The following is a 57671-nucleotide window of genomic DNA, read 5'->3' as shown; positions in this document are numbered from 1 at the left end:
TCCAGAAACTCAAACTTGATCACCATACCTTCCATACATGTTGTCCCCGGTCCCACATCTTGTTGATTTCCAGCAGATTTTTATACGTATCGATCGCCGTCCAGAAACCGTAATGCCGGTATACCGCCAATTCGCCGTCCTTTGCCAGCTCCTTCAGCGGTTCTTCTTCAAACATGACGTCCCTGTCTTTCGGCAGATAATCAAATACCTTCGGGCTGAGCACGAAAAATCCGCCGTTGATGATGCCGTCACTTGAGGTTTTTTCAGAAAAGCTTTTCGCCATACCGTCTTCAACCGTCAGCGTTCCGAATTGCGAGGTCTTTTCTATACCGGTGACGGTTGCCGCAGCCCCTTTTGATTGATGATAGCTGATCAGATGAAACAGGTTGATGTTCGCCAGTCCGTCCCCGTACGTCATAAGAAAGGTTTCATCACCGATGATGTCCTTCGCCTGTAAAAGCCGCCCCGCTGTCTGCGTGTGTTCCCCCGTGTCTAAAAAAGTGATTTTCCACGGCTCGGATGTTCCCAATATCCGCACTTCTCCGGTAGAGCTGTCCAGCGTCATGCTGTGATTCTTCCAGTCATAATCTAAGAAATATTCCTTAATCATCTCTCCTTTGAAACCAAGAAGCAGGATAAATTCGTTCACGCCATAGTATTGATAGAGTTTCATAATATGCCATAGAATCGGTTTGCCGCCTATCATGGCGAGCGGTTTGGGACGTTCATTGGTGATTTCGCTCATTCTCGTTCCTTTTCCGCCGCAGAGAATGACTGCTTTCATCTCTACCCCTCTTCTCTGTGAATATTGGATTCGAAACCGCCCGTATAAGAGAAACCAACCCGATAATTTGTCCGATTCTCTACCACCGGTTTCAAAATCTACTGTAAGATATGAGAGATTGGCGCCCTTTGTGACCAAAAGCTCTCTCTTTTTTCAGATTGGTGAAGATACACAAAAAAAGAGCCTCACGGAAATTCCGTAAGGCTCTTTCTATTATTTATTATCCTGATTCAGCTTTTCTTTGCCGTAATGATATTTAGACGGATCAACCGGCGTAAAGTCGCTCAATTTGTGGAATCTGAGCAAGTCTTTGTACATCACGCTGTCAGACAGCTTCAGCTGCTCTGTGACTCTGGCTTTCAGATTTTTCGTTTCCTGATTGCCTTTCAGTTCTTTCCCTGTCTTCGTATCGTATACGACATTGGAGATGGAAGTATATTTCGGCGTGACGTAATCTCCGTTGCGGAACGTCACCGTATCATCATGGTCTTTCGAGAAGAGATCGGTGCCGAAATTAATATATTTCTTAGAATCGATGCCTTCCAAGTGAAGGATCGTCGGCACAACGTCCATTTCACCGCCGTACGTATGGTTCACCCCGCCTTTTTTGCCGGGGATGCGAAGCATAAGCGGCACACGCTGATTCTGCGCGTTTTGATAAGGCGTAATTTCTTTGCCGAGAATTTCTTTCATCGCGCGGTTATGGTTTTCAGAGATTCCGTAATGGTCTCCGTAAAGCATAATCACCGAGTTGTCATATAAACCGGATGACTTCAGATCTTTAAAGAACTGTTCAAGCGCTTCGTCAAGATAACGCGCCGTCTGGAAATAGTCATCCACAGTCGCGTCGCCCGTTTTCGCTTTTTCGATCGTTGCGTCTTTTTCATCAAGCGTAAACGGATAATGGTTCGTCAGCGTGAGCAAATGCGCGTAGAACGGCTGTTTCAGCGACTGAAGCTTCGGTATAGATTCTTTGAAGAACGGTTTATCCTTCAGTCCCATATTGACAAGGTTGTCATCAGACATATCGTATGTGCTGGCGTCAAAGAATTTATCGTAGCCGATATGTTTGTAAATCTGGTCACGGTTCCAGAATGATTTGTAGTCACCGTGTAAAACGGCGCTTGTATAGCCCTCACTTTGGTCAAGGATGGCAGGAAGCGATTGATACGTGTTTTCCCCTTTTGTCACGAAGGCTGATCCTTCAGGCAGTCCGAACAGACTGTTATCCATCATCAGCTCGGCGTCAGATGTTTTACCTTGGCCCGTTTGGTGGAAAAAGTTATCAAAGTACGTCATGTCCTCTCCGCCGCGGGCGAGTTTATTCAGGAACGGCGTGACTTCTTTTCCGTCAAGTTTGTAATTGATCAAAAATGATTGGAAGCTCTCCAGGTGAATCTTAATGATGTTCTTGCCTTTGGCCTTGCCGAAATACTCGGCGTTCGGCTTCGCATAATGCGACGATGTGTAGTTTTCAACGCTCGTCAGGTCATCACTGCTGGCATATGCACGCTGTGATTCCGTCTGCGCCGTCTGTACGCCGTCATAAATCGTGTAATTATAAAGGCCTAAGTATTTTACAATGTAATTGCGGTCAAACGTTCTTGTCAGCAGCTCCGGGCGGTCCTCTTCGGCAATCGCCAGGTTCACGAAGAACAACACAATACCCGTCACGATAATTAATGACGTATACCGTTTTTTCAGCTTGAATTCCTTCAGCTCACGTCTCCACACCAGAAGCGCGATTAAAATAATAATATCAACAAAGTATAAAATATCATGGCCGGACATAATGCTGAAGATGCCGTCTCCCATATTTCCGACATTACCGGATTGCTTTAAGTTCGGGAATGTCAAGAAATCATCGAAGAATCGATAGAATAGGATATTGGCATACAAAATAAACGTCATGATGAAATCAATAATCACCATGATAATCGCTGATTTGCGGCCTTTCGCAAACAATGCCAGTCCTAAAAAGAAAATGGCGCTTGAGAACGGATTGATCACAAGCAGAAACTGCTGCGTCGGACCCTTCACCCCAAGGTTGAATTCAGCATGATAGGCTAAATACGTTTTGGCCCAAAACAAAATAATAGCCAGTACAAAAAAACTAAGTCTGTAAGAAAATAATTTCTTCATGGCAACCTCTACTTTCCTAAACACTTTAAATCTGTATTCTTACTTTTTGCTTCAATTCCTGCTTTCCGAGCAAAACGAAAGCATCACACAGCCCCATAAACACACCATTTTAAAAAACGATATATTTATCATTCGTGTCATGCCTATTGAACATCTTATCCCGCCAGCCATTAGACGCAGGATATCCGTTCTTCGTTTCACATTTTTTTCTGGCATTAAAAGGTACCTTATCAGACCCGGTCTGAAAATAGGAGATACCAAATATAAGAATAACACAAACTTCTAAAAACGAAAAATGAATATCAAAGACAGCCGCCCAACAGGCGGGCTGAAGTTATTGTATGCAAAGGGACTGAAAAACTTGAAGGTTTTTTTTTGGGTGATGTAAAAAAAGGACCGGAGTCATCCAGTCCTTTTCATCACATCGCTCAAATCCCCGCCCAAACATCTTTTGCGTAAATGCCTTTTGTCTGGAGGTCCAAAAGCCATTCTTGCGCTTGCCGTTCGTCTGTTTCGCGGACCGACTGATACGCTTTTTGCAGCGTTGCCTCTACATCGGGCGCCATTTTGCTGCCGTCGCCGCATACGTAGAGGTGCCCTCCCCGGCCGAGGATGGAAATTAAAGCGCCGGCGTCTTTCGCCATTAAGTGCTGCACATACGTTTTCGGTACGCCTTCTTTGCGGGAGAAAGCCGTATGAAGCGTCACGATTCCGTCTTTTTCATAAGCTTCAAGCTCGTCACGGTAAATAAAATCATGATCGTTTCTGCATCCGAAATACAGATGAGCCTCCCCCAGCTCTTTTCCTTCTTTTTTTAACGCTGCCCGAGCCTGCAGAAATCCGCGGAACGGGGCGACTCCTGTGCCGGGACCGACCATAATAATCGGTTTTTCCGGATCTTCCGGCAGCCGGAATCGTGTTTCCGGAGTGCGGACAAACATCACGATACCATCCTCAGGGCGGCGGTCCGCTAAATAATTCGAAGCGACACCGCGATACTCACCCAAACCGCTCCGGGCGGGGCCGCGAACGACGCCGACGGTAATTGAGGCCTGCCCGGGATGTTTCCGAGGCGAACTTGAAATCGAATAATACCGCGGCTTCAGCGGGCGCAAAAGCTCCAGAAATCGCTCAAACGGAAGTTCACACGCTTCATATTTTTCAAGGAGATCGAGCATTGAGACGCGCGATGTTAAGATTTGCTCCTGATAGACGCCCTCCTCAAGAAAATCTTCCAATTCCCGTTTGTGCGGCGGACAGACCGTATAAGCGGCCATTTCCCGGATTTGAGCCCTTGATGCCGCTTCCTGCAATTCGACACAGCTGCTCAGAAGATCATGCAGCCTGACGGGCCGATCGAGCGGGAGATGAGCCGCGCTCTGTCCGCTGGCCGTCAGCAGCACTTGATCATTCCCGTTCAGATTGAACCGGCGGAGAACACGGCTGACCTGCTCTTTGCTGTTTACCGGCAGCACGCCGAGATGATCCCCTTCATGATAGGCAGCCTCTTTCGGCAGAGTGATTTCGATATGCCTTGTGCTCCGGCCGCTTTCCGGCGCCTGAAGTTCCCTGTTTTCCGCAACGGATGCGTAAACCGCCTCATACGTCTTTGCCAACGGAGACCCGCCAAGCCCGCTGACAAATTGAAGGCCCAGCGCACTTCGCTCTTTTTCGGCATTTTCATTCAGCTTGAGACCGAATGCCTTCATGGCGTCCGTCCACATGCTTTTTTTCCATTCATCAAGCTTTCCTTCAAAATCCCCGCTGACGTCCCCTTCGCCTCGGGCAGAAAAGCGTTCCGCCCCTTTTTCGGCAAGCTTCTCATCAATCAGTCTCGGCACAGCCTGATATGTCGCCGCCCAGTTATGATCACCGCAGCCGAAGACGGCATATCGGACACCTTCCAGCTCCCCGCGTTTGACTTCTTCAATCCATTGAACGAATTGTCCCGCGTTGCTCGGAGGCTTTCCGTTATAAGAGGACGTAATGATCAAGAGAGCTCCTTCTTTCGGCAGTTTTCCGATCCGGTCATTTAAAGGCGCCGTTTCAGTCCGGACGCCGTGCATCCCGGCAGTATCGGCAAGTTCCCGCGCCACGCCTTCTGCGGTTCCCGTATCTGAGCCGTACAAAATCAGAAGCGGTCGGTTATCAAGCCCGATAATGGATGCGCCTTTTGTTTCCCGTTTTTCTTTTTCGACGTCTTCCGCCGCTTTTTCAGCCGCCGGGAGAGCTGCCGCAACGGCTCCTTTGTTTCTCGGCCGCACCCGGATATGAAAGTCGCCGGGCTTAATCGTCAGTGTCTGTTTAATATCGAGCTCATAATCGGTGTGATCGATAAAGGTAAAATGCTGCAGAATCATCCCCAGAACAAGAGTTGCTTCATGCAGGGCGAACTGCATACCGATACACGCCCTCTGACCGTTTCCGAACGGCTTGTACGCATGGTGAGGCACTTGATCAGGATGTTCAAACCGCTCCGGATAAAATTCCTCCGCATTGTCTCCCCACGCGTCTTTATCACGGTGAAGCTGGGGAATTAAGACGGAAATTCTGTCTTTCGGCGTGATCGGATATTTCCCGCCGATCACCGTATCCTCTTTCGCATAAAGGCTGAACGCAGGCGCGGTCGGCCATAAGCGCAATGACTCCTGCAAAATCATTCGGATATAACTAAGCTCCAGTACTTGTTTATAAGAAGGAACGGGATCGGTCAAAACCCGATCGGCTTCTTCATAGGCTTTTTCCAAAACACGGGGATGTTTCAGCAGAAAGTAGATGGCAAAGGAAAGCAGGCCGCTGGTCGTTTCGTGGCCGGCAATTAAAAACGTGATGATTTGAAACCGGATATTTTCATCATCAAGTTTTTCGCCCGTTTCCGGGTCTTCCACATTCAGCATTCTGGCCAGCAGATCCTTTTCATCCCGTCCGCCTGACCGGCGCTCTGCGATAATACTGTCTACTAACGAAAACATCGCCTGAATGTCATGATGAAATTGGCGCTTCGTCCTGATCATGAGCTTATCCTGAACATCGAGACGCTGCATTTGGTGCATCGCTTCATCAAGGGCGCGCACCATGCTGTTGATAAACGGATGAGGCGTTTCCCTGTAATAGCTGTTAAACCGATAGTTAAAGCCGCAAAGCCCGATCGTATCGAGCGTCAGGCGGGTCATATCGGCAGGCACATCAACGGCCTCATCCGGGTTCAGCCTAGCCCATTTTTGAATCAGCTGCACCGCGATATCAGTCATCATCGAATGATAATCTTTCATCGCGCGCTGGCTGAAGGTCGGCATCAGAATATTATGCGCCTTTCGCCAGTTAGGCTCATGCGTCCAGCTTGTAAACAGCCCGTCACCGGAAAACGCCCGGACTTTCTCCAAAGCACCTTCAATGCTTTTATCGAACCGCTCTTCATCACATACCTCTTTCACCAGTTCATGTCCGGACACGACGATAATGGCGCCCGCCGGGGTATGCAGCTGAAAAATAGGCCCCTGCTCGTTTGCCAGTTTGATCAGCGACATTGTAGGCTTGTCTTTATCAAGCAAAGGAAGATTGCCGAGAGGACCGAATGTCTTCGGCTGCGGAATCGGACCTGTTTCCTTCATGAATAACACCCTTTCTTACACATTGATGCGTTCCTTCCAACTACAGTGCCCTTTTCACCGGCCAATTATCCGCCGTTACGGATCAATCCCCGGATTGACGATTGATAACGGTTTTTTCTATACTGGAGAGGCTTGTTAAATACAGAAATAAGGTGAGTTCACATATGGATTTTGAAATCAAGTTTTTATCGTTTTATGTCATTCAAGTGGAAGGAAAAGACGAACAGGCAAACAAACAGTTCAAACATTTCCAGACCCTTGACACAGACGAATTTGAAGAAAGCGAGCTGAAGGATTTTCTTGACGGGGAATTGAAGAAAATCGTCAAACGGAAAGCTGAACGGCATCCGCAATCCGAGCAGGTCCCCACAAAAATCGGCCATTTTATCACGGAGCCGGGCCATGAGCTTGATTCAAATCCGAATTACAACCTTTTCAACCGCGCCAGACTTGCGGATACGAAGGAAGCATTTATCGAGGCAAGCGAACAGTTCGTCCGTACTTATCTTGACACGAGCGCCGTGCGCGGCGGTGTTTTTATCGTGGCTTCGGCCGTTCCGCGCAAATATTTTGAGGACAAATTCGTCTTTATGATGAAATGCGATTTCGAGCCGAAGGTCGCCCGCATCTCAGACGCCTCGTCTCTCATTAAAAAGGTCGAAATGGCCATCACGACAAAAAACATGAAAAGCATTCAATATCCGTATATGCCGGAAGAAGGCATGACGGAAGAGCATGAGCTGAAAATCCACCAGGCCTCGCACGCCCGTTATTTCGAAGATTTTCTCAAATTTGTCGAATATGGCGAATCGATGCCGGAAATCATGAAAAACCAAGTCATGAACATGGTGCAGGAGCACGTGTATGAAACTTTTGAAGAAAACAGCGAAGAGCTTCAGCAGTTTGAGCACGACATTGAAATTTGGGAAGCGAGTGAAAAGCGGGAAATTCAGGAGCGCCTCGACACCCATCAAGTCATCGAGGCATCCGCGCAGATCATTGAACACACGCCGGAAGCCGAGCTGAAAATGAAAGTCGGAGAAACAGAGATTAAAGGATTACTGGCTGATTTCGGCGAATCCATCCATCTCGCAAAAGTGAACGGGCGCTATGTCGCGCTCATTGAGGCGGAGACGATCTCGTTTGAAAAAGGCAGTTCGCCGGTGGAGTTTCACAAGCCTGAGGGGCTGCATGAGGTGATTGAGCGGATACGGAATAAATCTGAACAAGACTGACAAAAGTCCAGACGCCATGTTCTGGACTTTCTGTATTTAATAAGGCTCTTTGAGCAATCGATAGCATTCACCGATGATGTCTTGGACGCCGGGCGTTCCCTTTATCTCGCGGCGGACGATTTCAGATGAGAGATTCTGCACCTGTAATGCCCGCTCCGCCCGTCTTTCGAAGTATGCTTGACATGCAGTTTCATGGTTTTCGTGTTTTTGCAGTTCTTCACTAAGCACAATCGCGTCTTCAATCGCCATCGCCGCTCCCTGCGCCAATGTCGGCGCTCCTGCATGGACGGCATCCCCGCCCAGAACGACGCGGCCTCTGTGCCACGGTTCTTTGACCGCCATCTGCTCAATCTTATGAAACAAAACGGGATATTCCTTTGACATATTCTCTGTCACAAACTTCACTCCCGGAATTCCGCGCAGCAAGTCTCTCACCCGTTCAAAACGTGTGTCCTCGTCATCCCTGAAGTCAGCGTCATACGGCCGGATGATAAATACGTATCCTGTTTTTTCAGAGAGCGGCACGACCCCGACCTGCGTCTGCCCCTTTTTATACATCAGTGCCGAATCATGAAAAACCGGCTCGGGAAAAGAAATGTAAAATCTGTGCGCTCCCATGCCGAGATACTCTGTTTTCACTTCCCTTTGCAGCATGTGATCGCGGACAGCGGAGCGGATGCCGTCAAAGCCGGCGAGGATGTCAGCCGTCGTCGCGGTTCCGTCTGCACAATGCACCGTTATTTCATCTGCCGTTTCTTCGTAAGACACGACTTTTTTACCGGGCAGAATCGTGACCCCCGCCGCCTCAGCATGCTTCCTGAGGATATTGTTTAACGTTTGACGCAATATATTATTCCGCCCCGGCAATGAATCATCTAAAAACGCCTCACTCACTTTAAACTGCAGCGTTCCGTTTTCATCATGCTGCTTCAGCCATTCCGTTTGAAAGCCGTGTTGACAGCATTCATCATACACACCGATTTCCCGAAGCACCCGAAGCGCATTTTGAGGCTGAAGAATGCCCGCTCCGCTTTTTCGCATGCCGGACGCCGCCTCGCAAAGGGTCACTTCAAAACCCGCTCTGCCGAGAGAAATCGCTGCGGACAGGCCGCCGATCCCTCCGCCCGCTATGATGATCTTTTTCACTTCATGGTTCATCACGATACCGCCTTCTCAATTTATTTATCATTTGTTAACTATTAGCCACCTTACTATATTGGCTGAAAAACTGTCAATCTTTATAGGTTGCCTTTTGAATCCGGCAAGCTTATACTTTGAATCACTAAAATGGTACGGAGGCTTACAAAATGGAATTGAGACATTTGCCGGATTACTCGCAGATTGCCGGACGCGCTGAGATTTACGCCGATATGGATGCTGAATCATTGAAAACATTTTTGACGTTATTTGATATGTCTAAAAAAATGAATCAGGTCATGGAGCATTATTTCTCAAGTCACGGATTGTCCGAAGGGAAATTCAAAATTTTAATGTTTCTGTTTGACGAACCCGGCCACAGCCTGAGTCCGACGGAGCTGGCGAAAAAATCCAATGTCACCAAAGCGACCATCACCGGATTGATCGACGGACTCGCACGGGACGGCTTTGTAAACCGCAGCCGGCATACCGGTGACAGACGAAAAATCAGCATCGAACTTACAAGGGAAGGAAAAGAAAAGCTGATGCTGTTTCTTCCCGGCCACTTCTCCAACATTTCAGGAGTCATGGAAAGCTTCACCGCTGGAGAAAAAGCGGAATTGACAAAAATGCTTGAAGTTTTATTTGATAAGCTTCTGCTGTTTTCCGGAGACAGAACATAAAAAGGCGCCCCTCTTAGCAGGGCGCCTTTTTCGCGCGATTAATCATCACTGTTTAAAATCCCGAAAAACCGAAGCAGGTTGATAAACAAGTTGATAAAGTCGATATAAAGCGTCAATGCCATCAAAGGAATCAGGTCAGCCGTGATGTCCCGGTGCTTGATCTGGTTCAGATCGTATAAGATGTACATTGAAAACACAATTGTTCCGATGACGGAATACGCCATCATGGCGGCGGAATTCAGCGGGCTGAAAATATTAAAGATCCCCACTGCGAGAAGCGCGATAACAGCGACAAGCAAGAAGGACCATAAAAACGACAAGTCCTTTTTCGTTTTAGCGCCGATCGTACCGAGCACCGCAAAAATGACAAACGAAGAACCGAATGCCTCCAATACGACATAGGCTCCGGCTGCGGACGCATAATGGCTGATGATCGGAAACAGCGTCATTCCGGAAATAAAAGCGAATGAAAAGACAAACACATATCCGACGGCTTTTTTTCGGCGCAGCCAAAATGCGGCAATGATCATGACGACCTCCAAGACCGACAGCGGCAGCATCAATGCCGGCGGAATGAACTGGCCCGTATACAGGCCGATTGTCGCAACTAACAGTGTAAACACAAATACCGTGATAATGCGCTGCATAATAGATTGTTTGCTCTCATAAGCAGCAGTTTGCATGTCAAAAGTCCTCCCAAAAAATGATCGTGATAGGTCTATTATAAATAAAATGGGAGAAATTTGCATGATTTTAAGAAGATTTTAAGGATGTCAGGCCTGACGTTTTGCTGCGCACTCCTGCATATCCATGAAATCATGCAGTTTTTTCGTCAATCCGCCGTGCCCGAATCGGATATTCCCCTTCTGCCCCGGCGTTTTCACGAAATCAAGGAATGCCAGCACATAAAGACGCCTGACGGGAATCGGAATGACGCCCGCATCATAAAACCAGCCGTCAATTGTATTGAGCACGCCTTTATTTATGCCGTATTGCTTCGTGCACCAATGCAGAAAGCGCACTTCGGGCAGGTGCAGATACCGGCTCTCCCGGAAAGGAACAGTTGAATGCTTCATATGTACCGCCTCCTGTCATTGGCTGTTTTTTAAGATTGTTTTACTTCTTTGCTCTTCAGGGAAAATCGATATTTCTCCACCTTATCAATTTGTGTCACTTGGGAATTATGAACCGTAATCTGAACAGTCCCGAAATCGAGCGTTTCCAGCGCACTGATAATCTTTTCGATCACATGCGGATCTACGTTTCCTTTGGACGTCATCATGCTCCCCCTTTATGTCTGGCCGTTCTTCTTTTGACAATGAGTGTTTTAATTCATACTATTCTGATAAGAAATATATAATTATACTATTATGTTTTCATTCAGAAATCAACAGCATTTACACAATTTTCGGATATGTTTTTGCGAAAACTTTCACTTCCTTCGCTTTGACATAAACCGTGTCGCCGACGCCCGCCCCCAAGGCGTCATATTGCTGTTTTTAAGAACGCAATTTTCACGTTCCGACATGTTTAAATTGTTTTCCGCTGACAAAAAAAGCGCCCCGCCTCTGGACGGAGCACCTTTTTTCTATGCTTTTGCTTCCTCGATAACACATGTGACACCCATGCTGGCGAGCGCCTGCTCCAGAGAGCCGTAAGTTTGATACTCTGAAAAATCAAGTCCCAATTGGATAGAAGTCTGTGCCACATCAGGCCGAATGCCGGAAAACACGGTTCTGATGCCGAGGAGAAATAACGTTTTCGACAGCATATATAATTGCTGCGCCACCATCGTATCGACAATGGGCACACCGGACAGATCAATTACAAGGTTTGTGATCCGTTTGGCGACACAGTTTTCCGGCACCGACTCCAAAATCACACGCGCCCGTCTCGTATCAATCGCGCCGATGAGCGGCAGAGTGCCTATCGTATCCGCGATCAAAATAACCGGACAGCTCAATTCGGAAATAAGCTCCTGCTGAGATGACAGCCTCGCGATCATTAATTTCTGAAACTGTTCAGTAAAATCCGTCATCAGCTGATCAAACGAGCCGTTGACAAGGTAATTCCAGCGGCGGGCATCCTCATTTGTTACAATGTCCTGATGCTCATCCATAAAACGGGTGACCGCCTCCCAAAAGACGGTTCTTGAATTGCCGATCGCCTCAACGACCTCATGAACCTCCGCGTCTTGCTCCACTCTGCTTTTCGCTACCTGAGCGGCCCATTTTTCTTTGTTATGCTGAAAAACGGCCGGATCTTCCAAAAAAGCGCTTGCGATGACCGTGTTTGTAAAGGTATGCTGCTCGATCAGCAGCCGTTTCATTTCCTCACTTAATTGATCCGCAGAATAAAAACGCCCTCTCAGCTTCCGTCTCAGCTTGAGCCATTTTTCCGTCAGCTCTGCCGAATGTGTAATAATATAATCATGAAGTAATTGGTCTTTGTTCACTGCCGTCTCCTCTTTCAAGAATATGTACTTTTGTCTAAATTATAAATCGGAATCGCCGATCGCACTAGAGAAATTAAAAAAACCTGCACATTAAAGCTTTTGATTGCTTTTTTCGGCAGGAGGATACACTATAAAAGAAATGAAACAGGAGGTCAGTATGATGATCAAAAAAATCGCGACAGTCGCCGTATACACTGATGATCAGCAAAAAGCGAAAACATTCTGGACGGAAAAAGCGGGGTTTGAAACCGTCGCCGAGCATCCGATGGGACCGGGCGCCTTCTGGCTTGAGGTAGCGCCCAAAGGGGCCGCCACTCATTTGGTTATTTATCCGAAATCGATGATGAAAGGCGCCGAGCATATGAAGGCTTCTATCGTATTTGAGTGTGAAGATGTCTTTGCCGCATATGAACAGATGAAAAGGAACGGCATCACCTTTTTAGATGAACCGAAACAAATGGAATGGGGCAGCTTCGTGCAATTTAAAGATGAGGATGGTCATGTCTTTCTCCTGAAATCGTAATCCGTCAGGCATCTTAATTGACTTTGAGAATCATTTTCATTTAAAATGTTGGATAAAGCGTAAAAAGGATTGGAGAGCTGCCAGATGTTTGTGCAAATCAGAAAAATGACCGTAAAAGAAGGACATGCCGACAAAGTAATCGAACGCTTCAGTTCAGAAGGCGTGATTGAAAAGCAGGAAGGTTTGATAGACGTAACGATCCTGGAAAAAAAAGTCCGCCGCGGTGATGAAGAAGTCGTCGTGTTAATCCGCTGGGAGTCAGAAGACCATTGGAAACAATGGGAAAAAAGCGAAGACCACATCGCGGCCCACAAAGCAAACCAAGGCAAGCCGAAACCTGATTATATGCTTGGGACGGATGTCGGTATGTATCATGTCAGAGCCGTTAAAACAGGCGTACACGAAAAATAATAAAGAGCATTTGCCCCAGGGCAATGCTCTTTTTATTTTTTCTCCTCAAACGGCAGGACAAACAGCGGTTTATCGGGCTTCCATTCCGCATACAGCACGTCCTCCGTTTTTTTGATGTTCAGCTTTTTCAGCTCCTGATTCAGCTGCTTTTCTTCCAGCCCGGCTTCTTTCAGATTTTCATACAGCACTTCGCCGTCAATAATCAGCGTGACCGGCAAAGAGACCTGCTTCGGCTTTATTTGCATGTCGCCGTTCTTCGTCGTGTCATATTGAAATTTCGGCAGGACGCTGACCATCCCGTTTGTTTCTAAAATTGCGTACTCCGCTTCCTGTATAGAAAAGCAATTCGCCTGTCTGAGAAGGCTTTGCAATTGATTAATGTCCAGCTTATTCTTTTTCAGCACATCATATTTCAGTTTTCCTTTATGTATGATAATACTCGGCTCGCCTTCCAACAGCTTTCTGGAGCTTTTTACTTTCTGCGTAATCAGTTCGATGAGATAAATTAAAACCCCCCATAACAGAGAAGCAAAAATGATTTCAATAATCCTGACGCCTTTATCATACACCGCATTTCCGACCAGTTCGCCGAGGATGAGCGCGGAAATAAAATCAAACGGCGTAATTTGCGAGAATTGAGTTTTTCCAAGCAATTTTAAAATCACAAATAAAATACCCAAGCCGCATACTAACTCCCAAGCCACTGTAAGTAAATGTCCCATATTTGCACCTTCTTCTTAAAAGTCATTACCATTATGGACATTCGCCTGTTTTCTATACAGCGGCCGGCAATACACAAAAAAACGCAGCCGAGGCTGCGTTTTTTTCACTTCTGCTTACTGTTTTTGATTCGATCTGACGACCCGTAAGCATACCTCAGCGGCATAACCGGCGGCCGCTCCGGAACCCGCAAACATCGCGGCAAGCCCCAAGCCCATGCCTTCCCAGCCGCCGACACCGAAAATGCTGTAAACAACCGTACCGAAAGCAGTCAGGCCCAGCACCGCCAAAAGCCACTCAGGCCACATCTTTTTCGGCCATTTCTTACGGAGCACAGCCGATACGGCAAAGTTAAGACAAAATGCGGCCAGACAGATCAGATAAAAAAACCCCATGTCTTTTGCACCTCCGTCATGAGGAGCTTTTTATTTGCTCACCTTTTTTTCAAACAAATGATAACCCGGCGCGAGTCCTTTTGATTCGTACCCCATTCTGCTGTAAAACGACTGAAGCGCCTTGTTTCCGAACACGCAGTCGAGCCGGATTTTCGTTTTTCCCGGACAAGACACACCCGTCTCCGCCCAAGTCATGATTGTCCGGCCGAGCCCCGCCCCTGCAAACCGCCTGTTAATCGCCAGCCGGTGGAGATATACGGACTCCTCATGTCCTTCATCGCCCCATAGACGTCTGTCCCACCCGCTTGCTTCGGGAAGCAGCATGACGACGCCGGCCAGCTCTTCATTCTGCCTGAATAAAAAAACATACCCTTTGGCGATCGCCTCCCGCATATTGTGGGTATCTTCCCCTTGCAGAAGGCCGCTCCACTGGTTCGACCCTTTATCGCGAAGCCATTCTGCCGCCTGCACGAGCAGATCCATGACCTCTTCTTCATCATCCTTCCGGGCGGAGGTGACCCGGAATGCCCCCGCCTTCTCCTCCGTAATCGTAAATGGTGTCATAAAATCCTCCTGTAATCAGAATATTCGACACCTTTATTATAGACCAAACGCAGAAAGGAAAAAAACAGCCGTCATGTTTGAGGGCCGTTTAAAAAATTTTCTTCTTATCACGTTCTTCTTTTAAAATCTCAACCGCTTCCCTGAAACGCATAGAGTGAACGATTTCACGCTCACGCAGAAAACGGAGTGAATCATTCAGGTCAGGATCATCGGAAATATCAATAATCCATTGATACGTCGCTCTCGCCTTTTCTTCAGCCGCAATATCCTCATATAAATCAGCAATCGGATCTCCCTTTGCCTGTATGTAAGACGCTGTGAACGGAACTCCGGCCGCATTGTGATAAAACAGCGCGCTGTCATGGTTGACGTAATGATCACTGAGCCCTGCATCACGCAGCTGCTCCGGTGTCGCATCTTTTGTCAGCTTATAAATCATCGTCGCAATCATTTCTAAATGCGCAAACTCCTCCGTGCCGATATCCGTCAGCAGGCCGATCACCTTGTCAGGAATCGTGTAGCGCTGGTTTAAGTACCGGAGCGCTGCGGCCAATTCGCCGTCCGCCCCGCCGTATTGTTCAATGAGAAATTTAGCCAGCATCGGGTTGCACGTACTCACTTTAACCGGATACTGCAGCTTTTTTTCATATACCCACATTTACAGATCCCTCCTTATACTTGCCATGGCCAAGGACCGCGGCCCCAGTCCCATTGAGCGCCGGCCTGACTCACGCCGAATTGCAGAAGCGGTCCGTACTCAGGCTCAAACCGCTTTCTCAGCTGTCTTGAGTACCGGGAATATTCATGAAACTGCTGAAGCGCGAGACGGTCATGGGGATGCGTATCCAGATAAAGCGTCAGCTCCACCAAGACAAAGTCCGCCGCCTGAATTTGCTCCAGCAGCCGATAGTATTCATCATCAATCTTTTTCGCCATATTCGCTTCCCCCCCGATAAGGATTATCATAGAAATCGTAAAGATCCTTCCAAAGGGTCCCTTTTCTTAATGCCTCCATCGGAGAAAACTGCTCCAAGTGATAAGGCTGAAACCGCATATAAAGATGCGGCGGCGTTCTGTAGTATTTTCTCCCGATCGGCGGGCAGGGATCAAACCGGCTGTGGAAGGGTTTATAGGATTTGACCGGTGTAAACGGCTGATTTTCTTTCATTACGATCCTCCTTTCCTAAACACATGACCTTAATAGGTATGAATCCGTATCGGCATTTATGCCCTGTAAGAAAATAAAAAAGCCCGTTAAAAACGGACTCCATGCAGCTCATCTGGAATTTGAAGTGAAAAAATCATAATGAAAAATCTGATTGAAAGCACTGATAATGTTTCAATGTATATTCCGTAATTTGCTGATCATATTCAGGATATTCGTATCTCAATAAAACAGCCACTGACTTTGAATATGCTCTGAAGAGACCTTGGCAGTCAAACAATGCCTTCCACACGCTTTCATAAGTATTGCCGACATAAGTATTCAGCAGAATTTCCCAATCCTTCGCATTCATGTAATGTTGAATATACTTATAATTCTTCCCTACACTTAATGAAAACTGATGCTCTATCCCGATATTCCACGCAATCATACGCAAAACATTAGGCCTTAAAATGTCATTCATATGATCCAGCGCAAACAGTATTTCTTTACGCATTAATCCTTTAATCACATAGGTCGAAACCATCCAAAATTCATTGCAGCAATCATCAAACTCTCCGGGGGTCGGTTTCTTTATATGATATTGTTCATCACTCGCAATCATCTTACTGTTGATTCGGTCATCCTTGTCTAATAATATTTCCGCCAAACCATCACTCTGTGTAAAATAATCCTCTGTTTGACTCAGAGGGATCAAAGTTAAGTCGATTTTATGATGATCTTTAAAAAGCATGAGATAGGAGAACCAGTCTCCGAGTTCCGGAGGGAAAAGTTCCATATCTTCAGGTTTTTGCATCATCATTCTTTCGCCAAACTGATCCAGCCAGCTTTCATCAGATATAAAAGAGTCCATATCGGTCACAAAATAAGAAATATCATAGTCTTGAAATTTGTCTCGCGGTACATTTTTATTGGTTCTTGATCCCTCTAAAGTGACAAGACGGATTCTCTCGTCCTTCATCGCAATATCAAGAATCAATTTCATCATTTCGTCTTCACTTCTCACATGTAAAACCTCCCGATAAAGAGATTTTTACAGATCATGCTTTTCAGTTTATAAACAACTTGCTCATGATTTACAGAAATGTCATATGTACTTGATGATTTTGCTCCAATCGTACCACAGCTGCAAGAACATGAGAAGAGCACTCTTGCTGTTCCAAGAGTGCTTTTCCCGAATGGTCAGATATATTGGCTGTCCCGATGATGATGGTGATGGAACGGGTAGCCGCCGTAGCCTCCGCCATAGCCGCCAAAACCGTACCCCGGATATCCTCCGAAGCCGCCGTAGCCGCCAAAACCGCCGTAACCGCCGTAACCGCCAAAACCGTACCCCGGGTAGCCGTAGCCTCCGCCGAAACCGTATCCCGGATATCCTCCGAAGCCGCCGTAGCCACCGTAGCCGCCGTAGCCGCCGTAGCCGCCAAAACCGTACCCCGGGTAGCCTCCGTAGCCGCCATAGCCTCCGCCGTAAATCGGTCTTCTTTCATTCATGATTTATCGCTCCTTCACATAGGTTACAGTCCAGTTTATGACATGCGGAAGGAAACGTATGGGCATCCGCCCAGTTTTGGCGAAATAATCAATAATTGCTTACGGAGAAATACGATACAGGCCGGCCGCATAAGCAAAATAAAAAGGCCGGAACTTATGCCGCCCCGGCCTTTTTGTCTTTATTCGCCTAAATCTACATTGTGATAAACCTGCTGTACGTCTTCGAGGTCTTCCAGCACATCGATCAGCTTTTCGAATTGAGCTTTCGCATCTTCCGGAAGCTCGACTTCATTTTGCGCAAGCATCGTCAGCTCCGCAACCGTGAACTCTTCAACGCCGGCATTTTTGAATGCCTCCTGCACGGCATGGAATTGATCAGGCTCAGCATACACGATAACACTGTCATCCTCTTCTAAAATATCGCGCACGTCCACATCAGCTTCCATCAGCAATTCCAGCGCTTCATCCGCCGTCTTGCCTTCAACGCCGATAACGGCGGTCGCATCAAACATGTAAGCGACAGACCCGCTCACACCCATATTTCCGCCGTTTTTCCCGAATGCGGCGCGCACTTCAGGCGCCGTGCGGTTTACATTATTCGTTAACGCATCAACGATGATCATTGAACCGTTCGGCCCGAAACCTTCGTAACGCAGCTCGTCAAAGTTCTCCTCCGCGCCGCCTTTCGCCTTTTCAATCGCACGCTCAATAATATTTTTCGGCACACTGTACGTCTTCGCGCGCTCAAGCACCACTTTTAACGCCTGGTTCGATTCCGGATCTGGCTCGCCTTGTTTTGCCGCCACATAAATCTCACGGCCGAACTTCGCGTAAATCCGGCTCGTATTTGCGTCCTTTGATGCTTTCTTTTCTTTAATATTGTTCCACTTACGGCCCATTTTGTTCCACTCTCTTTCACGAATTGAATCTGTATGATAAATACTCTGCTTCTATTATACCTCAGCGGTTGGGTTGTTTCGAGTGTAAGACATTAGAAAAAACAGGCACGCTTAAAATCACCGGAGCGCAGTAAGCCGAATTTGAGGATTATTGTACAAAACATAAAAAGCCTCCCTTCATACAGGAAGGAAGTCGCAAGCCAAAAGATTCATTTTATTCTTATTACCTATTTCCTACACTGTATATCCTGACTCCCGTGGTAAAATTTTGATATCGAACAAAAGAAAGGATATGATCATGAAAGTTTTTGAAGCAAACAGCCTACCCAAGAGGTGAGAACAATGATCGAAACAAATATTTCTGAACCTGTATTTCAATTTTTAGGAGGGACTTTCCATCAAGATATAGACACTCCTGAGTCAGCTCTTGAAGAATACTTAGCAGAGATACCTAAAAAAGAACAAGAAAACGATGTAGTAGCACTCAAAACGTTTATAAATAGCGATTACCCAGATGAAGAAAAAAATAATTTTATAGATGAGTCTGCAGATGGTGTAGATATCAATAGTTACGGAATATCCCCAATACTATGGCTCGGACAAGTCATTCAAAAAATCGAAAAGAATATTGAGGCTTTATAGATTCAGAGAAACCCTATTCCTATGTTTGCACAGTCTCTGATAAGTTTCTTAATCTTTCCCTCTATAAACCCTCGAATGAAAGGATATGGTCATGAAAGTTTTCGAAGCAACCACCCTCCTGGCCGCCGCCAAACAGCGCGCGGGTGAATACAAAAAACTGCGCGGCCAGATGGTCAATCTGAAAAAAGCGTTTCAAGGTATGGCTGATCTTGGTGACAATGATTTCTCAGGCCGGGGCGCTGACAACATCAAAGCCTTTTTCAAAGACCACGCCGGCGTCACAGACAGCTGGCTTGATCTGATCGACATGAAAATCGCATTTCTCACAAGCCTTCCCGGTAAGGTCGAAGATGCCGGACTTTCCAATTCGCATGTGGAGGAATCATTTCTGGAGCATGAGCTCACCCACGCCCTCAGTAAATCAAAGGCGATTATGGAAGAGCAGAAAAAGGACATGCGCTCCATCCTCGGAGAGATCGAAGACATCATCTCGCTTGATCTGTTTTCAACCGAAAACACGGATCAGAAGCTGTCTTCAGCTGACAAAAAAAGAAGCGAAACGATACATAAGCTCGGCAAGCTTGATCACGATCTAACGAAAGAATACACAGAAACCGAAGCAAACGAACAGTTCATCCAAGCCGACTTTCAGCAGCTCCAAAACGCCACGGGCAAAGGAAAAAGCGCCACGCCGCTTCACTATAACGCCAAGGCATACCGAGAAAGCGACATCCATAAGAAGAAAGGCGAGATTGCAAGACATTCGGACGCTTATTTGAAGATGAAGAAAGAGGAAGCGAAGGAACGAGAGATTGAAAAACTGAAAGAAAGACTGAAAAACTACGATTATGCGAATGCTGATGAATTCTACTCAATGGCCAAAACGATCGGCTATAAAAACCTGACAAAAGAACAGCAGCGCTACTTCACTCAAATTGAAAACACGCGTGAACTTACAGACGGTTTCAAAGGCGTTGCCGTCGGCCTTTATGATTCCGGAAAAGACGCGGTCACAGGCCTATGGGATATGGTCACAGATCCGGGCGGAACGGTTGAAGCCATTACAGGAGCGGTGGCTCACCCGATCAAGACGTACGAAGCCATTTCAGCGGCAATCGAAGAATCGTACCAAAAAGACATGGTGAATGGCGACACCTACTCCAGAGCAAGATGGGTGTCATATGCAGTGGGCACCGTTGTGACATCAGTTGTCGGCACAAAAGGCGTCGGCGCCGTCTCAAAAACAGGAACAGCCGCCAAAGTGACAACCAAAGTCAAAACAGCAGCAAGCAAATCCGCCACAGCACAAAAAGCGATAACGGTCTCAAAACAAACCGTTGATCACATCAAACAAAAAGTAAACACAGGCATAGAAGTATCAAAAAAACGTGTCAAAACCAAGTTAAATCAAATCGGAGATCTCACCCTGGCTGATATTCTCCCGTATCATCCGCGTCACGACTTAGTGCTGGCAGGCGTTCCTTACAACGCAGTCAACGGGGTCACACTTAAAGAAGGACTTCAGAAATTCGCCAAGGCCATCCTGCCGAAACCGTACGGAACCTCCGCAAGCGGCAGACGGACACCGGCACCGCATGTACCGCCGGTAACGGTCAAATACGGCGAGCATTTTGCGAAATGGACCAGAAAGAAAGTATTAAAGCCGAATGTCATCTATAAAACAAAAGAAGGCTACACGTACACTACTGACAACTATGGTAGAATTACAAGTGTCAAAGCAGACTTGCAGCTGGGAGAAGCAAAACGCAACCAATATGCACAGTCAAAAGCAGGTAAACCAGACCGTCTGACAGATGACGACGGAGGTCACCTAATCGCCACCCAATTCAAAGGCTCAGGCCAATTCGACAACATCGTGCCGATGAATTCTCAGATTAATAGGAGCGGCGGCCGGTGGTATGAAATGGAGCAAGAATGGGCAAAGGCTCTTAAAGAAGAACCTCCTAAAAGAGTTAATGTTAACATAGAATCTCTATATAAAGGCGACTCTTTAAGACCCACAAAATTCATAATCGAATATACGATTGGCAATAAAACAAAATTCGTGACAATAAAAAACCAAGCTGGAGGTTAAACCTATGGAAACTGAGAAAATGGGACAGTTATATCAACAAATAGCAGAACAGCTTAATGAAATGATTCCATCTGAATGGACAAAAATCATTCTTTATGCGGAAATATTAGATGATTCATCAGAAGTTTACTTTTTCTTCAATACACCACAAGGTGAAGAGAATATCTATTCTCATGATATACCGAAACAATTCGATGTTAGTAAAAAAATATACGTGAGTTTATTAATTGAACTTCAAGAGTTATTCGAGGAGTTAAGGGAAGAATTTAAAGCAAACAACCAAGATATTTGGACCAATTTAACGCTTAAACTAGAGAACACTGGCAAATTCTTAATAGACTACGATTACACCGATGTCATCGCCTCAGACTTAAACGGAACACAACGACAAGTGATATGGGAATATCAAAATTTAGGGATATTGCCTGAAGATGAGAGCGATAAAGAATTTGTAATAAACTACTTCGGTCTATAAATCAAAAATGCTCAGCACTTCCCTGCTGGGCTATTTTTTATAACTAGGATTTCTCGACGATTGAAGGTGAAAGGTTGGAAAATAAGAAAATGCAAGATCTGTACCAGATTATTGGTGATAAATTAAATGACATCATACCTTGTGAATGGACAAAAATATATCTTTATGCAGAAGTATTAGATGACTCTACCATGGTTCTCTTTCACTTCAAGACACCAGAAAAACGTCAACTGATTTATTCGCAAGATATACCTGTCCGATACAGTGTAAGTAAAGATATCTTCAAAACTTTATTAAGAGAAATCCGTGAACTTTTTGAGGAATTACGAGCTGAGCACAAAAATAATAATGATCAGGTTTGGACGAACCTTACATTGACATTGGAGAGCAACGGTCAATTCCAACTTGATTATAATGATGATGATATTTTGGCATCTGAGCTTGATGGGTATCAAAGAATTGCATTATGGGAGTACAAAACTCTTGGAATTTTGCCTGAAGACGAGGAAGATCAAGAATTTTTAATTAGCTACCTAAATCTATAAATTTTGAACTGGAGGTTAGCATGGAAACAGAAAAAATGGGTGAATTATATCAACAGATAGCAGAAGGCATTAACGAAATCATTCCTTCTGAATGGGAAAAGGTCATTCTTTATGCAGAAATACTCGACGATTCTTCTGAAGTTTTCTTTTATTTCAATCCTCCTCAAAGTGAGGATTATATCTATTCTCATAATATTCCTGAACATTTTCATGTTAGTGAGGACATTTATGACGAATTATTATTACAATTACATGACTCATTTGAGGAATTACGAGATGAGTTCAAAGAAAATAACCAGGATATCTGGACGAACTTGACACTTCAGCTAGAGATAAACGGAAAATTATCAATAGAATACGATTACGAGGATGTTTTACAGTCTCAATACACAATCTCTCAACGGAAAGCAATTTGGGTTTATGAACACTTAGGGACATATCCTAAGAGAGAGTCGGTAAGAACTTTTCTAGAACAGTACATACAGTCTAAAAGCGAATATTAGGAAGATAAACCATGTTACATCCAATGTTAAAATACAATCCAAACCCATAGCATTTAACCAATCAGTAAAAAAATACAGTCTGTCATGTATGTGAGCAAGAATGTGAATACGTATATGAAGGTCATTTCTATTCTGGGCAGAAAGGTGATTCTGTTATCTGTTTCAAAAAATAGTTCGCTCGCAAACAAATTCAGAGAGAGGATTGTTTGTATGTTTAAACTGACTTTGTGCGCTGTAATTGCTTTGATCGGTGTAAGCTATATCAGTTCTTTCTTAGGAAATGAAGTATATGTGGTGCCCAGAAACATGACAAGCAAAGTTGCAAACGATTCAACGAAATGCCCGGTTAAGAACAAGACGCAGTTTAGGCTGCGTCTTGTTTTCTAAACTATTAGATAATTCACTTTTTGTTATTTTATACTATTATTTACAACTAACTTATAATTACTTTAGCTTACTTTCAATAAATGATATCATCTTTAAAGCTTCTTTATATAGAAAATATATTTCCTCACTAGTCTGTTCAATATAAATAGTAGCCATATTTTGGTGAACAAGTTGATTTCTTAGGTTCCCCAAAGTTAAAAATGCTTTAACTGATTGATCTAACTCTTGTTCTTTTATATCTTTAGCAGCCTGTTTTTTGAATTCTTCCCCAAAAAGACCGAGAAACTTGTTGATATTACTTTTTTCCCAGTCAAAGTAGCTATGGTACTGTCTACTAATAGCCTTGTTTTTTAGAAATGCAACAATTTCTGGGTTGTTTCCTGCCTTTATATTAAAAAACTTCACCAATAATTCTGTAATACTTGTCTCAAAAAAACTTGCTGCGGATACAAGTAAAACTTTCTTTAACTTATTGTCCATATCTTGCTGAAAAGAAACTTCTTTTTGCATCTCTAGATACTTTAATAAATTATAATTTTGTTTATAAACTGCATCGACTATAGTTTCTTTCATCAGTCCTCACCCTTAAGATTCACCATTTAGAATGTTATCTGCAATTGACAACCTCTTCTGAACTATATCTCTTCTGGCAGTGCTATGATGAGTTGCATTTATGAAGTCACTATTACTTTTTAATCTTTTAACAGAATCAGGGTTAATAGTACGACTTACCAACTCTTGATCTTCGACATAAGGTGCACAAGTTGCTTTAAAAATTGCTTCAAAAATTGATATATTGAATTTTCCAGTTTTTGTATTGAAGCAATCTGTATCTAATTCACAAGTAGCTTCCAAAAACGATACAAATAACTTTTCCAAATAATCGACTTTAGCATTATCAAAATTTTTAGCTTCACGTGCAAAACTGTTCAAAAACTTAACCATAGATGGTCTATAATTATCACCATTTAATAAAATACCAAATCCTCTTAATAATATTTCAATATCACGCATTCTTAAATCTGGGTTCTCTTTTCCTAATAATTGTCTCCATCGAGGGATTTGATTAAGATTCCTTAACATAATATCAAAATCAGAATAATACAGACTAGAACGAATCTCTTGTGTATTGAGGTTTTGTCCCCCTGAGTTTAAACGATTGAATATTTCAAAGATTGAAGAGTCATTATCGTGTTGATTCTGTTTAATAATAATATTTCTAATAGTACGTAGATCAAATGTAGGTTTATATTCACCAAGAGTAGAGTATGTCAACTTATTCAAAGGATGCTCGACACCTTCTCTAACTTCAGGTAACTTTAATTTAAACGGTACAAAGTAATCATTGTTAGATAAAATATCATCTGGAATTTTCCCAGTCTGCTCGAATATTTCTCTTAATCCACTTCTTACATCTTTTTTAGGGAATCTGCCTTTTATAAAATAGTATATTGACATTAAACGCTGTTGACCATCTATAACTAAAAACTTATTTCTCAACCGCTCATATAGAAATATTTGCGGTATAGGTAAACCTATTATTATTGATTCAATTAATTTAGATGCTCGATTTTGATCCCATACATAATTTCTCTGAAAACCTGGAATCTTTACTACTCCTGATTCTATAAAATCAAATAACGTCTTGATATTAAAATCATTTGGAGAAGCTGTTATATCAAATTCTTCAAACGATTCTCCCGATTCACTTTGTTCATCCAATTCTTCTGGCTCGATCCAATCTTCATTTTGATCTCGTAACATAAGAAAACCTCCTCTATAAATAATTATAGTTATCCTATTAAACCAAAAGTTGGTTCCATGAAACTATCTAAGAATTTCTCGGTTATTCCTTGAATCTTTCTACGCTGACATAGCGAATATAACTCTTCTACTGCAGAATACGGGAAGTACCTTACATCCAAAGAATGGAATTGAGAACGATTTGCCTCTTTGAAAACCTTGTTCCTGTCTTCATCAGGTGCTACAATTACATACCTAGTAAGAAAAGATGGGATTGCATTTTGCAAATCTTTCATTCTAGTAAGACCGCTTCTGACTCCAGTACTGTGTTCCACCTCCATTACTGCTGGCATTAAATTCCCATTTTTAAACCATATACAATCTATAAACTTAGCTGCGTTATAAGCTTCTTCAAATGCTGAGATTAACTGCTCATCACGTAACGATCTTATTACGCTGTCCATTTCTCCAACTGGTTTATTATTATATATTACTCCTTTATCATTCTGAGCAATCCAAGTCCGAAATCCCAATTGCTGACCTATTTTAATTAAAGCTACTTGAATTTGTGAATGTCTTCTTTGTAAATTTATATCCAGCTCTGTATCTATAACTTCTTCCGGTAAAAATACCCTATCATAGAAAACGTCTACATTTGGAACTTCCGAAACTACAATATCTGTTTCTGTTTTATACATTTGACCTGATACATGAGGATTTTCAGGACACCACATAAGGTGTTTATGTCCTTTTTTGATGATAGATTTACTTCTAATACTTTCTATTCTTCCTGGATAACAGTAATAAAATTGAGGAGTATGTGCAATTAGCGTTTCTAAAACTGATCGTGTATTATAACTTCCACCTAATATGCGGTCAATGTTAATAGGCTGGTTTGGAAAAAATGAGTTAGCGACTCTCCAGACCATTTCAGAAGAAATAGACTCTTCTTTTGCCATAAAAAGTGTTTCGCCTTTATTAGGGTTGTATCTCTTAAAAAGGATAGGACCTTCTGGTTTTCTAACTTCAACAATTTTAATTATGCCTTTAGTTTTTGGATTAATGTACGTGTACGTTCTATTTTTAGGTAATTGATCTATATAAGCTACAATATCGGATGCAGTTAATTTCATCACTTTACTCCTTCCTTAAAAAATCACGTATAGATTCTGCAATTCCCAAAGAAGCTAAATAGGGTACTCCATTCCCAACTGTTTTAAAAGCATCTGTTAATGAAATGTCTTGTGGTATTTCAAAGTTATGTGGTAATGATTGAATTGCTAATGCCTCCGCTACTGAAATTCTTCGCGCTTTGTAAGGATGTAAATGGACTTCATTATTCCCGTATGCAGCTGTAGGAGAATATCTCCATCGATGGAGTCTTTTATAGGATTTCTTCGAATCATCTCCCTCTTCGATAACCAAAAATTTTGCTAAGCCAGCTCTTGGAGTAAAATACTGTTTGGAATTAGGATGATTTTCCACTTTGTTTTTATTGAACCAATATTCAACAGTTAAATCTTCTTTAACACCAAGCGGTTTTCTTCTAACAGAGTCTTCTTCAAAAACATCCGTAGTTGGCCACGGGCTACAATTTATATAGTCCATGGTATATTTGGTATATTTCCCCCACGGAAAAATTCCTTCCGGGAGATTTATAATATTCTTATTGTTAAGATATCCAATTTGGCTAACTAATTCCTTTCGGAAACCCAAAAGTATAATTCTTTCTCTATGCTGGGGCGCACCGTACTCCAACGAATTAACTAACCTTTCTGTTGTTATATAACCATTTTCATGTAACCTCTTCTTCATTTCTTCAAAAAATTCTCGGTGCCTTTTTGTTCTCCAAAGACCTTTCACATTTTCAAATAAGAAAAAAGATGGCTTGTGTAAGCATATCAAATCTATATAGGTACCTGATAACCTTCCATTTTCCCCTTCCCTTCCTTTATTCTTTCCTCCAACGGAAAAATCTGGACAAGGAGGTCCTCCAATGAAACCGAATATATCATTATCAATTTTTAATTCTTGTATATAGTCTCTTAATTGTTCTTGTTCTAATAAGTCTGTAATATCTCCTTGATGATAACCAAAACGAGGTGCTTCTTTTTTCAGCATTTTCCTTGAATGCTTGTAAGACTTTAAAAAAGGCTCATGAATCTCGTTTACATAAACTACATCAAAGTCACTATTTTCAAATCCTAAATCAAGAAAGCCAGAACCCGAAAAAAAAGAAAAAATAGGGTATTTCATATATTTTAACAACCTTTCAATACAAAAAAAGTAAGCCAGTAAGGGCATATAGAATTATATCATATTAAATTTATATAATCCTCATTCTAAAACACAAACAATCCTAAAAAGCTTCCATTCTAATTCAGAGAATAATATTAACGAAGCGAACTATCAACAAAAGAATTATGCTTAAATTTTTTTACAACAAACAGTTAGTCATGTTGATATTCCAAAATACAAATGCCCGTTATAAGTATTTGTGAAATTTGATTCTTAATTCCCAAGCTAGATTGTTAAATAGCTATATGAATAATAAAAAGGCAACAAACCATTAGGTTAGTTGCCTTCCCTAAGTTCCAGCACAGCCACACACTCCACATGATTCGTATGCGGGAACATATCCACAGGCTGCACTTCAAGCGTCTGATACCCGCCATCCTCAAGCACCCGCAGGTCTCTTGCAAGCGTTCCTGGATTGCAGGACACGTACACCACCCGCTTCGGTTTCATGTCGATGATCGTCCGCAGGAGGGCTTCGTCGCAGCCTTTTCTTGGCGGGTCGACGACTAGCGTATCTGCCGTGATGCCTTCTTCATACCATTTCGGAATGACGGTTTCCGCTTCTCCGACTGCGAATTCCGCGTTTGTGATGCCATTCAGCTCAGCGTTGCGTTTCGCATCCTCGATGGCTTCCGGCACGATTTCGACGCCGTACACTTTTTTCGCCTGCTTCGCTAAGAAGAGAGAAATGGTTCCGATGCCGCAATAGGCGTCGATGACGGTTTCTTCTCCTTGCAGCTCCGCGTACTCAAGCGCTTTGTCGTAGAGCACTTTTGTCTGTTCCGGGTTGACCTGATAGAACGATCTGGCGGAGATGGCGAATTTGACGTCTCCGATGAGGTCGTAGATGTATTCTTCGCCCCAGATGACGTTTGTTTCGTCCCCAAAAATGACGTTTGTTTTATTTGGGTTGATGTTCTGCACGATGGATTTGACGTGCGGGAATTGCGCTGTGATGTCTTCGATGATCTTCGCTTTGTGCGGAAAATCGCCTGTTCTTGTGATGAAGACGATCATCATTTCGCCCGTGACGACGCCGTATCTGACCATGATGTGGCGGAGCCAGCCTTTGTGGCGTTCTTCGTTGTAAGCTTTGACACCGTATGCTGCACAGATGTCTTTGACGGCTTGGACGGCTTCGTCGTTTTTGGATTGCTGAATCAGGCAGGCGCTCATGTCGATGATGTCATGGCTTCTTTGCTGATAGAATCCGGCGACGAGTCCGCCTTCTCTTTCTCCTACCGGCACCTGCGCTTTGTTTCTGTAGTTCCACGGGTCTTCCATGCCGAGCGTCGGGTGCACGGTAACTTTTGAGAGGTCCAGCTTGCCGATCCGTTCTAAGACGTCTTTAACTTGTTTCTGTTTAAACAAGAGCTGGCCTTCATAGGTCATGTGCTGAAGCTGGCAGCCGCCGCATTGTTTGTAGATCGGACACGGGGCATCCGTTCTGTGCGGGCTTTCTTCCTTCAGCTCGATCAAACGGCCGAAAGCGAAGCCTTTTTTGACGCGTGTCACTTTGATTTGCGCTTTTTCCTCAGGCAGGGCGTTCGGCACGAAGATCGGGAAGCCCTGAACCTTTGCGACGCCCGCTCCTTCATGCGTCAAATCCTCAAAAGTCACGTCATAGTATTCATTTTTTTCTATCGGGGGTTTCATTTTCATCTATAATCACCTCTCGTTTTACCAAAAGCCTTGTTTCAGCGTGCTGGCAAACCTTCAAATTCAATGTCAGCCTTCAAAGGTTTCCGATCACGCTGAAAAGATGACAAAATCCTAAAACGAATACTGTTTTAGGATTTTGTCCGCGTATTAGTCATCCAGCTGTTCCGCTTTCTCCTTCGGCATGATGACGTGAATATGCCGGTACAGATTCACGAATTCGCCGGGCAGCATGCCGCCGTATTCGCCGTCCAGGTTCAGCTGCATCTTTTCTGATACATTGACTTTCACACGGTTCGCTTTTGTGTAAATAATGTGCTGATCGTTAATATGATCGCCTCTGAGCGCCATGCTCGCGACTCTGATAAATTCCGCGAGATTGGCTTTTTTCAAAATAATTAAATCAAACATGCCGTCATTCAGGCTGGAATCAGGGGCCAGCTTCTCGAATCCGCCGACCGAGTTGGTCAGCGTCACTAAAAACAGCATAATTTCCCCTTGAAACAGCTTGCCGTCATATTCAATCTCGACTTCTGTCGGTCGAAGTGAAGGCAGCATTTCCATTCCCTTTAAATAATAAGCAAGCTGGCCGAGCATCGTTTTCAGTTTGCTTGGCACATCATACGTCAGCTCCGTCAGACGGCCTCCGCCGGCGATGTTGATAAAGTACTGACCGTTCACCTGTCCGATGTCGATCGGGCGGGCTACGCCGTTAATGACGGTATCAGCGGCATTCAGTATATTCTCTCTCGGAATGCCCAGCGCTCTGGCGAAGTCATTTGTCGTGCCGACCGGAATGATGCCGAGTGTCGGGCGTTTGTCTAACGGCGCAAGACCGTTGACGACTTCATTAATCGTTCCGTCTCCGCCGGCTGCGATAATCAGGTCAAACTCCCGCAAAGCGGCTTCTTTTGCGGCGTGGGTGGCATCCCCCGCGCATGTGGTGGCATGGGTGGAGGTTTCATAACCGGCTTGTTCAAATTTTTGCAGGACTTGGGCAAGATTTTTCTTAAAAAGCTCCCGTCCTGAAGTCGGATTGTATATTATGCGTGCACGTTTCATTATCTCATCATCCTACTTAAGAGTATCCGATCCATTATTAACACTAACAACCTTTAATTATACTATGACTTGAGAAAATCGCAACAATATGTACAGGAATTGCCAGAAGAAAAAAGGCCCCGGCTCCGTTTAAGGAGCCAAGGCCCGCTGTCTTACTCTTCTTCCGTTCCAGGTTTTTTCTTACGGAATTTCGCTAATACTTCATATACGATCGGCACAATCAGAAGAGTCAGCAGAGTCGAACTGATTAAACCGCCGATAACGGTGACACCGAGTCCTTTAGAAATGACCTGGCTTCCGCCTTCGAAGCCCAATGCCAATGGAAGCAGGGCGCCGATTGTCGCGATCGCCGTCATCAGAATCGGACGCAATCTCGTAGAGCCGGCTTCCAGGAGCGCTTCTCTCGTCGATAGGCCTTCCGCTTCTTTATGGATGACGCGGTCAATTAAGACAATCGCATTTGTGACGACGATTCCGATCAGCATCAGCATACCGATCATGGCGTTCAGACTGATCGTCTCTCCGGATACATACAGGCCGGCTAATGCGCCGATGACTGTAAACGGAAGCGAGAACAGAATCGCAAACGGCGCTAATGCTCCGCCGAACGTGATCACAAGAACGAGGTATACGATAGCGATTGCGGCAAGCATCGCTAAGCCGAGTTTCGTAAAGGAATCAGCAATATCCGCTGATACACCGCCGGTATCAATGGAGACATTGTCCGGGTGATCCAGTTTGTCAACTTTCTTTTGAACGGCTGATGACACCTTCGTGACGTTGTCAGAAGTGACGGTTGCCGTTACGTCAGCATACACTTTGCCGTCGCGTTTGGAAATGGTATCGGATGTCGTGCCGTTTTTCACTTTCGCCACATCGCCGATTTTTACTTCTTGACCTGCAGGCGATGTGATGGTTTTATCCTCTAATTCTTTTACACTCTTATACTGATCTTTTTCTGTTTTGATGTTGACGTCAAGCTCTTTGCCGTCTTTTTTCACCGTTGTCAAAGGAGACTGTGATGTTTGGGACATCAGGGCTTGGGAGATTTGCGAAGCCGTCAGACCCTGCTTGCTGAGTTTCTCCTGGTCCGCGACGAACGTGTACTCATCATATGTGCTGGAAAGGCCTGAGTTGATGTCTTTCAGATCCTTCTGCTTTTTCATAATGCCTTCGATGTCTTTGACCGTGCCTTTAATATCAGACTCTGAATCTCCGTACACATAGTACGTTAATTCGTTGTTGTTGCCTGACGAACTGAAATTTTGTGATTTCCATTCGCCGCGGCTGGATGTTTTTTTGATTTCTTTTAAGACATTGTCTTTTTCTTTGTCAAAATCAGGCGTGTCATCCTCGTATTTCACGTAGAACAATGCGCCGTTTGAACTTCCGCCGAGCGGACTTTGCGAGCCTAAAGAATACTGAACGGTATCGACATGTTTGCGTTTAAGCAGCATGTCTTCCGCTTTTTGCGCAGCTTTTTCAGCTTCGCTTTTCGTTTCGCCCGGTTCAGGCGTGTATGTGAGCTGCATCGTTTTGTCCGCTTGCGCTGGCAGGTAGCTCGCGCCGATCAGAGGTACGAGGAACAAACTGCCGACAAGCATCAGAACCGCGATGATAGATGTAATCCATTTATGTCTTAATGACCAATTCAGCACTTTTTTATAGAAATTGGCCAATCTGCCCGGCTTATGCTCTTTCGCTTTAACAGGTGCGCCTGTGAGCGATTTTCTGAATAAGCTGTGCGCTAGCATCGGCACCAGTGTGATCGAAATCAACAGTGATGCGGCAAGCGCGAAGACGATTGTTAATGCAAACGGCATAAACAGTTCGCCGATCTGTCCGCCGACCATGGCAAGCGGCAGGAATACGGCAATGGTTACGATCGTTGATGACATGATCGGTTTAAACATTTCTTTCGTCGCTTCACGCACCAATTGCTTCCCGCGTAAAGGTTCATCTTTCAGCCTCATGCGGCGGTAAATGTTTTCGATCACGACAATCGAGTCGTCAACTACCCGTCCGATGGCGACCGTCATCGCACCGAGCGTCATTATGTTCAATGTGACATCAAGCTGATTCAGCACAAGAAGCGCAATCAGCAGTGACAGCGGGATGGAAACGATAGAAATCATCGTTGATTTAATATCTCTTAAGAATAAGAGAATGATCACGACCGCAAAAATCGCGCCGAAAATCGCTTTGCTTAACATCGTATCCACTGACTCTGTAATCGGCTCTGCCATATCAAGAGTCGAGCTGTACTTGAACCCTTTGTGGTCTTTTTTGTATTGATTCAGTTCATCTTTAATCGCATCGGCCACTTCTACCGTGTTGGCGTCATTGGCTTTTACGATATTAATTCCGATACTGTCCTTTCCGTTCGTGCGGGAAATGGATTCAGCTTTTTTCACATCTTTAATGTCGGCAATGTCAGAAAGCTTGACTGTCGGCACCCCTGCTGACGCGCTTTGCTGTGCCTGCTGCATAGCCTGAGCGTCCGCCGCAGATGCCGCACCGGCTCCGCCCGCTTGACCTTGAGCGGCAGAAGAAGATGTGACCGGAATTCTCATCTCTTTCAGATCTTTAATTGACGTAATATTTCCGTTAACGACAACTGATTTTTCTTTGTTGCCGAATGTGTACAATCCAAGCGGCGTATTGACGTCAGAGCCTTGGATCACTTTCTTGACGGTATCTTCATCAAGTCCGTACTCTTTCATTTTTTTGTCTTTGAAAGAGAATTCCACCTGCTCTTCCTGCTGTCCGGAAACTTGCACGGACGCAACGCCCTGAATGCCTTCAAGCTTAGGAACGAGAGTGTTTTCCACATTTTTGGTCAGATCTTCAAGCGAGCTTTTTCCGCTTGTCACACTGAGCGTCAAAATCGGGAAAGAGTTGAGGCTGTAACGGGAAATGTCAGGTTTTTTCGCGTCATCAGGAAGGCTGACACTGTCCAGCGCTTCAGCGACTTCGGTTTTCGCCTTGTCCATATCCTTGTTGTAATCATATTCAATCATAACCGATGAGACGTTTTCAGAGGATGTGGACGTTACGACGCTCACTCCTTCTAAATTCTGCACCGCCTGCTCGATCGGTTTTGTCACGTCATCCGCAACTTGACTCGGAGCAGCTCCGGGATAAGTCGTATTTACTGAGAGGTAAGGCATGTTGACGTCCGGTATGGATTCCTGCTTCATATTCAGACCGGCATACAGCCCTGCTACAGTAACGATAATCGTCATCAGCCAAACTGCGAATTTGTTCTTCAGTACAAAGTTAATAATGTGGTTCATCATGTCCTCCGTTAATTTTTATTGACTGACTGGTCATTCTATATAATACTAAACGGTATAACTCAACATCGTCAACTAATAAGGCAGTAAATTTTTCTAAATTTTTCAGGATTAAGGGGAAGCACGTCATGAACGAAAAAAAAGAGAAAATCATAAAAACAGGCATCCATTTATTTGCCAAAAAAGGGTTTTCTTCAACAACCATTCAGGAAATCGCCGGTGAATGCGGAATTTCAAAAGGAGCCTTCTATCTCCATTTCAAATCAAAAGAAGACCTTTTGCTCTCAGCATGTGAGTATTACATCGGCATGTCTATGGAAGAAATAAAGAAAATCAAAACAGAACATCAGCATAAACCGCCTAAGGACGTATTCCGAAAACAAATCGCTTATCAATTCCAGGAATTTATGGAGCACAAGGACTTTATCATTCTCTTGCTGAGCGAAAAGGTCATTCCTGAAAATCAAAAGGTCAAACAGTATTTTCATGAGGCCAATATTCAATTTAACATGCTGTACCGGGATGCTTTGCTCTCCGTTTACGGAGATGCCGTCATACCGTTTATAGCGGATGCGTCCGTTATGGCGCAAGGAATAGTGAGCTCCTATATTCATTTCTTGATTTTTAATGAACATACGGCATTCCGGACGGAAAACGTGGCGGCCTTTCTGATTGCCAGAATCGATGATCTGATTACGGGACTGATAAGAGACAATCCCGATCCGCTGCTGCCGGAGGATATCTTCACTCAGCCCGCGGCGGACAGAGAAAGGCTGCTTGCGGATATTCAAAAGATAAAAGCACAGCAGGGGCTGCCTGAGGACGTCCTCGTATCGCTTGAAGTCATTGAAGAGGAATACGCAAAGGAAGAGCCGCGAAAACCGATTATTAAAGGAATGCTGTCCAACTTGGCAGGCAGCGGAAATGAGCAGATTGAAACGCTGCGGGCTTCCATTGAAACCTATTTCAGCTTATAAAAAAAGAGACCGGCGCTTACCGGTCTCCGTATCAGCAGCGCCCTTTCAGGCGGCTGCTTTTTTTATCGTTTTTTGATTTCTTCAAGTAAGATTTTGTTGACCATCGGCGGGTTGGCCTGTCCTTTTGAGGCTTTCATAATCTGCCCGACAAGGAAGCCGATCGCGCGGTCTTTTCCGTTTTTGAAGTCTTCAATTGACTGCGGGTTGCTGTCAAGCGCATCTGTTACCAGCTTCAGAAGCACGCTTTCGTCAGAAATCTGCACGAGGCCTTTTTCTTTAACGATTTTTTCTGCGTCGCCGCCTTTTTCAATTAATTCTTTAAAGACTTTCTTCGCGATTTTGGACGAGATGGTTCCTTTTTCAATCAGCTTAATCATGCCGGCAAGGCCTTCAGGAGTCAGTGCGACATCCTCAAGCTCTTTTTGTTCGGCATTCAGGTAAGCTGACACTTCACCCATCAGCCAGTTTGATGCCTGCTTGGCTTCCGCGCCTTTATTGACCGTTTCTTCGAAGAAATCAGCCATTTCTTTCGTCAGCGTCAGAACCATTGCGTCATAAGCCGGCAGACCGAGCTCTTCGATATAACGCTTGCGGCGCTCGTCCGGAAGCTCAGGAATGGTTGCTCTTACGCGTTCTTTCCATTCGTCATCAATGCAGAGCTCGACAAGGTCAGGCTCAGGGAAATAACGATAGTCGTCCGAACCTTCTTTGACACGCATCAAAATGGTTTTTTTCGTCGCTTCATCGTAGCGGCGCGTCTCCTGCTGAATGACTCCGCCTGACAGAAGCACCTGCTCTTGGCGTTTCTCTTCATGCTCAAGTCCTTTTTGCACGAACGCGAAGGAGTTCAGGTTTTTCAGCTCCGTTTTTGTGCCGAATTTCTCCTGGCCGATCGGACGGAGGGAAATGTTGGCGTCACAGCGCAGTGAACCTTCTTCCATTTTACAGTCGGAAACACCTGTGTATTGGATAATTGATTTCAGCTTTTCGAGATATGCGTAAGCTTCCTCAGGTGTGCGGATATCCGGCTCAGATACAATCTCGACAAGCGGCGTGCCCTGGCGGTTGAAGTCAACGAGGGAATAGCCGTCGCCCGTATGCGTCAGTTTTCCCGCATCTTCTTCAAGGTGAAGACGGGTAATGCCGATTTTTTTCGTTTTTCCGCCGACTTCGATTTCAATCCAGCCGTTTTCGCCGATCGGCTTGTCAAATTGAGAAATTTGATATGCCTTCGGGTTGTCCGGGTAGAAATAGTTTTTCCGGTCAAACTTCGTATCCGTTGCGATTTCACAGTTCAAAGCCATTGCGGCTTTCATCGCGAATTCGACCGCTTCTTTGTTCAAAACGGGCAGCACGCCGGGATAGCCGAGGTCGATGACGCTTGTTTGGGTATTCGCTTCCGCGCCGAATGGCGTCGGTGAGCTTGAGAAAATTTTAGATTTTGTTTTTAATTCCACATGGACTTCAAGTCCGATTACCGTTTCAAAGTTCACTTCATTTCACCCCTTACAGTTCAGGTTTCGCTTTATGATGATCTGTTGCCTGCTCAAAAGCATGAGCGACGCGGTATACAGTGCCTTCATCGAAGTGTTTTCCGATGATTTGCAGTCCGAGCGGCAGTCCGTCCGCAAATCCGCACGGCACGCTGATTCCCGGCACACCCGCGAGGTTGACAGGGATCGTTAAAATATCGTTGGCGTACATTGTGAGCGGATCGCTGGTTTTTTCGCCGATTTTGAATGCCGGTGTCGGCGTTGTCGGTCCGACGATGACATCGTATTTCTCAAATACGTCTTCAAAATCTTTTTTAATAAGCGTGCGCACTTTTTGCGCTTTTTTGTAATACGCGTCATAGTAGCCGGAGCTGAGCGCGAAGGTGCCGAGCATGATGCGGCGCTTTACTTCGTTGCCGAAGCCTTCTGAGCGTGTCTGTTTATAAAGGTCGATCAGATTGTCCGCATTGTCTGAGCGGTAGCCGTAGCGGATGCCGTCAAAACGCGCAAGGTTTGCAGACGCTTCGGAAGAAGACAGCAGATAATACGTTGCAAGCGCGTATTTGCTGTGCGGCAGAGATACTTCTTCCCATGTCGCTCCGAGGCCTTCAAGCACTTTTAAAGCGGCTAAAACCGATTCTTTCGCTTCTTTGCCGACGCCTTCTCCGAGATATTCTTTCGGCACGGCGATTTTTAAGCCTTTAATATCGCCAGTTAATGAAGAAAGAAAGTCCGGCACTTCGACATTGGCGCTCGTAGAGTCCATTTTGTCCGGGCCTGAAATCGCCTGAAGCAGGAATGCGTTATCTTCTACGTTTCTTGTGATCGGTCCGATCTGGTCAAGTGAAGACGCAAAAGCAACCAAACCGTAACGTGACACGCGTCCGTATGTAGGCTTTAATCCGACGACGCCGCAGAAAGAAGCCGGCTGACGGATGGAGCCGCCCGTATCAGATCCGAGTGAAAACGGCACTTCTCCGGCTGCAACCGCAGCTGCGGAACCGCCGCTTGATCCGCCGGGAACCGTATCGAGATTCCAAGGGTTTTTCGTCGCTTTGTACGCGGAGTTTTCAGTAGAAGAACCCATCGCGAACTCGTCCATATTCAGCTTCCCGATTGTGACGGCTTCAGCGGCTTGAAGGCGTTCCACAACCGTCGCATCGTAAATCGGATCGAAGTTTTCGAGGATTTTGCTTGAGCATGTTGTGCGAAGCCCTTTGGTCACGATGTTGTCTTTGACGCCGATCGGCATTCCGAAGAGAAGACCGTGTTCAGACCGTCCGTCAACCGCTTCGTCAAGTTCTTTCGCGTAAGCGCGGGCTCTTTCTTCATCAAGCTGTAAAAACGCCTGCACCTTATCATCCACGGATGCGATCCGTTTGTAAGATTCATCAACAAGATCGGAAATCTTGATTTCTTTTTTATGTATCATTTGTTTCAGTTCTGTGATTTTGTGATCAAATAATGACATACTGTCTCCCTCCTTTAATCCAGAATAGATGGCACACGGACATAGCCGTCTTTATGATCGGGAGCATTTTTCATGACATCCTCGACCGGAAGGCCTTTACCCGCTTCATCTTCTCTCATTACGTTTTTCATTTTCAGCACGTGTGTTGTCGGTTCCACGTTATCCGTGTCCACTTCATTAAGCTCCTCGGCAAACGAGATGATGCTGTCAAGCTGTTCTGTGAACATTTCAGCTTCTTCATCCGTAATGGCGAGTCTCGCCAAATGAGCGACATGCTTTACTTCTTCTATAGAAATTCGTGACATAAGATCCACCTCCGCATAATTCTCCGTTTCGTCATATAATACTGATCATATCAAAAACGAGCCCTCTAAAGCAACAAAACGCCGCCTTCTGAGGCATGATGAAACCCTCTCTATTTTATCCTAAATCGGGGAGAAAGAGAAACGAATTATATGTCAGAAAATTTTTACTTTTATAATTTATTGGTAGCGTTTTCATCTTTAAGCTGTTCTAGGTTGGCGGGGATTTTTTCCTTGAGCGGGCCAGGTTTCGAGAGTTGATTGATCGGGGATACTTTGTTAGGTTTAGTAACCATAGCCGGCACTAAATCATGCAATCCCCATCGAAAGATGACTAAAGGCAGGCTGGATCGCCGGCACATATTCCGGCACTACTAATCTACAGAGGTGATGCAACATTTACATGAAAGAAGAGAGGGTTCAAAAACGTGAGTATTGAATTAATTATATCTCTTGGCATTTACTTTGCCGCCATGCTGTTAATCGGCTGGTACGCATTCAGAAAGACAACGAATATTAATGATTACATGCTGGGCGGAAGAGGACTCGGTCCGTTCGTAACGGCGCTGTCCGCAGGTGCGGCGGATATGAGCGCATGGATGCTGATGGGAGTTCCCGGCGCAATGTTCGCAACGGGGTTATCGACCTTATGGCTGGCGCTCGGTTTGACGATCGGCGCGTATTCAAATTATCTGCTGCTTGCTCCGAGGCTGCGCGCTTACACGGAAGTTGCGGATGATGCGATTACGATTCCCGATTTTTTCGATAAACGATTCCGCCACTCGTCATCATTGCTGAAAATTGTTTCCGCCGTGATTATTATGATCTTTTTCACACTGTACACATCGTCCGGGATGGTATCCGGAGGCAGGTTATTTGAATCGGCATTCGGCGCCGACTACAAATTCGGTTTGTTTTTAACGGCGGGTGTAGTTGTGCTTTATACGCTGTTTGGCGGTTTCCTCGCTGTCAGTCTGACTGACTTTGTACAGGGAGCGATCATGTTTGCGGCATTAGTGCTTGTGCCGATCGTTGCTTTTACCCAGCTCGGGAGCGTTTCAACGACGATTGATTCGATCAACGCCGTTAACCCGAAACTATTGGATATCTTTAAAGGCGCGAGCGTCATTAGCATTATTTCTTATTTGGCATGGGGACTCGGCTATTACGGCCAGCCTCATATCATCGTACGATTTATGGCGATTAAAGAAGTGAAAGATTTAAAACCCGCCCGCAGAATCGGGATGAGCTGGATGTTTATTTCAGTTGTCGGCTCATTGCTGACCGGGATTATCGGGGTTGCGTATTCTCATCACTTCGGGGTCTCCGTAAAAGATCCGGAAACGATTTTCATTATTTTTTCTAAAATCTTGTTCCATCCGCTGATTACGGGCTTCTTGCTGTCCGCGATTTTAGCGGCGATCATGAGTTCCATTTCCTCACAGCTTCTCGTAACGGCAAGCGCCATTACGGAAGATTTATACCGCGCCTTTTTCAGACGGGAAGCGAGCGATAAAGAATTGGTCATGACCGGACGCCTGTCGGTATTGATCGTGGCCGTTATCGCCATCCTGCTTTCCATGAATCCGAACAGCACCATTCTTGATCTGGTCGGATATGCGTGGGCTGGCTTCGGTTCGGCTATCGGCCCGGCGCTCTTGCTCAGTCTGTACTGGAAACGGATGAATGAATGGGGAGCGCTTGCGGCGATGATTACCGGGGCCGCGGCCGTTTTAATCTGGATTACGACAGGGCTTGCCGCTTCAACCGGCGTATACGAAATCATTCCGGGGTTCTTCCTCAGTCTGATTGCCGGTATTGCCGTCAGCCTGCTGACCAAAAAACCGGCCGATGCTTCTTATCAGCTGTTCAGCCGGATGGAAGCTCTTTTGAAAAACAAGAAATAGACAAAAAGCCGTCAGATTTTATCCCTGACGGCTTTTTTCTTCCGCCCTTGTCCTGCTATAAATACTGTGAGAAAATCATATCAATTTATTATAAGAAAAATTGCGGAGGTGCTGTGCAAATTGAGCTGGCCTATCGAACCAGACATTTTATTAAAGCTGGGCATTGCCACGCTGATCGGCATGATCATCGGTCTTGAACGCGAACTGAAAAACAAACCGCTCGGACTGAAAACCTGTATCGTCATCGCCGTCAGCTCCTGTATGCTGACGATCGTCAGCATTAATGCGGCATATCATTTCCCAAAATATTACCGTATCATGATGGATCCGCTCCGCCTTCCCGCCCAAATCATTTCCGGCGTCGGTTTTATCGGCGCGGGCGTGATCCTGCGTAAAAGCAATGACGTCATATCCGGCCTGACGACATCGGCTATCATCTGGGGCGCTGCCGGGCTGGGTCTGGCTACAGGCGCCGGCTTTTATAAAGAGGCGTTCGCAAGCCTCTTGTTTATCCTGATCAGTGTCGAATTTCTTCCGTGGCTGATCAGAAAAATCGGTCCCAACCGCTTGAAGGAAAAGGATATCCGCGTGAGAATGTCTCTTTCCGATAAAGACAAAATGACCGAGATTTTAAAGGAAATGAAAAGCAAACAGCTCCGCATTCACTCCGTCCGGATTGATGACCTGGGTGAAAAAGAATTTCCGATTATGGAAGTGAAAGTCAGTGTTCATAAAAACCGCTACACCACTGACGTCTATTATGATATTAAAGAAATTCAGGGCGTCGTCGGAGTGAAATGTGATACGTTATAAAAAAACGCCGGGCTGGATTCAGCCGGCGTTTTTTTATATTTATACGAATGCAGAAAATTGATACTCCGTAATCGGTGTTTCATTTTCGATATCGCGCCTGAAGGCTTTCAGCATCCCGAGTTCCTCGTCCCCGAGTGAATTGAGGTCAAACGCCTGATGCAATAATCCGTAGATCAGCATATGGCGCAGCCGGAGGAAATCCGGGATGTGTTCAAACCATGCGGAATCAAGGTCATTTTCTTCCCTGTAGCCTTTCATAAAGTGAGTCATGAATTCACCCGTAAACGCGGCCTTGTCTTCATACGGGATGACCGGATACCACAACATGTTGTACAGCAGAATACTGATATCATTCACAAACCAATTGTAGCCGATATCATCAAAATCAAATGCAGTGATTTTTCCGTTGTCCCAATTGAAATTGCCGTGGTGCAGATCGGCGTGCACAAGGCCGTAGTTTTCAGGATTCTTCGGCAAACGGCGCAGTTTTTCCATTAGAGCATCCGCCCGCTCAAATACGAGATGCTGATCTGCGGGCACGTATTTTCTCAGCTTCAGCTGCTCCTCTTCATCCCATTCCTGCCTTTTATATGCCGGATCGCTCAGACGGTAGCTTTTCGTCAGCCGGTGCATGTTCCCCGTGTACTTTCCAAGCTGGTAAAACAGAGTTCCGTTCCAGTCTGATTCCTCCACTTTGCGTCCGGGCGCTTTTTCATAGACTCTTAATAAAAACGCTCCGCCTTTTCCGTCCGGCACTTCTTCGACATCTTTGCCATTTAATGAAGGAATCGGCTTTGCTACTGAAAGCCCTCCCCTTGCCAGATGATGAAGCCATTCCATTTCTCCGAGAATATATTCCGGTGTTCTTCTGATCGTATGCGTAATTTTTAAAATATACGGTTCGTTATCTTTCACAATTTCATATACGTAGTTCTCTGCGTCCGCAATAAATTGAAACTTGGTAAATCCATATATTTCACCGGCCTCAGCCAGCACCTTATCTTCCTCAAAAATCGCTTTAATATCTTTATGCATGCTGATTCACCCTTTTCATAACATTTGTAGGCGGTGTGTGTACTCAGCAAATGTCATTCATCAACATTCCTGCCCTTCTTTTTTCACAGCAGATTCGTAACATCCGCTTAGAAATGAAATGTGTTTTCCTGTTAATTCCTAATTATACAAATATCTTAACATACCTCATTCCTCTCTCCAACGATATTCACACTAAAAAACCCTTGCTCATACAGAAATGAACAAGGGCATCTTGGTTAATCGTAAATATGGACGGTCGGTTCTTTGTCACCCGCATTGCGGACGATCAGCGCTTCCTGCCCGTCAGACGAGGTAATGTTAATTTCGACATCAACTGAGCCTTTTGAATAATAATCCATCAGCTCACCTGTTAAGTATTGGGTAAAGGCGATGACTTCGCTTTTCCCGTAAAATTGCATCGGGATTTCAATCTTCATTTTTCTCATTTCATCGTTTTCGTACATTGCCGTTCCGACAACTCCGGTGTAATTCGGGAAGTAGCTGTCGATGGCGTTTTTGAAGCGTTTAAACACTTCGGAATCATCAGGGTATTTCTTTGCCGTGTCTGTATCCGCCGGATAGAAGACGTACTTTTCTTTGACATCATCCCAGTTTGAAATGGTGGATGAGCCGGCCTTGACTTCTGTTTTCGCAATGTAATTCCCCGGTACGATTGATGTTTTCGGCGCTTGTTTATAAAGGGCGACGGTAATCGGCACATTTTTCAGGTTATCCATTTTCCGAAGGCGGTTAACGACTTCCTGTGCGATTTCTTCACCGTGGCTGCGGATCGTTTTGTCGCTGAGCTCCACTTCCTGCTGCGGATCACCTGTGTTTTCGCGGTAATAGTATACAGAGTTGAGAGCGAGACCGATCATAACACCGCCAAGCTGGATGGAATTTTTATCTTTTCTTACTAAGTAATCCTGCTCAAGCATGGACGCTAAGTAAATCGGGCTGTTTTCGTTTTTCTCTTTTGCTGATCCCGAGCTTGGCAGCACCGGGTTTAAGCCGAGATTCTGGAAATTGGCGTCTGCCTTTTTCGCCTTTTTCAGATCACTGCCCTCTTTTTTGCGGTCAAGCCAGCTGAGTACCGTGTCCTCATCTAAATACTGGCCTTCCTGATACAAATAGTCATCCGTCGGGAACGTGTCTTGAGCGAGCCGCATCAGCCCCGTCTCGAATTCATCGATGTCCAGCCTCGTGTTCAGCCGGTCCGCGGTCAGGCCGCGCGCTTTTCCGGCCTTAAACGGGAGCACCATTTTATAGTAGGAATCAGAGATATTATATTTCGGTATGATCGCTTTTTCAGAAGACTTTGCCGTTTTCTGCGTGATCTCTTCCTCTTTTTTTCCCCCGAAACTCGGCGAACAGGCCGACAGCATGAGTACTGCCGCCGTTGCCGTCGCCGCCAATGCCAACATCTTTTTCAATAGAAAACACTCCTCTTATTTCTTTAGCTCTCCCAATAGCTGTGCTTCATTCCATACTTCAATGTTTAATTCCTGCGCTTTTGTCAGCTTGCTTCCGGCCGCTTCTCCGGCAATCAGCAAGTCTGTTTTTTTGCTGACAGATCCCGTCAGCTTTCCGCCGAGCGCTTCAATCTGCGCCTTGGCTTCATTTCTGGACAGCTCTTCAAGCTTTCCGGTTAACACGATGGTTTTGCCGGCAAAATAAGAGTCGCTGTCCTCCGCTTTTACTTTTTTCGGGCCTTTGTAGAGTGTGTTCACACCGAGTTCCTCAAGTTCATTCAAAAGCTCAAGCATTTCCTCTTTGCGGAAATAGGTGATAACGGCATCGGCCATCTTTTCGCCGATTTCATCTACCGCAAGCAGCTCTTCTTCCGTGGCTTGTTTCAGATTTTCCAGGCTTTCAAAATGCATGGCCAGTGTTTTGGCCGCTTTTGAGCCGATAAAACGGATGCCGAGACCGAACAGCAGGCGTTCCAGCGAATTCTCTTTCGACTTTTGGATGGAGCTGATCAGATTGTCAGTTGATTTTTCCCCCATCCGCTCAAGCCGGATGACCTGTTCTTTCGTCAGCTTATACAAATCAGCGACATTACGGACGAGATGTTCACGGAAAAGCTGTGTGATGACACGTTCTCCGAGTCCGTCAATATTCATCGCGTTGCGTGAGACAAAGTGAATCAGGCCTTCTCTGATCTGCGCCGGACATTCCGGATTAATGCAGCGCAGCGCGACTTCCCCTTCAATGCGGACAAGTTCGCTTTCGCACTCAGGGCAGCTGGTCGGCATATTGAATTCTTTTTCTTCCCCGGTCCGCTGTTCAATTAAGACATTGACGACCTCAGGGATGATGTCGCCCGCTTTTTTGACGACCACTTTATCGAGAATGCGGATATCCTTCTCTTTAATTAAATCTTCGTTATGAAGGGATGCTCTTGAGACCGTCGTTCCCGCGACTTTTACCGGTTCCAGAACGGCGGTCGGCGTAATAACGCCCGTTCTTCCGACATTCAGTTCGATATCGAGCAGTTTTGTCACGACCTCTTCAGCCGGGAATTTGTAAGCAATCGCCCAGCGCGGGCTTTTTGCCGTATACCCGAGTTCTTCCTGCTGGTCGAGCGAATCGACTTTGATGACGATTCCGTCAATTTCATAAGGGAGATCGGCCCGCTTCGCCTGCAGCTCTTCGATCATTTCAATGACTTCATCTATCGTGTCGCATTTTTTCCGTTCCTGGTTTGTTTTAAAACCGAGCTCATCCAGAAAATCCAGGCCCTGACTCTGTGTTTCCACACCCATCTCGTCAAGCTCCGCTATACTGTAGACGAAGATGTCAAGATTTCGTTTCGCTGCAATTTTCGGATCGAGCTGTCTGAGTGAGCCCGCAGCCGCGTTCCGGGGATTGGCGAACGGCTCCTCTTCATGTTTCAGCCTTTCCTCATTGAGCGCTTCAAATGACTGTTTCGGCATGTACGCCTCTCCGCGCACTTCTATGGAAAGATTACGTTTCATTTTCAGCGGAATGTTGCGGATCGTTTTTAAGTTTTCGGTGATATCTTCGCCCGTCGTTCCGTCTCCTCTTGTCGCGCCTCTGACGAAATAGCCGTCTTCATAACGGAGAGAAACAGCAAGACCGTCTATTTTCAGCTCCACATTGTAAGCGACGCCGTCACCGACAGCCTGACGGACGCGGCGGTCAAAATCGCGGAGATCATCATCGTTAAATGCGTTGCCGAGACTGAGCATCGGCGTGCCGTGCTGCACCTTTTGAAAAGATTCAAGCACCGCTCCCCCGACCCGCTGTGTGGGCGAATCAGGCGTTCTGAGTTCCGGGTGCTCTTCCTCTATGGCAATCAGCTCCTGCATCAGTCTGTCGTACTCGGAATCCGGCACGCTCGGTTCATCTAAGGTGTAATATTCATAACTGTACTGATCGATGGTGCGGCGCAATTCTTCTGCCCGGTGTTTCGCTGTTTCTTTGTCCATCATGTTCTTCCTTTCCTCTTCAGGTTACTGCTTTTCAATCGGCGCAAAAGCTGCAAGCAGACGCTTCACGCCGACTGGGCTCGGGAATGCGATATCAAGCTCGGTGCTTTCGCCTTCTCCTTTTACGCTGACAACCGTTCCGGTGCCCCATTTTTTATGGCCCGCTTTATCGCCGACCGCCCAGCTGAGCGAGTCGCCGCCTGTTTTGTTCGCGTAGGAAACGGGACGGGATACGGGCCCGCGTTTCGGCTGCACTTTTCGTCCCGGCTGCATGCGAGGTGTTTTCTTCTCATTTAGGTTCTCCAATAAATCGCCAGGTATTTCCCTGATAAAGCGGGATTCCGGATTCATATTGGTGCGGCCGAATAAGGTTCGCATTTTGGCATTCGTTAAATACAGTTCTTCTTCCGCCCTCGTAATGCCTACATATGCGAGCCTGCGTTCTTCTTCCATCTCGGCTTCTTCCATCAGGGAGCGGCTGTGCGGGAACACGCCTTCTTCCATGCCCATTAAGAACACGACTGGAAATTCAAGCCCCTTAGCGGCGTGCAGTGTCATTAAAGTGACGGCATCCTTTCCGCCTGCTTCTTCTTCCTTCTGGTCGAGCTGGTCAATATCCGCGATCAGCGCCAGATCGGTCAGAAACGCGACGAGAGACTTGTCTTCGCTTTTTTGTTCGAAGTTTTTCGTCACGGAAAGAAACTCGTCGATATTTTCAAGGCGGCTTTGGGCTTCGATTGATTTTTCGGCCTTCAGCATTTCTCTGTATTCCGTTTTCTCGAGAATTTCTTCCGTGAGTTCCGTAATGGACAGGTAATCCTGCATGTTCGTCAGATTTTCAATCATCGCGCCAAAGCCGTCAAGCGCGTTTGCCGCTTTTGCGCTGACGCCGATGAAATCAACCTGTTTGATCGCCTGGAACATTGACATTCCGTTCATCGCCGCATATGACGCGATTTTTTCTAGCGAAGTGGCGCCGACGCCACGCTTCGGCACATTGACGATCCGCGTAAAACTGATGTCATCGTCCGGGTTTGACACAAGGCGCAGGTATGCAAGAATGTCTTTAATTTCTTTCCTGTCGTAGAACTTGGTTCCGCCGACGATATTGTAGTTCAGACCGGATTTTAAAAGGGTTTCCTCAATGACGCGCGACTGGGCGTTTGTCCGGTATAAAATTGCGATATCGGAAAGCTTCCGCCGGCCCGAGCTGTGCAGCTCATAAATTTTGCCCGCGACGAATTGGCCTTCGCCGAATTCATTGTCGCCGCTGTAATAAGAAAGCTTGATGCCTTCGTCATTTTCCGTCCACAGGTTTTTCGGCTTGCGGTTTGAGTTGTTTTTGATCACTTCGTTAGCCGCCTGCAGAATCCGCTTTGTTGAGCGGTAGTTTTGCTCGAGCAGAATCACGTTTGCGCTCGGGTAATCTTTTTCAAAGGAAAGGATATTCGCGATATCCGCCCCGCGCCATCTGTAAATGGACTGGTCGGAGTCACCGACGACGCAGATATTTTCAAGACGGGCCGCAAGCTGCTTCACAAGGAGGTATTGCGCCCTGTTCGTATCCTGATACTCGTCTACGTGAATGTACTGAAATTTGCGCTGATAAAACTCAAGCACTTCCGGCACACGCTCAAAAAGCTTAATCGTCGTCATGATTAAATCATCAAAATCGAGCGATTGGTTTTTCAGCAGTTTTTTCTGATAATCGGTATACACGTCACTCGTGACCTGATCGTAGTAGCCGCCGGCCGTTTTTGCGAATTCCTCAGGTTCGATCAGCTCGTTTTTTGCGCTGCTGATGGAGCCTAAAATACTTCTCGGATCAAACTTTTTCGGATCGATATTCCGCTCTTTCAAAATCCCTTTAATAACGGAAAGCTGATCAGCCGTATCAAGAATGGAGAAGTTTCGGTTGATGCCGATTCTGTCAATATCCCTGCGCAGAATCCGCACGCACATGCTGTGGAAGGTGGAAATCCAGATTTCATCCGCGCCGGGTCCGAGAATGCTCTCCACCCGCTCCTTCATTTCTCTGGCGGCTTTATTTGTAAATGTAATCGCCAGAATGTTCCATGGCGCCACGTGTTTTTCCGCCATTAAGTATGCGATTCTGTGCGTCAGCACACGTGTTTTTCCGCTTCCCGCGCCCGCCATCAGAAGCAGCGGACCGTCCGTCGTCTTGACCGCTTCCTGCTGAACGGGATTTAATCCGCTTAATAATTGATTGCTAATGTAATTCATATCCGTTCACCGCCTATCAAACATATGTTCTATCATAAATCAATTTCGTCCGCTTGGCTACTTTGTCTTTACAGCCGCCACCGTTTTGAGCGCCTGATCAAAATCTTCATATACGGCATTTCCGACAACGATGACATCGGCATGACGGCCGAACCGTTCCGCCGTTTCCGCGTCTTTAATGCCGCCTCCGTAAAACAGAACGGACTTGTCCAGCACAGCCTTCGTTTTCTCCACCGTTTCTATGTCCGCCAGCATCCCGCTGTATTCCAGATAAAAAATCGGGAGATGAAGCAAATGTTCCGCGACCCGCGCATAGGCGAGAATATCTTCTGTTTCTATATGTGTATCCGCCTCCGTCAAAGCGGCCGCCTTACAATCAGGGTTGACGATGCAGTAGCCCTCCGTCACGATTTCCTCCATTGACATGAGCTCTCCGTATTCTTTCATCGCCTGATGATGCATGCCGACAATCCAGTCCGCCTTTTTGCTGTTGAGCACACTCGGAATGAAATAAAGATCAAACCCGGGCACAATGGAATCAATCGTCGACACCTCAAGTACGCACGGCACTAAAAACCGCCGCACCTTTGACATCAGTCTCAGCACATTGTCCTCGGTGATATTGTCGCTTCCTCCGATCACAATGGCGTCAGTCCCTGATTCACAAAGCCGTTCCAGCTGTTCATCCGGTAAATCTTTATTCGGATCGAGTTTAAAAACATGCTTCCACTCGTTAACATCGTACATGCGTTTTCGTTCCTCCATTCGTTTCTTGCCATTTAAACATTATAACAAATTCGTTTGGCCCGGAAAAACGGAAAAAGACGTCATTCACCTGATTCACAAAAAAAGATTGCGCTCCGCCGGACGGGAAACGGCTATGTTTGAAAACAGACAAAATGTGGAATGTCAAAGAGAAAAAAGGCAAGGAGTCTGATCTCAATGGAACAAGCCATTATCGTACTGATTTGTATATTGATTTTTATTATTTTAGTTCCCGCCGCATTGTTTCTCTGGATTTACATAAGAGACGAAAAGCAGGAAGAACATTCAGTGCTGCGCAATTATCCCGCAGCGGGAAAACTGCGCTATATATTTGAAAAAATCGGACCTGAGCTGCGGCAGTATTTATTCAGCAATGATAACGAAGAACAGCCGTTTTCCCGGAGAGAATATGAACAGACGGTCATGTCGGGAAAGTATAAAAGCAGAATGATGGGCTTCGGCTCAGAACGGGATTTCGATCAGCCGGGCTATTATATCCGTAACGCCCTCTTCCCGAAACAAAGGGAGGAGCTGCGCACAGATCAGACGCCGAAGATCGACACGATGGTATACAAGATTGACAAAGACAACCTGCTGAAACGCAGCGAACACCGCGAAAAAGCAAAAGCGGACCCTTATTACCTGCATCCGGACGATGTGCAAGTGATCGGCCGCGACACATGCAAGAAACCGTTTTATGTAAAAGGGTTAATCGGACAATCAGCGATGAGCTACGGCTCACTTGGCGACCGGGCAATCACCGCCCTGTCAAAAGGGCTGCACCAGGCCGGCGGCACATGGATGAATACAGGCGAAGGCGGCCTGTCTGAGTATCACTTGAAAGGCGGCGCGGATATTATCTGCCAAATCGGCCCCGGGCTGTTCGGCGTGCGCACTGAAGATGGAGAATTTTCATGGGAAGAATTTAAGAAAAAAAGCCGCCTCGAGCAGATTAAAGCCTTTGAATTAAAGCTTGCGCAAGGGGCTAAAGCAAGAGGCGGTCATATTGACGGTTCAAAGGTGACCGAAGAAATTGCCGCCATCAGAAATGTGCAGCCCGGACAATCCATTGACAGTCCAAACCGCTTCAACGAGTTCTCAAATGTTCCGGACATGCTTGATTTCATTGAGAAATTAAGAACTGTCGGTGAAAAACCGGTCGGCATCAAAATTGTCCCGGGCAGCCGCAAAGACCTTGAAGACCTTATTTCCTGTATGAGTTCATCAGGCAAACTTCCCGACTTTATTACGATTGACGGCAGTGAAGGGGGAACGGGAGCTTCTTTCCATGAGCTGGCGGATTCCGTCGGCCTGCCGATTCTGACCGGCCTCCCCCTTGTTGACGGCCTTTTGAAGACATACGGTATAAGAGATAGGCTGAAAATTTTCGCATCCGGAAAGCTGCTCACTCCCGATAAGATTGCCGTTGCCCTCGCGTTAGGCGCGGATTTTGTCAATATTGCCCGGGGAATGATGTTTTCAGTCGGCTGTATCCGCGCTCAAGTATGCCACACCAATCATTGTCCTGTCGGAGTGGCGACAACCGATCCAAAACTTCAGCGCGCGCTCAGTATCGAGGATAAACAGCATCGCGTCTGCAACTACGTGCTCTCGTTGCGTGAAGGGCTGTTTCATCTTGCCGCGGCGGCGGGTATCAGCTCGCCGATTCATTTCTCAGCTGAACACATCGTATACCGGGAGGAAGACGGAAGCCTGAGGGAACTTCCCGGCCTTTTGAATCAGCACGCATAAAAAAACCGCCTGCCGTCATCGGCAGAGCGGTTTTTTACGTAGCTGAGGAGGATTCTCCTTTGTTTACGCGGTCAAGCGCCATTTCATAGGCGTCGTTCCCGTAATTTAAGCAGCGCTTCACCCGGGAAATCGTCGCTGTGGAAGCACCCGTTTCGCTTTCAATTTTGTGATACGTATTTCCTTCGCGGAGCATTCTCGCCACTTCCAAACGCTGCGCCAGCGATTGGATTTCATTAATCGTACAAAGATCGTCAAAGAAACGATAGCATTCCTCCAGATCTTTCAGCGATAAAATAGATAAAAATAACTGGTCCAGTTCTTTTCCGCGTAATTTATCGATTTGCATCGTCAAACACCTTCTCCTTTACTAATGGAAGCTGCATCGAGATCAGGCACGATATTAATCCATGTCTTTCCTGGCACAAACGGAAGAATCTCACCGCCTTTTACGGGCAGAATACGGCCGTCTTTATATTCCCAGTCTGACTCCATAACATCGCCGTGCTGAAGCAGGAGGCCCTTCCCCCCTGACTGAATATCGATGGCCCGCCTTCCATCTTTGTCTGTCATGCGATGGCCGGCTTCAACAATAAAAATGTTGTGCATGGCTAAAGGCTTTCCGGTCTCCCGGTCTGTCGCTTTCACACCATCAGAGCTTCTTGTATAAGCATCAGCTTTTTTATCATAATCGTATTCGACAAGATTTGTAACGTTTTGTGTTCCATAATCTATCCGAATATTGTAGGTTTCGTTTCCGGGTTTTGCATCTGATGTCTGAAATGGGAGCGGTTCTGTTTTTCCGTTCAGCTTGTATCCTTTTTGTTCCGCCGCCTTCCTGATATTGTCATACGACGTGTAGGAATTGTGGGGCGGCTTGCTGAAATCGGCTCTCCAAAACAGGCTGCCGTCAAAATCCAAACCGTTTATATAATCGTAAGTTCCGGACTCCAGCTGCTTTTTAGCGCCGGGACTCCAGCCATGATGGACAAATATGCTGTTAAACCCGCTGCTGAGCGTGACAAAATATTCCCTCGCGCTCCGCACAGGCCCGACCGTTTCCGGCATCTCACTTTGAAAAATCGCGAGAAACCGCGTAATCCGGCCCTCCGCGAGCGCTTCGATGACAACATCCGCCTTTGACAGCCCGGATTGGGGCCTCGCCTTCGGATGATTGTTCACTGCGACTGCAATCGGACGGCGTTCTGCAAGCTTCTGCTCAGTTTTCAGCCCCGTTAAAGGAGCTTCCGCTTCTTTCGGCTGCACCTGATCGGCATTGTTCTGCCGGCAGGCGGCAAGCAGCAAAAACGCAAAACAAAGCATACAAACGGTTTTCCATCTTTTCATATGTCGGCTCCCTGCTTTTATATTTTAACGCATTATCGATGGAAAGAGTACAGTTTTTTTCATCACGTCGAATATTCCTCTCGGCGTAATGCGGATATAAGGCAGGTGTGTGCTCTGCAAAAAGAGCAGCGTATAGATCGGATCGCAGAATCGGTAGCCCCGCTCCTCCAGCAGCGTCCTCAGTTTTTGCTCTTTCTCAAGCACTTCTTCATAATTCTCCGCGGATGCAGAACCGTTTAAAGCGAGGGGAATCTCATGAAGAACCTTCCCGTTTTCGGCAAGCACGATTCCGCCGCCGATTTCTTTCATCCGTGAGAAAGCGAGCAGGATATCTTCTTTATTTTTTCCGGCAGCGATAATATCTCCGGTTGTCGTGTAGGAACTGACAAAGCCCTGCACCCGATCGGCAAAACCTTTCAGCATTGTATTGACCCGCCATTTTCCATGCTTATCGAGAAGCGTGAGATAGCATTCATCATGATCAAAAGAAAGCTGGTCAACAGAATTATCAATCGCAATCATATACGGCTCCATAATGACGGCGTTGCGCATTATCACACCCATCGGCATTGAAAACTGTAAATCATCCATCGTCATATCATATGAAAGCTCAAGAGGGACAAGACCGCCCTTTTTCCAATCCGTTTCTGTAAACGCATTCATATTTCGGCCGTCTTCCCTCAGCAGGATGCCTTTGGAGATCACCGTGACCGGGTCCGGATTCATCGGGTCATCGAGAATGTTCAATGAAGCAAGCCGGCCCGGACCGATCACACCGAGAAAGTCATCCATCTGATAATATTTCGCGATATTAAAGGAGGCCATATTGTAGGCGTCAATCGCCGGAACCCCTTCCTCCAAAGCGATTTTGATTAATTCATTCGTCATGCCGCCTTTATAAAAATGCGGCGTCGCTCCATCCGTCGTGTAAAAGAAATGATCATAATGCCGGAAGCCTTTTTGATGGAGATCCTGCAAAATCGTTCTCAGATCAGGGCGGATGGATGAATGTCTGAGCGAAACATAGTAACCCAATTCAAGCCGTCTCATCACCTCGTCGCCATTCATCGCCTCGTGGTCAGAATCAGCCCCGAACAGTTTCATCTTCGTCAGTGTTTTTTCAGAAGCTCCGGGAAAATGCCCTTCTATCCGCTTGCGCAGTTTCTTTGTCGCCTGCATGCAATGAAGCATCAAGTCATCGCCGTCCATGAGGCGCGGCCATCCGGTCAATTCTCCGCCTTGAATGACATCCGGATGCTCAATCCATTGCTTGCGGACATCAAAAGAAAGGAGCTGGTCCTCATTCAGCACTTCAGTCTGCAGATCATATCTGGACCACCAGAAATATTGCACCGGCTGTTTTTTTAGTTCTTCCAATATAGTAAGCGCTTTCTTTTTACCGCTGTGCAAAAGAAAAAACAAGTTATCATTAACAAACGTCGTTGTTCCGAATTGAGACACATATTCGGCGAGCGTTTGGGGATTATATATTTGAAAAGGATGTGTATGCGGTTCAATGTAACCTGGCACAATGTATTTTCCTTCACAATTTATGGTATGAATGTGCTCTGCTGCATCAGGAAGCTCATGACCAACATATACAATTCGGTCTCCGTAAATCCAGACGTTCTTTTTCAGCCATTGTTTTAAAAAAGGATTTAATACGAGAGCATCCCGTAAAAGTAGCGTTGGAAGCAGCTTTGAGTCTACAACATCCGCCTGTGATCTGATGTCTTTATTTTTCCAGTTAAAGGTACGTTCGGACATTCACATACTCTCCTTCGCTTATATTAGACCCATCGTATCACATCCGCACAATTATCGCACGGCTAAAACGTTACAAATTATTGAAGATGAATGAAAAACTTTTTCTAAGGGAGCTGAAATGATGAAACCGAATATCAGTTTATTAAACGCCGTTATGCGCATCACTTGCGGCCTCACCATTTTGTCTGCCGCTTCAGCAAAATACACGAGAAAACCTTGGTGCAAGATGCATCTCTTCTGTATGATGATGGGCGCGATGAAAGCGGCGTCCGGCATCCTCCGCTTCTGTCCGGTGACATATATGTTCCAAGCCGGAATGAATCAGGATGACAGCCATCAGCAAGAAAAATAACAAGCCGTTTCGGCTTGTTATTTTTTTCTCCTGTCCCGCGAGTATGAGAAGAATCTGCCGGCGATCCCGGCATCACAAAAGCCGGGACAGAATTCAAGACTGCATGACAATCTTAGTCGTCATTCAGAAGAAAACCCGCATCTTTTAAGACGCGGGGGTTTCCTCTTTATCGCTGCGATGCTTTCAGCGCACGGGCGCCGATATCGCTTCTGTAAAACAGTCCGGGTTTTGTCAGCCCCGAAACGGCGCTGTACACTTTATCCCTCGCCGCTTCAAATGTCTCAGCAAATGCCGTGACATTGGCGACCCGGCCGCCGTTCGTAACAAATTGTCCGCCGTCTTTTTTCGTTCCGGCATGAAAAACGGCGATCCCGTCTTCAGCGGACGTCAAACTGCCGATCGGCGTCCCTTTCGCATAGCCTTCCGGATAGCCTTCAGAAGCCAGGACAACGCTGACCGCGGCCGTATCCTTCCATCTTAGGTCAACATCTTTCTCATGCAGAAGATCTAAGAGCACCTGAATGAGGTCCGATTCCATTCTCGGCACGACGGCCTGTGTTTCCGGATCTCCGAAGCGCGCGTTGAATTCAATGACCTTTGATCCGTCTTCCGTCAGAATCAGCCCCGCGTACAGCACGCCCGTGAAGGAGCGCCCCTCTTTCACCATTGCTTTTGCCGCCGGCTTCACAATCGTTTCGACTGCGCTTCTGACGATATCATCGGAAATGTGCGGCACCGGTGAGTAGGCTCCCATTCCGCCCGTATTCGGCCCTTTGTCTCCATCGAAGGCGCGTTTATGATCTTGAGCGATGACCATCGGATAGACGGTCTCCCCTTTTACAAACGCCATTAAAGAAAATTCTTCGCCGGCGAGAAACTCTTCAATGACAACAGATGCGCTCGCCTCCCCGAATTTCTCATCCTCAAGAAAATCGTGCAGGCATTCAATCGCTTCTTCTTCCGTCATCGCGACTGTGACACCTTTTCCGGCGGCAAGCCCGTCCGCTTTAATGACAATCGGCGCGCCTTTTTGCTGTACATATGCTTTCGCCTCTTCAAATGAAGTAAACGTCTCGTACTCCGCCGTCGGAATGCCGTATTTTTTCATTAAATCCTTGGCAAACTGTTTGCTTCCTTCAATAATAGCCGCTTTTTCAGACGGTCCGAAAACAAGCAGTCCGGCTTTTTCAAACTCGTCGGCTATCCCTTCAATCAGAGGAACTTCGGGGCCGATAATCGTCAGGCCGACATGATGTTCTTTCGCAAACGCAATGAGTGCGGCATGATCGCTTTCTCCAATGTTGACCAGCGTCGCGCAGTCTGTCATACCGTCATTTCCGGGCGCGGCGTACACCGTGTCAACAAGCGGGCTTTGCGCCGCTTTCCAAGCCAATGTATGCTCTCTGCCGCCTTTTCCGATAATCAATACATTCACGCTTCGTTCCCCCCTTAATGTTTGAAATGTCTGATGCCGGTGAATACCATGGCGATTCCGTATTCATCCGCTTTCTTAATCGAATCTTCATCGCGGACCGATCCGCCGGGCTGGATAATCGCCGTGACACCGGCTTTTGCGGCTTCTTCGACTGTATCCGGCATCGGGAAAAACGCGTCTGATCCGAGCGCGCTGCCTTTTGCTTTTTCTACGGCCTGCTCAATGGCGATTTTGGCTGAACCGACGCGATTCATCTGTCCTGCGCCCACACCGACCGTCATATGGTCTTTTGCAAGGACGATCGCGTTGGATTTCACGTGTTTGACGACTTTCCAGGCCAGCTTCAAATCTTCCCATTCCTGCTCGCTCGGCTCTCTTTTTGTCGGGATGCTGATGTCGGCGTCATCAAATCCATGGATGTCTAAATCTTGAATCAAAAGACCGCCCTGTACGGAAGTCAGCTGTTTTTCTTTCTTTCCTGATGCGGTCACGTCAAGCGTGAGCAGACGAAGGTTTTTCTTCGCCGTCAGCACGTTCAGCGCTTCTTCACTGAAAGAAGGGGCGATAATGATTTCTAAAAAGATGCCGTGAAGGGCTTCAGCCGTTGCCTGATCAACTTCACGGTTCAGCGCGATGATGCCGCCGAAAATGGAGGTTTTATCAGCTTCATACGCTTTATTGAATGCTTCCTCAATTGAAGCTCCCGTACCGACTCCGCATGGATTCATATGTTTAACGGCAACAGCTGCGGGTTCTGTAAATTCCCGGACGATTTGAACGGCCGCATCCGCGTCCTTAATATTGTTATAAGAAAGCTCTTTGCCGTGAAGCTGTTTTGCCGCTGCGATGGAACCGGAGACAGGAAGTGCGCTTTGGTAGAAAACCGCCTCTTGGTGAGGGTTTTCACCGTAGCGGAGCGACTGTTTTTTCTCAAAAGTAACAGTGAATTGCTCAGGGTCTTTCTCACCGGCCTCGCGTGTTAAGTAATCAGCGATTAATGCGTCGTATGCCGCGGTATGGCGGAATACTTTGGCCGCAAGCTCGCGTTTTCTTTTGAGCGAAACGCCGCCGTGTTCTTTCATCTCATTGAGCACGGAGCTGTAATCGGCCGGATCTGTGATGACCGTCACATCCTGATGGTTTTTCGATGCGGCGCGCAGCATGCCGGGACCGCCGATATCAATGTTTTCTATCGCTTCATCGTATGTTACGTCTTCTTTTGAAATCGTTTCTTTAAACGGATAAAGGTTGACGACCACAAGGTCAATCGGTGCAATGCCGTGTTCATTGATCTGCGCCATATGCTCTTTATTGTCTCTTACGGCAAGCAGACCGCCGTGAATATTAGGATGGAGTGTTTTTAACCGTCCGTCCATAATTTCAGGAAATCCGGTCACTTCTGAAATGCCGATGACATCCACACCGTTTTCCTGAAGAAGTTTTTTTGTTCCTCCGGTCGAAATGACTTCGACGCCGAGCTCTGTCAGTTCCTTTACGAAAGGTACGAGATTTGTTTTATCAGAAACACTGATTAGTGCGCGTTTGATTGTCATGCCTTTTCACCTCTGTTATTTAGTCCCAGCAGCCGCTTCACAACGCTCGGATACCATTTGTGCTCAAGCTCGTGTATTGTATGCTCTATGTCTTCAAGCGTATCGTTTTCCTGTATTTCGAATGCTTTTTGCGCGATAATCGGTCCGGTGTCCATGCCTTCGTCGACGTAATGAACGGTAATGCCCGCCACTTTCACACCGGCCCGATACGCCTGTCCGACAGCGTCAATCCCAGGGAATGCCGGAAGAAGCGAGGGATGTATATTAATAATGCGTCCTCCGTATGCTTCAAGCAGCGTATCTCCAATCAGTCTCATATAGCCGGCGAGAACGATTAATTCCGCCCCGTGCAGGCGCAGCTGTTCAATAATGGCCCGTTCAAAGGCCGCTTTGTTTTCAAAAGATGACGGTTCAAAGGCGAATGACGGGATATGTAAATCCTCCGCCCTTTCCGCCGCCTTTGCCTGAGGCTTATCCGTCACGAGAAGCGAGAGCTCCGCATCCCACTTCTCTTCTCTCATGCGTTTGGCAATGGCCTCGAAGTTCGATCCGTTTCCTGAAGCAAATACCGCAAACTTTTTCATGAAAGAGCCGCACCGCCGAAAGAAATGCCTTCGCCCCGCTTGACCCGGCCGATCAGATAAGCCTTCTCGCCCTGAGCTTCAAGCGTGCTGATGACGTCTGTCAGGTTTTCTTCTTTAACGGCAAGGACAAAACCGATGCCCATATTAAAGACATTGAACATTTCTTCTTCTTTCAGCTTGCCGTGCTCCTGCAGAAACGGAAAAATCGGCGGGATCGGCCATGATCCGTGATCAATTTCCGCGCTCAATCCGTCCGGCAGCATCCGCGGGATATTCTCGATGAATCCTCCGCCTGTCACATGCGCCATGCCGTCCACCTTACCGCTTTTCACCGCCTTGAGCACCGGCTTCACGTATATCCTCGTCGGTTCCAGCAATTCTTCTCCGAGAGGACGCGCAAACGGTTCATAGACAGTATCCAAATCAAGTCCGCCGTCATCAAGAAGCACTTTTCTCACCAGGGAAAATCCGTTGCTGTGAAGGCCGCTTGAAGTAAGTCCGATTAAGAGATGCCCCTCTTCGATATGTTCACCGGTGACGATTTCGTCTTTTTCCGCGACGCCGACTGAAAAGCCCGCAATATCGTATTCATCAGACGTATACAGCCCCGGCATTTCCGCCGTCTCACCGCCGATAAGCGCTGATCCTGACTGCTCGCATCCGTCCGCCACACCCTGAACGATCTGCTCAATTTTCACCGGATCAGCCTTGCCGACCGCCAAATAATCAAGGAAAAACAGCGGCTCCGCTCCCTGGGCAAGCACATCGTTTACACACATCGCGACCGCATCGACGCCGATCGTGTCATGCTTATCCATTGAAAATGCGAGTTTCAGTTTGGTGCCGACACCGTCTGTTCCGGAAATTAAAACAGGCTTTTGATACGGAAGCTCTGACAGATCAAACATTCCGCCAAAACCGCCCAGGCTTCCCATAACGCCGAGCCTTTTCGTGCGCTCCACGTGTTTTTTCATTCGTTTGACGGCTTCGTATCCGGCTTCGATGTCAACTCCGGCATTTTTATAAGCATCAGACATCCCTATCACTCCTTGTCAATTCGTTTCTCCTAAAAAGGCAGAAAGAGAAAGGCAGCCTGAATTCCCGCTGCCTTTATGTCATTTTCACATTTTATTTTGTCAGCACCGCTTCTTTTACGTGAGGAAGCACTGTATCCTGATAAATTTCCGTCGGATATTTGCCCGTAAAACAAGCGAGGCATTGTCCGCAATTGGTGTCTTCAAATTTTCGGCCGACTCCTTTTAACAATCCGTCTACACTTAAGAAAGAAAGCGTGTCGGCACCGATGATCTGACGGATTTCTTCCACGGAATGAGAAGAAGCGATCAGCTCCTCATGGGTTGATGTGTCGATACCGTAGAAGCACGGATGAGCGATCGGCGGTGAACTGATCTTGACGTGCACCTCTGTCGCCCCCGCTTCTCTGAGCATTGTGACAATCCGGCGGCTTGTCGTCCCGCGCACGATGGAATCATCAACCA

At 46.2% G+C, this 57671-nt stretch carries 55 protein-coding genes (2 of these 55 cut by a window edge); 14 read left to right on the top strand and 41 right to left on the bottom strand.

Features of this window, described 5'->3' with window-relative positions; translation table 11 throughout:
• The 4 genes from AC2CGA_RS17305 to AC2CGA_RS17290 all read right to left on the bottom strand — a co-directional run.
• On the bottom strand, positions 1-13 hold the 5' end (the start) of the coding sequence (locus AC2CGA_RS17305; protein ID WP_012117042.1) for a GDP-mannose 4,6-dehydratase. The gene continues 956 nt to the left of window position 1, outside the view; only the first 13 of its 969 coding nucleotides appear in the window; its start codon is at positions 11-13; the stop codon falls past the left edge of the window.
• 6 nt (positions 14-19) lie between these two features.
• Positions 20-784 (bottom strand): glucose-1-phosphate cytidylyltransferase, encoded by a 765-nt coding sequence (locus tag AC2CGA_RS17300; RefSeq protein ID WP_003155676.1) that lies wholly within the window; start codon positions 782-784, stop codon positions 20-22.
• A gap of 213 nt (positions 785-997) precedes the next feature.
• Positions 998-2926 (bottom strand): lipoteichoic acid synthase, encoded by a 1929-nt coding sequence (gene ltaS / locus AC2CGA_RS17295; protein ID WP_003155677.1) that lies wholly within the window; start codon positions 2924-2926, stop codon positions 998-1000.
• A gap of 428 nt (positions 2927-3354) precedes the next feature.
• Positions 3355-6537 carry a bifunctional cytochrome P450/NADPH--P450 reductase gene (locus tag AC2CGA_RS17290; protein ID WP_139885630.1) on the bottom strand — a complete coding sequence of 1061 codons (3183 nt, stop codon included), beginning with the start codon at positions 6535-6537 and terminating at the stop codon, positions 3355-3357.
• Between the two features lie 164 nt (positions 6538-6701).
• Between AC2CGA_RS17290 and AC2CGA_RS17285 the strand changes: the two genes are divergently transcribed.
• Positions 6702-7772, top strand: coding sequence for a DUF3900 domain-containing protein (locus AC2CGA_RS17285; protein ID WP_003155683.1), 1071 nt, complete (start codon positions 6702-6704; stop codon positions 7770-7772).
• Between the two features lie 36 nt (positions 7773-7808).
• Here the strand turns inward: AC2CGA_RS17285 and AC2CGA_RS17280 are convergent, their stop codons facing one another.
• Positions 7809-8930 (bottom strand): FAD-dependent oxidoreductase, encoded by a 1122-nt coding sequence (locus tag AC2CGA_RS17280; RefSeq protein WP_041481841.1) that lies wholly within the window; start codon positions 8928-8930, stop codon positions 7809-7811.
• Positions 8931-9079: 149 nt separating this feature from the next.
• On the opposite strand from AC2CGA_RS17280, the gene AC2CGA_RS17275 reads away from it, so the two are divergent.
• The gene (locus tag AC2CGA_RS17275; RefSeq protein ID WP_003155687.1) at positions 9080-9592 is read left to right on the top strand and encodes a MarR family winged helix-turn-helix transcriptional regulator; all 513 of its coding nucleotides are present in this window, start codon (positions 9080-9082) and stop codon (positions 9590-9592) included.
• Positions 9593-9630: 38 nt separating this feature from the next.
• On the opposite strand, the gene AC2CGA_RS17270 is transcribed toward AC2CGA_RS17275, so the two are convergent.
• From AC2CGA_RS17270 to AC2CGA_RS17255, 4 genes are all read right to left on the bottom strand, one after another.
• Positions 9631-10275, bottom strand: coding sequence for a Bax inhibitor-1/YccA family protein (locus tag AC2CGA_RS17270; protein ID WP_007408941.1), 645 nt, complete (start codon positions 10273-10275; stop codon positions 9631-9633).
• Positions 10276-10365: 90 nt separating this feature from the next.
• The gene (gene ribR, locus AC2CGA_RS17265) at positions 10366-10668 is read right to left on the bottom strand and encodes an FMN riboswitch-binding regulator RibR (protein WP_003155691.1); all 303 of its coding nucleotides are present in this window, start codon (positions 10666-10668) and stop codon (positions 10366-10368) included.
• Positions 10669-10697: 29 nt separating this feature from the next.
• Positions 10698-10871, bottom strand: a complete 174-nt coding sequence (locus tag AC2CGA_RS17260) for a YezD family protein (protein ID WP_003155693.1) — start codon at positions 10869-10871, stop codon at positions 10698-10700.
• A gap of 309 nt (positions 10872-11180) precedes the next feature.
• Positions 11181-12047, bottom strand: coding sequence for an STAS domain-containing protein (locus tag AC2CGA_RS17255; protein WP_014304568.1), 867 nt, complete (start codon positions 12045-12047; stop codon positions 11181-11183).
• 160 nt (positions 12048-12207) lie between these two features.
• On the opposite strand from AC2CGA_RS17255, the gene AC2CGA_RS17250 reads away from it, so the two are divergent.
• A complete protein-coding gene (locus AC2CGA_RS17250) occupies positions 12208-12570 on the top strand; it encodes a VOC family protein (protein ID WP_003155695.1) in 363 nt (120 codons plus the stop codon).
• A gap of 84 nt (positions 12571-12654) precedes the next feature.
• Positions 12655-12981: a heme-degrading oxygenase HmoA gene (hmoA, locus tag AC2CGA_RS17245; RefSeq protein WP_015388574.1), complete on the top strand. Its 327-nt coding sequence runs from the start codon at positions 12655-12657 to the stop codon at positions 12979-12981.
• 32 nt (positions 12982-13013) lie between these two features.
• Here hmoA and AC2CGA_RS17240 read toward each other — a convergent pair whose 3' ends face one another.
• The 9 genes from AC2CGA_RS17240 to AC2CGA_RS17200 form a co-directional block, all read right to left on the bottom strand.
• The gene (locus AC2CGA_RS17240; RefSeq protein WP_003155697.1) at positions 13014-13703 is read right to left on the bottom strand and encodes a YetF domain-containing protein; all 690 of its coding nucleotides are present in this window, start codon (positions 13701-13703) and stop codon (positions 13014-13016) included.
• A gap of 114 nt (positions 13704-13817) precedes the next feature.
• A complete protein-coding gene (locus tag AC2CGA_RS17235) occupies positions 13818-14096 on the bottom strand; it encodes a YesK-like family protein (protein WP_003155698.1) in 279 nt (92 codons plus the stop codon).
• 30 nt (positions 14097-14126) lie between these two features.
• Positions 14127-14660, bottom strand: coding sequence for a GNAT family N-acetyltransferase (locus tag AC2CGA_RS17230; RefSeq protein WP_003155699.1), 534 nt, complete (start codon positions 14658-14660; stop codon positions 14127-14129).
• 88 nt (positions 14661-14748) lie between these two features.
• On the bottom strand, positions 14749-15318 hold the full coding sequence (cotJC, locus tag AC2CGA_RS17225; protein ID WP_003155700.1) for a spore coat protein CotJC: 570 nt from the start codon (positions 15316-15318) through the stop codon (positions 14749-14751).
• A 14-nt stretch (positions 15319-15332) separates the two neighbouring features.
• On the bottom strand, positions 15333-15596 hold the full coding sequence (gene cotJB, locus AC2CGA_RS17220; RefSeq protein ID WP_003155702.1) for a spore coat protein CotJB: 264 nt from the start codon (positions 15594-15596) through the stop codon (positions 15333-15335).
• Positions 15580-15828, bottom strand: coding sequence for a spore coat-associated protein CotJA (gene cotJA, locus AC2CGA_RS17215; RefSeq protein ID WP_014304565.1), 249 nt, complete (start codon positions 15826-15828; stop codon positions 15580-15582). The genes cotJB and cotJA overlap by 17 nt, the downstream gene beginning before the upstream one ends.
• Positions 15829-15961: 133 nt before the next feature.
• The gene (gene ant(6) / locus AC2CGA_RS17210; protein WP_003155706.1) at positions 15962-16831 is read right to left on the bottom strand and encodes an aminoglycoside 6-adenylyltransferase; all 870 of its coding nucleotides are present in this window, start codon (positions 16829-16831) and stop codon (positions 15962-15964) included.
• Positions 16832-17007: 176 nt separating this feature from the next.
• Complete coding sequence (locus tag AC2CGA_RS17205) at positions 17008-17319, bottom strand: spore coat protein (protein WP_095315854.1); 312 nt, start codon at positions 17317-17319, stop codon at positions 17008-17010.
• Between the two features lie 179 nt (positions 17320-17498).
• Complete coding sequence (locus AC2CGA_RS17200; protein ID WP_003155709.1) at positions 17499-18218, bottom strand: YebC/PmpR family DNA-binding transcriptional regulator; 720 nt, start codon at positions 18216-18218, stop codon at positions 17499-17501.
• Positions 18219-18560: 342 nt separating this feature from the next.
• Here AC2CGA_RS17200 and AC2CGA_RS17195 point away from each other — a divergent pair, with 342 nt between their 5' ends.
• The 5 genes from AC2CGA_RS17195 (at position 18561) to AC2CGA_RS17175 (ending at position 22478) form a co-directional block, all read left to right on the top strand.
• Positions 18561-18860 (top strand): contact-dependent growth inhibition system immunity protein, encoded by a 300-nt coding sequence (locus AC2CGA_RS17195; RefSeq protein ID WP_139885629.1) that lies wholly within the window; start codon positions 18561-18563, stop codon positions 18858-18860.
• Positions 18861-18951: 91 nt separating this feature from the next.
• Entirely contained in the window at positions 18952-20955 is a 2004-nt protein-coding gene (locus AC2CGA_RS17190; protein ID WP_139885628.1) for a T7SS effector LXG polymorphic toxin, read from the top strand.
• Between the two features lie 4 nt (positions 20956-20959).
• Positions 20960-21430: an antitoxin YezG family protein gene (locus AC2CGA_RS17185; RefSeq protein ID WP_139885627.1), complete on the top strand. Its 471-nt coding sequence runs from the start codon at positions 20960-20962 to the stop codon at positions 21428-21430.
• A 74-nt stretch (positions 21431-21504) separates the two neighbouring features.
• On the top strand, positions 21505-21975 hold the full coding sequence (locus AC2CGA_RS17180) for a TIGR01741 family protein (RefSeq protein WP_257645422.1): 471 nt from the start codon (positions 21505-21507) through the stop codon (positions 21973-21975).
• 20 nt (positions 21976-21995) lie between these two features.
• On the top strand, positions 21996-22478 hold the full coding sequence (locus tag AC2CGA_RS17175) for an antitoxin YezG family protein (RefSeq protein ID WP_022552716.1): 483 nt from the start codon (positions 21996-21998) through the stop codon (positions 22476-22478).
• 444 nt (positions 22479-22922) lie between these two features.
• On the opposite strand, the gene AC2CGA_RS17170 is transcribed toward AC2CGA_RS17175, so the two are convergent.
• The 7 genes from AC2CGA_RS17170 to AC2CGA_RS17140 all read right to left on the bottom strand — a co-directional run bounded on the left by AC2CGA_RS17170 (position 22923) and on the right by AC2CGA_RS17140 (position 32923).
• Positions 22923-23438 carry a HEPN domain-containing protein gene (locus AC2CGA_RS17170; RefSeq protein WP_139885626.1) on the bottom strand — a complete coding sequence of 172 codons (516 nt, stop codon included), beginning with the start codon at positions 23436-23438 and terminating at the stop codon, positions 22923-22925.
• A 12-nt stretch (positions 23439-23450) separates the two neighbouring features.
• Positions 23451-24629, bottom strand: coding sequence for a GmrSD restriction endonuclease domain-containing protein (locus tag AC2CGA_RS17165; protein ID WP_139885625.1), 1179 nt, complete (start codon positions 24627-24629; stop codon positions 23451-23453).
• Positions 24630-24658: 29 nt separating this feature from the next.
• Positions 24659-25741, bottom strand: coding sequence for a restriction endonuclease (locus AC2CGA_RS17160; protein WP_242522318.1), 1083 nt, complete (start codon positions 25739-25741; stop codon positions 24659-24661).
• A gap of 4 nt (positions 25742-25745) precedes the next feature.
• Positions 25746-26864 carry a DNA cytosine methyltransferase gene (locus AC2CGA_RS17155; RefSeq protein ID WP_139885624.1) on the bottom strand — a complete coding sequence of 373 codons (1119 nt, stop codon included), beginning with the start codon at positions 26862-26864 and terminating at the stop codon, positions 25746-25748.
• A 318-nt stretch (positions 26865-27182) separates the two neighbouring features.
• A complete protein-coding gene (gene rlmD, locus AC2CGA_RS17150) occupies positions 27183-28568 on the bottom strand; it encodes a 23S rRNA (uracil(1939)-C(5))-methyltransferase RlmD (protein WP_060386794.1) in 1386 nt (461 codons plus the stop codon).
• Between the two features lie 147 nt (positions 28569-28715).
• Entirely contained in the window at positions 28716-29627 is a 912-nt protein-coding gene (locus tag AC2CGA_RS17145) for a diacylglycerol kinase (protein WP_020955460.1), read from the bottom strand.
• A gap of 152 nt (positions 29628-29779) precedes the next feature.
• The gene (locus AC2CGA_RS17140) at positions 29780-32923 is read right to left on the bottom strand and encodes an efflux RND transporter permease subunit (protein ID WP_484480253.1); all 3144 of its coding nucleotides are present in this window, start codon (positions 32921-32923) and stop codon (positions 29780-29782) included.
• A gap of 128 nt (positions 32924-33051) precedes the next feature.
• On the opposite strand from AC2CGA_RS17140, the gene AC2CGA_RS17135 reads away from it, so the two are divergent.
• Positions 33052-33900 carry a TetR/AcrR family transcriptional regulator gene (locus tag AC2CGA_RS17135; protein WP_015388582.1) on the top strand — a complete coding sequence of 283 codons (849 nt, stop codon included), beginning with the start codon at positions 33052-33054 and terminating at the stop codon, positions 33898-33900.
• Between the two features lie 62 nt (positions 33901-33962).
• Here AC2CGA_RS17135 and gatB read toward each other — a convergent pair whose 3' ends face one another.
• The 3 genes from gatB to gatC are packed head-to-tail and all read right to left on the bottom strand — an operon-like array spanning position 33963 to position 37169.
• Positions 33963-35393, bottom strand: a complete 1431-nt coding sequence (gene gatB / locus AC2CGA_RS17130) for an Asp-tRNA(Asn)/Glu-tRNA(Gln) amidotransferase subunit GatB (RefSeq protein WP_015388583.1) — start codon at positions 35391-35393, stop codon at positions 33963-33965.
• 13 nt (positions 35394-35406) lie between these two features.
• The gene (gene gatA / locus AC2CGA_RS17125; RefSeq protein WP_014304557.1) at positions 35407-36864 is read right to left on the bottom strand and encodes an Asp-tRNA(Asn)/Glu-tRNA(Gln) amidotransferase subunit GatA; all 1458 of its coding nucleotides are present in this window, start codon (positions 36862-36864) and stop codon (positions 35407-35409) included.
• A 14-nt stretch (positions 36865-36878) separates the two neighbouring features.
• Positions 36879-37169, bottom strand: a complete 291-nt coding sequence (gatC, locus tag AC2CGA_RS17120; RefSeq protein WP_003155732.1) for an Asp-tRNA(Asn)/Glu-tRNA(Gln) amidotransferase subunit GatC — start codon at positions 37167-37169, stop codon at positions 36879-36881.
• 425 nt (positions 37170-37594) lie between these two features.
• Between gatC and putP the strand changes: the two genes are divergently transcribed.
• Positions 37595-39073 carry a sodium/proline symporter PutP gene (gene putP / locus AC2CGA_RS17115; RefSeq protein ID WP_003155733.1) on the top strand — a complete coding sequence of 493 codons (1479 nt, stop codon included), beginning with the start codon at positions 37595-37597 and terminating at the stop codon, positions 39071-39073.
• A 120-nt stretch (positions 39074-39193) separates the two neighbouring features.
• On the top strand, positions 39194-39886 hold the full coding sequence (locus tag AC2CGA_RS17110) for an MgtC/SapB family protein (RefSeq protein WP_003155735.1): 693 nt from the start codon (positions 39194-39196) through the stop codon (positions 39884-39886).
• Positions 39887-39925: 39 nt separating this feature from the next.
• Here AC2CGA_RS17110 and AC2CGA_RS17105 read toward each other — a convergent pair whose 3' ends face one another.
• From AC2CGA_RS17105 to pcrB, 5 genes are all read right to left on the bottom strand, one after another.
• Complete coding sequence (locus AC2CGA_RS17105; RefSeq protein WP_484480252.1) at positions 39926-40921, bottom strand: phosphotransferase enzyme family protein; 996 nt, start codon at positions 40919-40921, stop codon at positions 39926-39928.
• Positions 40922-41157: 236 nt separating this feature from the next.
• Positions 41158-42354, bottom strand: coding sequence for a CamS family sex pheromone protein (locus AC2CGA_RS17100; protein WP_003155737.1), 1197 nt, complete (start codon positions 42352-42354; stop codon positions 41158-41160).
• A gap of 15 nt (positions 42355-42369) precedes the next feature.
• Entirely contained in the window at positions 42370-44376 is a 2007-nt protein-coding gene (gene ligA / locus AC2CGA_RS17095) for an NAD-dependent DNA ligase LigA (RefSeq protein ID WP_003155738.1), read from the bottom strand.
• A 24-nt stretch (positions 44377-44400) separates the two neighbouring features.
• The gene (gene pcrA / locus AC2CGA_RS17090; protein WP_015388585.1) at positions 44401-46620 is read right to left on the bottom strand and encodes a DNA helicase PcrA; all 2220 of its coding nucleotides are present in this window, start codon (positions 46618-46620) and stop codon (positions 44401-44403) included.
• A 57-nt stretch (positions 46621-46677) separates the two neighbouring features.
• Positions 46678-47367, bottom strand: coding sequence for a heptaprenylglyceryl phosphate synthase (pcrB, locus tag AC2CGA_RS17085; RefSeq protein WP_003155740.1), 690 nt, complete (start codon positions 47365-47367; stop codon positions 46678-46680).
• 195 nt (positions 47368-47562) lie between these two features.
• Between pcrB and AC2CGA_RS17080 the strand changes: the two genes are divergently transcribed.
• Positions 47563-49137 carry an FMN-binding glutamate synthase family protein gene (locus AC2CGA_RS17080; RefSeq protein ID WP_003155744.1) on the top strand — a complete coding sequence of 525 codons (1575 nt, stop codon included), beginning with the start codon at positions 47563-47565 and terminating at the stop codon, positions 49135-49137.
• A 34-nt stretch (positions 49138-49171) separates the two neighbouring features.
• Here the strand turns inward: AC2CGA_RS17080 and AC2CGA_RS17075 are convergent, their stop codons facing one another.
• Genes AC2CGA_RS17075 through AC2CGA_RS17065 form a run of 3 tightly spaced genes read right to left on the bottom strand, consistent with a single transcriptional unit; the run spans position 49172 to position 52248 of the window.
• Positions 49172-49483 (bottom strand): YerC/YecD family TrpR-related protein, encoded by a 312-nt coding sequence (locus AC2CGA_RS17075; protein WP_003155745.1) that lies wholly within the window; start codon positions 49481-49483, stop codon positions 49172-49174.
• A gap of 2 nt (positions 49484-49485) precedes the next feature.
• On the bottom strand, positions 49486-50481 hold the full coding sequence (locus tag AC2CGA_RS17070; RefSeq protein WP_014304551.1) for a DUF3048 domain-containing protein: 996 nt from the start codon (positions 50479-50481) through the stop codon (positions 49486-49488).
• A gap of 24 nt (positions 50482-50505) precedes the next feature.
• Entirely contained in the window at positions 50506-52248 is a 1743-nt protein-coding gene (locus AC2CGA_RS17065) for an adenine deaminase (protein WP_014304550.1), read from the bottom strand.
• A gap of 121 nt (positions 52249-52369) precedes the next feature.
• Here AC2CGA_RS17065 and AC2CGA_RS17060 point away from each other — a divergent pair, with 121 nt between their 5' ends.
• Positions 52370-52600 carry a YgaP family membrane protein gene (locus AC2CGA_RS17060; protein WP_003155749.1) on the top strand — a complete coding sequence of 77 codons (231 nt, stop codon included), beginning with the start codon at positions 52370-52372 and terminating at the stop codon, positions 52598-52600.
• Positions 52601-52766: 166 nt separating this feature from the next.
• On the opposite strand, the gene purD is transcribed toward AC2CGA_RS17060, so the two are convergent.
• The 5 genes from purD to purF form a co-directional block, all read right to left on the bottom strand.
• Positions 52767-54035 carry a phosphoribosylamine--glycine ligase gene (gene purD / locus AC2CGA_RS17055; protein WP_025853963.1) on the bottom strand — a complete coding sequence of 423 codons (1269 nt, stop codon included), beginning with the start codon at positions 54033-54035 and terminating at the stop codon, positions 52767-52769.
• Positions 54036-54049: 14 nt separating this feature from the next.
• Positions 54050-55588: a bifunctional phosphoribosylaminoimidazolecarboxamide formyltransferase/IMP cyclohydrolase gene (gene purH, locus AC2CGA_RS17050; protein WP_046559406.1), complete on the bottom strand. Its 1539-nt coding sequence runs from the start codon at positions 55586-55588 to the stop codon at positions 54050-54052.
• A complete protein-coding gene (gene purN / locus AC2CGA_RS17045) occupies positions 55585-56172 on the bottom strand; it encodes a phosphoribosylglycinamide formyltransferase (RefSeq protein WP_484480251.1) in 588 nt (195 codons plus the stop codon). Before purN ends, purH begins: the two co-directional genes overlap by 4 nt.
• Complete coding sequence (purM, locus tag AC2CGA_RS17040; RefSeq protein WP_015388588.1) at positions 56169-57209, bottom strand: phosphoribosylformylglycinamidine cyclo-ligase; 1041 nt, start codon at positions 57207-57209, stop codon at positions 56169-56171. The genes purN and purM overlap by 4 nt, the downstream gene beginning before the upstream one ends.
• A gap of 91 nt (positions 57210-57300) precedes the next feature.
• Positions 57301-57671 carry the final stretch of an amidophosphoribosyltransferase gene (gene purF / locus AC2CGA_RS17035; RefSeq protein WP_003155754.1) on the bottom strand. The gene runs 1060 nt beyond the window's last position, so 371 of the gene's 1431 nt are visible here — the last part of the coding sequence; the start codon falls outside the window, past its right edge; its stop codon occupies positions 57301-57303.

The sequence above is a fragment of the Bacillus sp. SYZHCR11 genome, from assembly GCF_057196865.1.
This window is presented reverse-complemented; position numbering and strand designations above follow the sequence as displayed.

Excerpts from the sequence above, each read along its gene's own strand:
- AC2CGA_RS17300 (WP_003155676.1), bottom strand. The coding sequence starts at position 784 with ATGAAAGCAGTCATTCTCTGCGGCGGAAAAGGAACGAGAATGAGCGAA.
- ltaS (WP_003155677.1), bottom strand. The coding sequence starts at position 2,926 with ATGAAGAAATTATTTTCTTACAGACTTAGTTTTTTTGTACTGGCTATT.
- AC2CGA_RS17290 (WP_139885630.1), bottom strand. The coding sequence starts at position 6,537 with ATGAAGGAAACAGGTCCGATTCCGCAGCCGAAGACATTCGGTCCTCTC.
- AC2CGA_RS17285 (WP_003155683.1), top strand. The coding sequence starts at position 6,702 with ATGGATTTTGAAATCAAGTTTTTATCGTTTTATGTCATTCAAGTGGAA.
- AC2CGA_RS17280 (WP_041481841.1), bottom strand. The coding sequence starts at position 8,930 with ATGAACCATGAAGTGAAAAAGATCATCATAGCGGGCGGAGGGATCGGC.
- AC2CGA_RS17275 (WP_003155687.1), top strand. The coding sequence starts at position 9,080 with ATGGAATTGAGACATTTGCCGGATTACTCGCAGATTGCCGGACGCGCT.
- AC2CGA_RS17270 (WP_007408941.1), bottom strand. The coding sequence starts at position 10,275 with ATGCAAACTGCTGCTTATGAGAGCAAACAATCTATTATGCAGCGCATT.
- ribR (WP_003155691.1), bottom strand. The coding sequence starts at position 10,668 with ATGAAGCATTCAACTGTTCCTTTCCGGGAGAGCCGGTATCTGCACCTG.
- AC2CGA_RS17260 (WP_003155693.1), bottom strand. The coding sequence starts at position 10,871 with ATGACGTCCAAAGGAAACGTAGATCCGCATGTGATCGAAAAGATTATC.
- AC2CGA_RS17250 (WP_003155695.1), top strand. The coding sequence starts at position 12,208 with ATGATCAAAAAAATCGCGACAGTCGCCGTATACACTGATGATCAGCAA.
- hmoA (WP_015388574.1), top strand. The coding sequence starts at position 12,655 with ATGTTTGTGCAAATCAGAAAAATGACCGTAAAAGAAGGACATGCCGAC.
- AC2CGA_RS17240 (WP_003155697.1), bottom strand. The coding sequence starts at position 13,703 with ATGGGACATTTACTTACAGTGGCTTGGGAGTTAGTATGCGGCTTGGGT.
- AC2CGA_RS17235 (WP_003155698.1), bottom strand. The coding sequence starts at position 14,096 with ATGGGGTTTTTTTATCTGATCTGTCTGGCCGCATTTTGTCTTAACTTT.
- AC2CGA_RS17230 (WP_003155699.1), bottom strand. The coding sequence starts at position 14,660 with ATGACACCATTTACGATTACGGAGGAGAAGGCGGGGGCATTCCGGGTC.
- cotJC (WP_003155700.1), bottom strand. The coding sequence starts at position 15,318 with ATGTGGGTATATGAAAAAAAGCTGCAGTATCCGGTTAAAGTGAGTACG.
- cotJB (WP_003155702.1), bottom strand. The coding sequence starts at position 15,596 with ATGGCGAAAAAGATTGATGATGAATACTATCGGCTGCTGGAGCAAATT.
- cotJA (WP_014304565.1), bottom strand. The coding sequence starts at position 15,828 with ATGAAAGAAAATCAGCCGTTTACACCGGTCAAATCCTATAAACCCTTC.
- AC2CGA_RS17205 (WP_095315854.1), bottom strand. The coding sequence starts at position 17,319 with ATGAATGAAAGAAGACCGATTTACGGCGGAGGCTATGGCGGCTACGGA.
- AC2CGA_RS17200 (WP_003155709.1), bottom strand. The coding sequence starts at position 18,218 with ATGGGCCGTAAGTGGAACAATATTAAAGAAAAGAAAGCATCAAAGGAC.
- AC2CGA_RS17195 (WP_139885629.1), top strand. The coding sequence starts at position 18,561 with ATGATCGAAACAAATATTTCTGAACCTGTATTTCAATTTTTAGGAGGG.
- AC2CGA_RS17190 (WP_139885628.1), top strand. The coding sequence starts at position 18,952 with ATGAAAGTTTTCGAAGCAACCACCCTCCTGGCCGCCGCCAAACAGCGC.
- AC2CGA_RS17185 (WP_139885627.1), top strand. The coding sequence starts at position 20,960 with ATGGAAACTGAGAAAATGGGACAGTTATATCAACAAATAGCAGAACAG.
- AC2CGA_RS17175 (WP_022552716.1), top strand. The coding sequence starts at position 21,996 with ATGGAAACAGAAAAAATGGGTGAATTATATCAACAGATAGCAGAAGGC.
- AC2CGA_RS17170 (WP_139885626.1), bottom strand. The coding sequence starts at position 23,438 with ATGAAAGAAACTATAGTCGATGCAGTTTATAAACAAAATTATAATTTA.
- AC2CGA_RS17165 (WP_139885625.1), bottom strand. The coding sequence starts at position 24,629 with ATGTTACGAGATCAAAATGAAGATTGGATCGAGCCAGAAGAATTGGAT.
- AC2CGA_RS17160 (WP_242522318.1), bottom strand. The coding sequence starts at position 25,741 with ATGAAATTAACTGCATCCGATATTGTAGCTTATATAGATCAATTACCT.
- AC2CGA_RS17155 (WP_139885624.1), bottom strand. The coding sequence starts at position 26,864 with ATGAAATACCCTATTTTTTCTTTTTTTTCGGGTTCTGGCTTTCTTGAT.
- rlmD (WP_060386794.1), bottom strand. The coding sequence starts at position 28,568 with ATGAAAATGAAACCCCCGATAGAAAAAAATGAATACTATGACGTGACT.
- AC2CGA_RS17145 (WP_020955460.1), bottom strand. The coding sequence starts at position 29,627 with ATGAAACGTGCACGCATAATATACAATCCGACTTCAGGACGGGAGCTT.
- AC2CGA_RS17140 (WP_484480253.1), bottom strand. The coding sequence starts at position 32,923 with ATGAACCACATTATTAACTTTGTACTGAAGAACAAATTCGCAGTTTGG.
- AC2CGA_RS17135 (WP_015388582.1), top strand. The coding sequence starts at position 33,052 with ATGAACGAAAAAAAAGAGAAAATCATAAAAACAGGCATCCATTTATTT.
- gatA (WP_014304557.1), bottom strand. The coding sequence starts at position 36,864 with ATGTCATTATTTGATCACAAAATCACAGAACTGAAACAAATGATACAT.
- gatC (WP_003155732.1), bottom strand. The coding sequence starts at position 37,169 with ATGTCACGAATTTCTATAGAAGAAGTAAAGCATGTCGCTCATTTGGCG.
- AC2CGA_RS17105 (WP_484480252.1), bottom strand. The coding sequence starts at position 40,921 with ATGCATAAAGATATTAAAGCGATTTTTGAGGAAGATAAGGTGCTGGCT.
- ligA (WP_003155738.1), bottom strand. The coding sequence starts at position 44,376 with ATGGACAAAGAAACAGCGAAACACCGGGCAGAAGAATTGCGCCGCACC.
- pcrA (WP_015388585.1), bottom strand. The coding sequence starts at position 46,620 with ATGAATTACATTAGCAATCAATTATTAAGCGGATTAAATCCCGTTCAG.
- pcrB (WP_003155740.1), bottom strand. The coding sequence starts at position 47,367 with ATGTACGATGTTAACGAGTGGAAGCATGTTTTTAAACTCGATCCGAAT.
- AC2CGA_RS17080 (WP_003155744.1), top strand. The coding sequence starts at position 47,563 with ATGGAACAAGCCATTATCGTACTGATTTGTATATTGATTTTTATTATT.
- AC2CGA_RS17075 (WP_003155745.1), bottom strand. The coding sequence starts at position 49,483 with ATGCAAATCGATAAATTACGCGGAAAAGAACTGGACCAGTTATTTTTA.
- AC2CGA_RS17070 (WP_014304551.1), bottom strand. The coding sequence starts at position 50,481 with ATGAAAAGATGGAAAACCGTTTGTATGCTTTGTTTTGCGTTTTTGCTG.
- AC2CGA_RS17065 (WP_014304550.1), bottom strand. The coding sequence starts at position 52,248 with ATGTCCGAACGTACCTTTAACTGGAAAAATAAAGACATCAGATCACAG.
- AC2CGA_RS17060 (WP_003155749.1), top strand. The coding sequence starts at position 52,370 with ATGAAACCGAATATCAGTTTATTAAACGCCGTTATGCGCATCACTTGC.
- purH (WP_046559406.1), bottom strand. The coding sequence starts at position 55,588 with ATGACAATCAAACGCGCACTAATCAGTGTTTCTGATAAAACAAATCTC.
- purN (WP_484480251.1), bottom strand. The coding sequence starts at position 56,172 with ATGAAAAAGTTTGCGGTATTTGCTTCAGGAAACGGATCGAACTTCGAG.
- purM (WP_015388588.1), bottom strand. The coding sequence starts at position 57,209 with ATGTCTGATGCTTATAAAAATGCCGGAGTTGACATCGAAGCCGGATAC.